Source organism: Oceanobacillus sp. FSL K6-0127, assembly GCF_037983385.1.
GTDB classification, from domain to species: Bacteria; Bacillota; Bacilli; order Bacillales; family Amphibacillaceae; genus Oceanobacillus; species Oceanobacillus profundus.
The window spans coordinates 3,633,301-3,690,971 of sequence record NZ_CP150287.1; the positions used below are offsets into that span (position 1 = coordinate 3,633,301).

The following is a 57,671-nucleotide window of genomic DNA, read 5'->3' on the forward strand; positions in this document are numbered from 1 at the left end:
ATATACTCTTGAAGTAACGTAACGCCATCAACCGGCTCTTCAAACGACTCCCCTTCCACATATTTTTGCAGTGCGTTTATGGAAGTAAATAATTGAACGCCCAAGCCTTTACCTGCACGATTATGCTTCGTTATAAACTTCTTCCCTTTAAAAGCTTCTGCTGCTTGTAAAATATTTTCTTTCCCTACAGCTGCAATTGTCTTTGGTGTCTTAACACCATACTTTTCAAGCTCAAGATATTGCAGAACCTTGCTTACTTCAAGCTGCAGTGCACGACTGCCGTTTATTACAGTTCTTCCATGATGCTCTAACCACGCGAGTACAGCATTCGTTAATTCTGGTGCAAACCGATTTCCACGGGTATGTGACGAAGCACTCATCCGATTGTAAAAAACCCCTTCTGGAGGTGCTGCACTAAGATCAACCGTACCATTATCAAGCAACCAATCTTCATAAGGTAAATTAAGCTCTTTTAATCGATTAATTAAATGCTCTGTCCACTCATTATTTTCATGGATAACGTATATTTTACTCATTTATAATTCTCCCCTAACTTAGATATTCGTTAATGTATTACGTAATTCTTCAACCTTAGGCATTACTTGCTTTGCAAAGCGTTCCAATTCTTCAAGCTGTGGAGAGCATTGTAATAATAGTTGATCTACTCCGGCTGCTTCATAAGCTAAAATTCGCTTTGCAATTTGTTCCGGTGTGCCAACAAGATTCGGACGCAATCCCCGGTTTGATACTGAGTAATCTTGCAATTTAAGCTGTTGCTCAAGCTCTGATTTCGTTGTAAAATCTTTCATACCTGCATAGCCTGCTGCATCTTTAACTGTCGTAATACGGTGTAATTCTTCCTGTGCCTCTTCCTCCGTATCTCTGCAAATAACATAGGCAGCCATACTAAATGATTGCAATGCTTCTTTTTCAGCCTTCTTTCTACGTCTCTTCATATCTTCAATTTTATTCCTAACTTCTTCCACCGTTCCGCCATGCATCACATATGCGTCACAATAAGCTGTAATAACTTGCTTTCCTTTTTCACTCTCACCACCAGCATATAAAATTGGATTTGGCCGTTGAACTGGCTTTGGTGATAAATTTGTATTTTTAATGTTATAAAACTTTCCATCATAAGAAAATGTCTCTTCCGTCCATAATCCTTTTAAAACTTCTAAAAATTCACTTGTACGATCATAGCGATCATTATGCTCTGTAAATTCTCCACCATACTGTTTGGCCTCTTCCTCCCACCAACCAGAGACAACATTTAAAGTGAATCGACCATTGCTAATTTGGTCAATATTTGCGGCCATTTTAGCAGTTACCGCCGGGTTATGGAATACCGGTCGGACAGCGGTCATAATTTCCATTTTCTCGGTAACAGCTGCCAGTGCTGCGGCAGTTGTCCATGCTTCAATAGAATCGGCTTCAATCCCTTTAATATCATTCAAATATAATTCAGCTATTAACGTTGTATCATAACCCCACGTTTCAGCGTGTTGAATGACTTTCTTTGCGTAATCAAATGTTGGTGGCATATTTTCATCCTCTACATTCCTTAGCCATCCACCAAAAATCGGTAACCAAAACCCATATTTCATTGTTCCATCTCCTCCTAACTTCTGTTCAACAAAAAACCTCTATTCTAGGATAAGAATAGAGGTTTTACATATTATGTATGTATGCTCTTCTTATCTTCCAAGCAGTCTGCTTGATGGAATTAGCACAGTATTCTTAAATGAACCTGTTGCCGAGGATTCTTTGGGCCATGTCCCTCCACCTCTCGTGATAAGATAAATCAAATAATGAAGTTGTTGGTTGAATAATAATATAAAACTTAAGAAATGTCAATCAATTAATTCTTATAATTCTTAGTTGACTTATATGATTTGATATATTAGAATATATCCAACAATTGAAAATTCTTATCAAGAGAAGCTGAGGGAACTGGCCCTATGACGCTTCAGCAACCACTAATTATTTTAGAAAGGTGCTACTTCCAGCAAGATTTTTTCTTGAGAGATAAGAGCTGATAAATGATGTAGTGTACCCTCTTTTCTCTTTTTAGAAGAAAAGGGGGTTTTTTACTCGTATTAAATATTTAGTACCTGTCAACTAAATTTAAACTGTGAACTAACTGCTTTGGTATGAGCAATTCCGCTAAATATACACAATGATCTAGCACTAGCGGTGGAAACAAACAGTGACTTCTGCCGGGGGACGGAGCCATAGTGAGACTTCAAAAACGACAGTTCAAAAAGGTTCACGGGTCACCCGAATAAAGCGTAGTGTGTTTCCGTAGCGAGTATACGTACCAATCCATCATTACAGATTAGTGCAGTTTCTCAAAAGTCTAATATTAACCAGTGTTTCGTAGAGTACAAATAAAAAGCTAAAGGAGAATGTTTACATGAGCGAGATTGTAATTCTATCCGGAAGTCCTTCTGAGTTTTCAAGATCTGAGCAGGTGCTTAAATATTTAGGTACTTTATTAGAAGGTGAGCAATTCTCAGTAACGCATATTTCTGTAAAAGATGTACCATATGAAGATTTATTTCAAGGAAATTTCAATAGTACTGCTGTTAAAGAAATTGCAGTCAAAATCCAACATGCCAAAGGACTAATCGTCGGATCACCAGTATATAAAGGAGCATATTCCGGTGTGCTAAAAGCTTTGATTGATATATTGCCACAGGATATTTTGAAACATAAGCCAGTACTACCGCTTATGACAGGTGGAAGTCCCTCCCATTTACTTGCTGTCGAATATACGTTAAAGCCAGTTCTTGCTACATTAAAAGCACATAATTTAAAAGGTCTTTACCTATTGGATAGACAGATTGATAAGCAAAATCCCCTTCCAATTATTGATGAAGATATTTTACAACGAACAAAAAAACAACTCTTTTACTTTGTTCAGCTTATAAATAATCCAGTTGCTAGAGAAGTTGTTACGTACTAAAGATGCTATTCAATAATAAAAAGGGAGAAATAATATGACAAAAAAGCGTATTTTTTTAAATGCTTTCGATATGAATACTCCGGGACATCAATCACCTGGACTATGGACACATCCAGATGATCAGTCGCATCGATACAAAGATAGTGCCTATTGGACTGAGCTTGCAAAAACATTAGAAAATGGAAGATTCGATGCAGTCTTTATTGCAGATGTATTAGGGACCTATGATGTATATGGTGAATCCCGTGATGCAGCAGTAAGAAATGGTGTGCAATCACCAGTTAATGATCCATTTCTAATTGTTCCATACATGGCAGCAGTGACAAAGCATCTGGGTTTTGGAATTACTGCTTCTGTGACACATGAGCATCCATACACATTTGCTCGTAAAATCAGTACGTTAGATCATTTAACAAATGGACGTATTGGCTGGAACATCGTTACCTCTTATTTAAAAAGCGCAGCTGTTAATATGGGATTAGAAGATCAGATTAATCATGATGAACGCTATAATATTGCGGAGGAATATTTGGAAGTTTGCTATAAGCTTTGGGAAGAAAGCTGGGAAGATGATGCGGTAAAGCTTGACAAAGAAAATCGCGTTTTTACAGATCCAAGTAAAGTTCATGATATTAACCATCAAGGAAAATATTACCGGGTCCCTGGTGCTCATCTATGTGAGCCTTCTCCCCAACGGACCCCTGTTCTTTATCAGGCGGGCGCATCCAAAAAGGGGCGTGCTTTTGCTGCTAATAATGCGGAGCTTGTTTTCATTGGCGCACCAACGATTGCAACAGCAAAAGCAACCGTGGATAAACTGCAAGAAGATATCGAACGGGCAGGAAGATCCAAAGAAGAAATAAAAATTCTTATGATGTTTGTACCGATTGTTGGCAAAACAGAAGCAGAGGCTAAAGAAAAATATAAAGACTATCAACAATATATAAGTGCAGAAGGTGCACTAGCACTATTCGGTGGGTGGACTGGAGTCGATTTATCCCAGTACGCAAAGGATCAAGAAATCAGTTATATCGAAAATGATTCGATTCGGTCCGCACTTGAAAATTTCACAAAAATCCATCCTGATCGACCATCAACAGTAGAGGATGTTATCCAAACAATTGGTATTGGTGGAATGGGAGCAACGGCAATTGGCGCTCCCGAACAGATTGCAGATGAGATGGAGCGATGGGTCAACGAAGCTGGTATAGACGGATTTAACATCGCATATGCCATTACTCCAGGGTCTTTTAAAGATTTCGTTGAGCTCGTTATACCTGTTTTACAAGAAAGAGGACTTGTTCAAACCGAATATGAAGGAAGTACTTTAAGAGATAACTTATTTGGAAAAGGCGATAAGCTCCTTGACACGCATCCTGGAAGGAAAAAACACTTGCTTGTAAAGTAGTAATAACTAAAAAGGAAAGCATGCCATTTCATTATAGGCATGCTTTTTTACTGGTGAGTTTACCATTCAATGTCTGTGCTCCTCACTATGTATTACTTCTTCCAAAAATGTTTCAGATTTCGTATGATCATGTTCATCACAGTAATAAACAACTGTTTTTATTTTATGAGAAATATCACATACATATGAATATCTAAGGAGGTTTTTCATATACGAACCCTCATGAGAACCTACTTCCAATACAGTTGTATCCGTACTATATTCTACCCAATTATGATGTGATGATTCCTTATCATTACTCTCATGCTCTATTACTTCTGCATTCACTGTATTATATGACACTGCTAGGACAATTACTTGGAGAAGAACCACTGCAAAAATCAATTTTTTCATCAATTCACCCACTAATTTAAAGTCATTAAATAATTTCTGCCGTTTTTTATGAAAATATACATTTAGATTCAATTCTCTTGTATGGAAATTAAAAACAGGAGCACTATCCCTATAAATGATAGTACTCCCATTATAACTTTAAAGGCTTCTCAGTCTAAAATAATATTGCTTTTATTTCTCATAAACCTCATCGCTCTCATCACTTTCCACAGATTGTTCCGGTCCGCCACCGACTACATAATCTTCCGGTGCATCCTCAAAGTAATCGGACGGATTCGGTGCTGCCGAAGCATTATTGCTTATACGGATTTCAACCGTATAAGTCATCCGAACAAATTCATTAAATACACCCATGTCCACGACGGTACCTTTCACTTCAGGGGAATCAACATATTTCACAATATAGTTAATATCGGCACCTTTCGAGTGATATTCTTCATAAAACAATCTTGGCAGATCGCCTTCTAACTGACCTCGAAAATCACGTAAATAAGGACTTCCTTCTGAATAAGTAACGGTAATATTCTTATTATCTTTATCTGTCAGCTTTGTTCCTGCCTCAACGGACTGTGAAATAAGTGTTCCGTATGAAACATCTGTGCTAAATTTATGTTTTACTGTCACGAGTAGATCAGGATAATTTGCCACAGCTTCTTCTGGAGTCAGCTCCCCAAAGTTCGGAACTTCAGTAGCTTCTCCCAATGAGACAACAACTTTCATTTTATCCCTTTTAGCAATTTTTTCATCTGGTGCTTCACTCTGACTAATAATATTCCCGGCTTCAATCGTGTCGGAATCCGATTCTTCATATGTCATTTCAATTTCATTGGTTTCTGCCCATTTTTCTACTTCTTCTTTGGCTACCCCAGCAAAATCAGGTATGTTGATATTCTTCTCGAAAACTTCTTTTCCTTTTGAATAATAGACAGCAGCACTATCTTTACGCTTGTATTCTGATTCATCAATGTTGCTATCCCTGATGGAAAACTGAATAAAGCCACCTTCTTCGATATCATCGCTATATTCTGTGACCATCTGCAAATTTTCTGCTTTATTTTCATCAATCCAGGTTTGCGCTTCCTCATGTGTCATCTCCGAAAAATCAACAAGCGGAATAACCTCTTCTGGGTCAGCTCCTAAGCTGCTAGTTAATTGAAGCGTTTTTCCTTTTCTAATCTTTTCTCCAGGAGATACACTTTGCGAAATAATCTGGTTTGCATCATACTCCATACTATATTCCTGCGCTAATTCAACCTCTACATCATTTTCACTTGCCCAAGAACGTGCTTCTGAAACAGGCTTGTCCACAAAATTTTCAACTTTCACATGAACAAGCATATAGTAAATGAAGAATATCAAAACACAAGCTAAGACAGTTCCAGAAATAATCAGCCACATCCGACGTCTTTTTTTCTTTCGATAATCCTGATCAATTTCTACTTCTTCTTCTGCGTCTTGACGGCGACTGCTTCTGGAAGAATTAGACTCTGACTTAAGCGGGGTATCACGCTCAGGTACTGTTTCTTCACTTTCCGCAGCAGAAGCTTGTTCTTCCTGCTTCCGCTGCGTTTCTATTTTTTCCTGCTTAACACTTTTCTCTTCTTTCTTATCTTTTATTTCTTTGTCTTCTTTTTCATTTACCAGATCATCATACTTGTCTTTATTAAACTTTGATAAAAAATCACTCATAGGAAGACAGTGCACCCTTCCTCAAATGGAAAGCCTGATCAGACTGTAAAGCAATTTCATTGGAGTGCGTTACCACAATGACACATTTCCCGTGTTCATGTGCCAATTTTTTAAAAATATCAATAATTTCCTGTTCCATCTCTTCATCAAGGTTTCCTGTAGGCTCATCAGCAAGAATTAATTCCACATTGGTCGCGAGAGCTCGGGCAATAGCCACACGTTGCTGCTCCCCCCCAGAAAGCTTATTAACGAAACGATCTGCTTTACTTTTTACAATACCAATATAATCTAGTAAATTATAAGCTACTGTCTTTGCATCTTCTGGAATTTCATTTTCCGTAATCGTCATAGGAACCAGTACATTTTCCACAGCTGTAAAGGTCGGTATTAAATTATAGCTTTGAAAAATAATCCCGACATTATTACGACGGTACTTTTCATAGCCAATTTTCTTAATGTCTTCTTCATTAAATAATACTTCTCCGCTATGGGGCGAATCCAAGGCACTGAGTAATGATAACAAGGTGGTTTTCCCTGAACCGGACTGCCCTAAAATCGTATAAAACTTCCCTTTTTCAAAAGAGACAGATGTATCCTTTAAGATATAACGACGCTGTTCGCCATCTTGATAATAATAATTTAAATCTTTCGCTTCTAATATCATATTCTCACCTCTCTATTAATGAGCGTAACCCCTCTATTACATCAGTATTTTCTTCGGATTTAGCCTTACAATATAAATTAGCGGGATAACCGTTGAAATTAAAATAGTTAACAGACCAATTCCATAGAAGCCCAGAACATAGCTTGAGTTAAGATTTACCTCATAAGAGTCTATGACATCCTCTGTTGTCAAATCTATTTGTGTATCACCAAAATAAATATACTCTTCATAATACTCATCTTGATTCTCATTAGCTTTCATCATCATATCAGATACCTGTCCAGCTAAGAGATTCCCGCTAAACAAGGATAATGTGATACCAATTACTGCAACCACCATCACTTCAATTAGAATTTGCCCTACCACACGGATCCGTCGTTCTCCTAAGGATAAGTAAATGCCCAGTTCGCGTTTCCGGTCCCGGAGGAATAGTAAAACTACTAATCCAGTTATCAGCACCGTTGCAATTACTGCAACAAGCAAAACATATTTTGCTAGTTTGGACATCGACTCCATTGGTCCTGCGATGCTATCGTATTGATCCGTAGCATTGATTACAGTATAAAATTCGGGCAGCAATGGAGCTACCTCTTCTTCAAATGCTTCACTATCTTCAGGGCTGTTTAAATAAAACATCGGTGTGTAATATTCGAAAGAGTCCCCTTCTTCTTCCATCATTTTTGCAAATTCTTCATCCTCTTTCATATATTCTTCCATATGATATCTATTTTCGCTGGCGACAATCTCATTTGGAACATATACTGTATTTTGATACTCTATGTCCATCCAATCTATCATACCGGTATCTGAGTCTACTTCTATATCTTCTTTAATTGACTGCGGTTCAAATAAGCCAATTACTTCCAATACGACATCTCGAGAAGTGACTACATCCTCTTCACCTGTTTCTTCATCATACGTATAGACTGCATTCTCTAATGTAAAAGTATCACCTATATTTAGATCATTTTTTTCTGCCAATTTAGTTGAGATGATAGCTACAGAAGTGCCATTGTCCACTTCATCTTGGGTAAAAACGCGACCATCAACTAATTTACCCTTCTGTTCTTCAAAATCAATCACGGGAGCATAGTTAATTCCATTCAGCTTAAAGTCCATGCTGGGGCCCATCATAACTACTTCATCTTCCGTCTCTTCACCCTGATAGCTCTCAATGCTCTCTGACCCTAGATAGGTAGACGTATTATAATCAAAGTATTTCACATAGGAAAGCGCACCAATTTGTTTTATCAAATCAATGTCTATGTTTTCAATCTCTAGCCACTCTTCCTCGCTTAGATCTTCCACTGCTTCATGATCGAGCTCGAGCGTTGCGGCAGTTCCCAGTCTATCTTTAATATTCGTTTCTACATTACCAGTTGCCTGTTGAATAGAAATTGCTCCTGATATTAAATTTCCTAAAATAAAAATAACTGCTAATAAAATTAATGATTTCCCTTTTTTTCTTGTAATACCTAAAAACCCACGTTTAATAAAATTCATTCCAAACCCCCTCACTAAAATAATTCCACTTTTGCCAATAAATCCACTTAATAAATATATGTATGATAGATGTTATTCAAGGCTCCCTTGGAAGCTAACTCTCACCTCACTCTATTTAATTGTATTATTTTTGTAATATAAATGTATTATATTCGTAATACACCAGAAAAACAACTAATATTTTTAAAAAAATCCATAATTTGTATTTACTTATAAATTGGATAAAATTACCATTTCCATCATAATCAATTTTACAGAAACCTCTCCTAGAAACTAGCAAACTCTGTATTTGATAATATATTGTCCTAAGACAAATGAATGCATAAAAAATCCTTCTAAGATTTCTACTATCTTAGAAGGATTTTCTTAAGTTACACCATACTTGTATTACTTCTTTGAATACTATTATTTTAATAACCCCTCTGGGAAGGTTGTTAAATCAATATTAAATATAAGCGGCAGCATAAAATAAGCAAATAAAACAATGAGTATCGTTGAGAACACATTTAAAGCAAATCCTGTTTTTACCATTTCGATAATTTTTAGTTTTCCAGTCCCGAATATAATCGCATTTGGCGGCGTTCCAACCGGCAGCATAAATGCACAGTTAGCCGCAATGGCACATGGAGCCATTAAAGCAAGCGGGTGGACATCAATCGCAACTGCTAAAGCACCTAAAATTGGCATAATCATAGTCGCTGTAGCTGTATTAGACGTGATTTCTGTTAACATCATAATTAATAAAGTTGCACCAGCAATAATGATAAAGATATGGAGACCATCGAGTATTGTAAGCTGTTCTCCTAGCCAACTAGATAAGCCACTTGATTGGAAACCTGCTGCAATTGCAAGTCCTCCACCAAATAATAACAACACACCCCAAGGAATGTCTTTCGAATCAGCCCACTCGAGTACACGCGGACTCGCTTTTGCGGGGATTAAAAATAATAGAACAGTTGCCATCATGGCAATCATCCCATCTGAAATTCCTGGTAATTGGTAAATCAGTGCACTTTCTCCACTCCAGAAAAAGTCTTTTGAAATCCACATAAAAGCGGCAAAAACAAAGACGGCTGAAACAACGCCTTCTTCATAAGAAATTTTCCCAAGCTTCTTTCTCTCGTCTTGGATCAATTCTTTTCCACCCGGTATGTGTTTAAGATTAATCTTAAAAGCAATTTTTGCTAAATAATACCAAGTACTAAGCAGGACTATGATCATGAGTGGTGTTGCAAACAACATCCATGATGCAAAGGAAATTTCGATGCCAAATAGTTCTCTCACCTGTCCGGCAAGTATTATAGTTGGAGGTGTTCCGATTAAGGTCGCAAAACCGCCAATCGTCCCAGCATAACCAACTCCAAAAAGCATTGACTTTTCAAATTTTGGCAAATCTGATCCATCTTTTTGACCTTTAAGTGTAGCAGCTACTTGTGCAGTTATTGCAAGAGCCATTGGAATCATCATCATTACCGCCGCTGTATTAGAAACCCACATCGATAAAAAGGCAGTAGCCGACATGAATCCGAGTAAAATCCGTTGTGTACTCGTTCCAATAACAGCTATAATGAACAGGGCGATTCTTCTATGTAAATCCCATTTTTCCATCGCCGTCGCAATAAAGAAACCACCTAAAAACAAGAAAATAATATCATTTCCGTAAGCTGAAGCAACCGCTGAACCTTCCATACTTCCTGTCAGTGGCAGTAAAATAAGGGGCATTAAGGACGTCACCGGAATCGGAATCGCTTCTGTAATCCACCACGTAGCAATCCATAGAGTAGAAGCTAATACAAACCTTCCTTCTGTTGATAGACCTTCTGGAAAGAAGAAAATTAGTGTTAGCACAAATAACATCGGTCCTAATATTAATCCAACCTGTTGACCTTTTGAGTAAGGTTTTTTCTCATTTGGTTTATTTGGCTTAGCATCTTTTTGATTCAGTTGTTCATAATCACCTGACTCCTTTTTTAAGGCTTGACTGTCTTTTTTAGCATAAGCAAACACGTTAAGTGCATCTTTTGTTTTCTTATGCTGCTGCCACATTTTGTTCCAAACAAGGGCAAAGTCTTGTTTCATCATATCCACCTCTTTTTCAAATATTTGAAAGCGTTTACTACATTATTCATGAAACCAGAAGCTACGTCTAGTTTATTTAATTAAATGAAACCAGCTTCTAAAAAAAGAGGTGCGTCAATTGTAGCTTTATATTTTTGTAAAGGCCGACCTAAAACTTGGTAAATTAATTGTGTTTCGATTAATTTTTCTTCCTCAAAAAAACGCAGGTATTTACGTAAAGATACGTGTGATATGGAACATTTTTCAGCAAGCTCCGTTGCAGTAAGCCAGTCATCGATTTCAATCAAACATTGCATGATACGAAAGGCAGTTTCTTTCGTAATTCCTTTAGGCAGCGTATAGACTTTATTTTGTCCGCCCTTATGAAATAATCGGTCAACTTCTTGCTGCGAAAAAACTTCACTTTTATCTAGCTTGTTCAAACGGTATCGATTTAAAGCTTTTTGAAAACGTTTAAAAGAAAATGGTTTGATTAAATAATCGACAACACCAAAGCGGTGTCCCGTTTGAACCGTTTTCGCATCATTAGCTGAAGTAATTAGGATCACATCCAAATCTATTCCTTCTGCTCGAATTTTTTTCAGTAGGTCGAGACCATTCGTCGTGCCGATATAAACATCAAGCAGAAGTAGATCAGGTTGATGTTGCTTAAGTTTTTTCAATCCATCTTCGAGCGTATGTGTATCAAATATAAGTTCAAAACCGTCTATTTTATTTAAAAATAGACGGTGAAATCTACTAACATCTACATCATCTTCAATCATTGCAACCTTAATCATTTGCTTAGCTCCTTTCTGTATAAGGAATGTGAACCGTAATAATAGTCCCTTTATCTTTTTCAGATAAAATGTCTAATGTTCCATTAAGCAGCTGAATTTTCTTTTTGATATTGGCTATTCCATATCCATGATCACCTTTTTTTGAACTTATTAAAACTTGTTGCTCGCTTGCCGAAAACCCAATGCCATTATCTTCAATCACATAACGCAGCACTCCACCGACTTGCTTTAATGTGAGTGTCAGGTTTTTATGCTCCTTATGCTTCATCGCTTCCCATGCATTATCACAAGTATTACCGATCACCGTAACCCAAGTATCAATGAACTCCGTATTCATGCTTGGCCAAGGTATTCCACTTTGGACATGAACGTTAACCCCCATTTGTTCCATCCAGCCAATTCTTTTAGCTAGATAATGAGCAATACTCACATCTTCAACTAGCTGGCCGACTTGGCTTGCAGCACTTGCTGTTTTCAGATGGTAACGCTCAGATATATCTGCAATATAATCTTTTAATTCTTCATAGGATTCTGTTTCAACCATCGCCTGAATGATATGAAGTTTATTCATAAATTCATGTGTTTCACTTCTTAAGCTATGTGCATACACTTCTGCTCCAATAAGTTGTCTCATTAAGTCATTGAGTTGGCTTCGTTCATTAAAGGTTGCCAGTGCACCGACACATTGATTATTGACATAGATAGGAACTCGAGTGACGATTGTTTCAACATCGCCTCTTTTGATTAGCTCATGGAGGGCAGTAGATTTTGTCTTTATCGCCTCTTGAAGTTTTAACTCTGGCCAAATAAGATCAATAGGAGTATGTTCGAATTGTCCTTGGTAGCCAGTCCGCCTTAAAAATTGCTGGGCTGTATCGTTGGCTAAAAGAACTTCTCCCGTATTATTTATCGCTAACATCCCATCATTAACAGCCTCAAGCATGGAATTTCTTTCTTGAACAGCTAAAGCGATTTCTTTTGGCTCCATGCCATTCAATGTTTTCTTCATTCGGTTAGCGAGATACCAAGCACCAATAAGACCAAGGATTAAACTTATCGCAGTAATCATAATTAAGATAATTTGATTTTCTAAGACAGCTTCTTGAATCGATTTCGTTGCAATCCCGACAGAAACAGCTCCAATTTGATTGCCTTGTTGATCCCAAACAGGATGAAAAGCCCTCATGGACGGGCCTAATGTGCCTATATCTTCTGATGTATATTTTTCGCCATCCAAGACTTCTTCAGCATCTGACCCAACAAAGGTTTGTCCAATTTTTTCACGGTCAGGATGGGTAAAACGAATTTTTTGGTTATCCATTACGACAATATATAGAAAGTCATTTTCTTCACGAACAAGCTCAACGTAATCAATTAATTCTTGATTGGTTTCTCCAACAAGTAGTGAATCTTGAATAAGTGTATTATAAGCAATGTGGCTTGCGCTAATTTGAACCTTTTCGGCTAGATTATCCTTTGTATTTTTGGATTGGTTATAAGCCACAAACAAACTCAATATTAGGAGTGATAGTATAACTATAAGACTAGTAAATAACATCACTTGGCCTTTTAATGAAACTTTCCCCCATAGTTGCTTCATCTGTCACGCACTCCTTTAAATACTGTATACAAGTTATATGAAATGGTGTTTAAGCTAGAGATAGTGACCCAATTTTGATGTATCTCATAACAAAAAAGCATTCTTCTATGATTTATCAATTTTATTTTAATTGGGAAGCTATGCGTATAGGTGCTCTATACGTTTTGTATCTCAAATCAATTGAATTTCTTTTCAGAATAAAGAGCATACGTTTATTAGTATTATACTTTTCAGTATTTGTGTCAACGTTAAGAAAGATTAATGAATCAGGGAATTTAATACCATTTGTCTTGCGTTATTTTTGTTCCATAATAGTACTTTCTCGTAAATAAAAAACTTCCTTCTAAGATATATCACCTTAGAAGGAGTTATGTTATTGTTTCATATATACATCTTTCAGGTTTAAAAGCTGTGTCGGCATTTGCGTTAGACCATTCACGTCTTCATTTACGCCCATTAAATATTCCTGATGATGGATGTAAACCATTGGTGCAATTTCAACTAATAGTTCCTGTACTTGACGATAGAGTTCCAACCGCTCATTGGGATCAACAGTTTGGCGGGCTTGATCTAATAGTTCATCAAGCTCTTCATCTTCGGTAAACGTACGATTCCCAGCATTACCCAGGTTATCTGAATGGAGTAACGGATATAGTCCATTATCTGCATCACCAGTAACCGTTGTCCAGCCGAAGACAAACATATCGTGTTCGCCATTAGCTGTTTGCTCAAGCATTGCTCCCCACTCCAGGATTTCCACTTCAGCAGTAATTCCAATTTCCCTAAGCTGAGCCTGAATATTTGTTGCAGTATCTATCCGCTGGCGATCATCGTTCGTCCAGATAGTTGTTGAGAAGCCGTCTTCGAACCCAGCTTCAGTTAGCAAATCCCTCGCAGCTTCCACATTATAATCAAGACCCGTAACCTCTTCACTATAACCAAATACATTCGGAGCGATTGGACCTTTTGCAGGTATTCCTATACCATCATAAATCCCCTCAATAATTTGCTCTTTATCAATTGCCATTGAGATTGCTTTTCTTACACGTGCATCATCAAATGGTTCCTTTGCCATATTAAATCCCAAATAAGATAATGCAGAGCTTTCTTGGCGTTGAACGGATAAGCCATCTGTTGCTTCGATTTGGCTAACATCTGATGGACTCAGTGGATTTGTAATATCCGCATCACCAGTTTCAAGTTCTGCGATACGAGTTAAATCTTCCGCAACAACTTTAAATGTTACCGAATCTAGTACTGCAGGCTCACCCCAATAATCTTCATTTTTTAACAAGCGTACAAATTGGCCTGGCTGCCACTCATCATAGACAAATGGCCCTGTTCCTTGTGGGTTTGCACTAATGACAGTTCCAGGATTTTCGCCATTTTCCATCGCAGCATAATCTTCTTCAATTTGTTCTTTTGAAATCATCACTCCACCAGGATGTGCAAGATGTGCTGGAAGTGGTGCGAATGGATACGCTGTTTTAAATTGAACGATATAATTATCGATTACTTCTACTTCCGTAATCATGTTGTACATAATCGCTCTTGGTGATCCAACTTCCGAGTCAAGTGTACGATCGATATTTGCTTTCACTGCCTCCGCGTTAAAATCAGAACCATCATGGAATGTGATTCCCTCGCGAAGCTTAAATACCCATGTTGTATCATCAATTTGCTCCCAGCTTTCGGCAAGCAATGGCTGGTTCTCCATATTTTCATCTTGTGTTACGAGTGTTTCAAAGATATTGCGCTGTACATCACTAGATGGCGTATCATTTGATGCAGCTGGATCAAGTGACACCACATCAGATTGCTTGGCAATAATTAAATCGCCACTTTGTGTTGTTTGTCCATCTGGGTTTCCTTCATCTGCATCATCTACATCATTAGGTTCGCTTGCACAAGCAACAAGCGCGATGCTTAGAAAGCCAATTAAAAAGATTAAAATATAAGATTTCTTCCGCATTCTCATGTGCTGTTTTCTCCTTATTCGTTTATGTAGTTTAACTCATTTAATATATCGAAATTAATCTTTAATTTCAAACTTTTGTCACTTATTGAACTGATTCTTTAACCATATGATGTTCTAAAAAGTTTTGATAACTAAAACCCTTAACCTCATCCTCTGAATAATAATGTAGAAGTTTTTCAATAAGAGTTGGATATGACGAAGCATCCTCTAATCCTGTAACAAAGTTTGATATCCCATCGAAGTCCGATCCAAACCCAATATTCTGTACACCACCAAGTGCGCAAATATGCTCAATATGTTTCAGTAAATCATCTATTTGAGCTTCCTCTTTATCTTTATGAATAAAGGGAGGATAAAAGACAACATGAATAAGTCCATTATTGGTAATCAATGCTTTGATTTGTTCATCATCCAAATTCCTAGGGTGATTGCAAATCGCTCTTGCATTGCAATGACTGGCAATTGGATAATCAGCATGCTCAATAATATCCCAAAATCCGTTCACTGTTGAATGTGCAACGTCTGTAAACACCTTTTGAGCATTGTTCAATTGAACGACCTCTTTACCGAACAATGTTAATCCACCGCCACGAGGCTCTTCTGCACCATCCGCGCAAAGATTGGCATTATTCCACGTTAACCCAATAGATAGAACACCAAAGCGATATAGCTGCCGAAGCTTCATTAAATCATTACCAAATGCATCGGCTCCTTCTAATGTCAAGACTGCACCAATTTCTCCTGGCTTCAGGGAAGCTAGTTCGTTCCATTTTTTAATATGCTTCATCTTCGGGTTTTTATTGATAATCTCCGTATGAAATAGATCAATTTGTTCTAAAGCATGCTGCCACTTTTCATCTGATGGTACATGCGGTGGAATAAAGACAGCAAAAAATTGAAGCATGACATTTCCCTTCGTTAAACGGAATAAATTCGTTTGTAATTCAGGGGCTGTACGAAAATCCAGAGATAACTGGTTTCCATATTGCCCTCTTTTCGAAAGCTGCAACTTTAAAAGCGCGTCACAATGTGTATCAACTATTTTCATTTTTTCACACTCCTTTTTCTATTTTATCATGACTAATTCAATGAAATGAACAAAACGAAGAGATTGATCATCTCTTCGTCTTATTGTTTTTATGCATTATTTTTTTCATATTGTCTCAATTCCACCCGGCGAATTTTTCCGGAAGAAGTTTTGGGAAGTTCCTCAATAAATTCAATTTTTCTTGGATATTTATATGGTGCAGTTGACTGCTTCACATGGTTTTGTAATTCTTTTATTAGATTTGGGTTATCCGCATCTTCACGATCTTGCAAAACAATAAATGCTTTTACTACATTCCCCCGAATTTCATCTGGGCTTGCAACTACTGCACATTCCTTTACCGCTGGATGCTTTGTCAATGCATCTTCTACCTCAAACGGTCCAATTGTATAACCAGAGCTCACGATAATATCGTCGTTTCTACCCTCAAACCAGAAATAGCCTTCCTCATCTATTTTGGCTTGGTCTCCTGTAATGTAAAAATTACCTCGTTGCGATTTTTTGGTACGCTCTGGATCCTTATAATATGATTTAAATAATGCTGGTGTATCTAGCGGAATTGCAATATCTCCAACTTTTCCAACAGGAACTGGATTACAGTCCTCATCAATTAGCTGCACACCATTTCCCGGTGTTGGTTTTCCCATCGATCCAGGCTTTACTTTCATTCCTTTTAAAAATCCAAGGAGCAGTGTATTCTCCGTTTGACCGTAGCCATCACGAACGGTAACGCCAAAATATTTTTCGAACTTGTCAATCACTTCACGATTCAATGGTTCTCCGGCAGAAACTGCACTATGTAATGCTGAAAGGCTGTATTCAGAAAGGTTATCCAACTTCGCCATTAGTCTATATTCTGTCGGTGTACAGCAGAATACGTTGACTTGATTATCCTCTAATAAGGTTAGGTATTTTTTTGGACTAAATTTCCCGTTATAGACAAAGCCTGTCGCACCAGAACCGAGTACAGATAAAAACGGACTCCATACCCATTTTTGCCAACCTGGAGCTGCAGTTGCCCAAACAGTATCACCGTTTTGTATACTCAACCAGTTTGCTGGAGCTGTTTGCATATGTGCATACCCCCAACCATGAGAATGCATAACTGCCTTAGGATTACCTGTTGTTCCAGAAGTGTAAGGTAAAAATGCGATATCATCTCTTGTAGTTGCTACCATTTCTAGCTCATCTGATGCATTTTCTTTTATTTCATCAAGCAGACTCCAATCTTCAGCTTTTTCACCAACAGAAAACTTCATAAGTGTTGGATACTCTTCTATAGCTTTGAATTGATCTACATAATCAGCATAACTTACAATAGCCCGTACTTCTCCGTGCGTAATCCGGTATTGCAAATCTTTTGTCCGCAGCATTTCTGAAGAAGGGATAATTATAATTCCTGCCTTTAATGCAGCAAGATACACTTCATAGGTCTCGATAATCCGGGGCATCATGACCAATAACTTATCACCTTTCTTAAGCCCATGTTCAAGAAAAGTATTTCCAATCCGGTTTGCATTTCGCATAAGTACTTGATATGTAATTTCTTTTCTGTTCCCCTGTTCATCTTCCCATATAATTGCCTTTCGATCTGATTCATTGGCGTATTTTTCTATTTCCATCACAATATTATACATTTCCGGTGCAATTAAATGTTCCTTTTTCATTTTATAACCTCCATTTAGAACCTGATACTAACTCCTAATCATTATATCAGAATAGGATTAGAAATATCAAAATTCGAGGATATCGATTAAGTATGGTAAGATAGAATTAACTAGGAGGAGGTTCTACGATGACGAAAATGCAATTTCAAGTCCAGTTGAACAAGAAAAAAATACACCTAACAGCAACCCAGCTTGTTTTCTACAAACAGAGCAAAGTGTTAGAAGCCACCGATAAAAATAGCAACTATTATTATTTGATTTTTTATAAAAATAATTTTATTAACGGGGCAAAACGTAATCAAATTAAAATTAACTCTCATGTTCATCAAGCATTTAAGAATGGTATTCGCTACCTGGGTGAGCATCCAATTACTAGGACTCTAATCAAAAAACAGAAATCCTTCCACCTCATTTCATTTAATCAGCTTTATAAAAGCATTCAAAAAAAATACACAACGCTTGAAACTGCGCTTATCTTTTCCTATTTCGATTCATTTATAAAATTGGAATCCACCCATAAATTATTTAGACAAACATTTTATGAATATCGCAGAAATGGCCAACATTTCGCTGCCTATAAACTGTTGAATTGCTACAGCCTTGCATATCCAAATAATAAATTTGCTCATGATATGCTGCACAACTTGCAATTTCAAACTTATAAACCAATCTATCAAAACATGACAACCCTTTACGAAAAGGACCCAATTTATTTCGAAGCTTCTTTCGAAAGTTTTAAAGGTAATCAAACCTTCCTAAAATTACTCTTTCAATTATATCGTGAGCAAAACCGCCTTCTTGATGAACTTGCAGTAAGAAGTGAATTGCTCCAATTACATGATTCAGAAGAAAACAACTCCACCGTCATATTTCTATTAGAAAACTTCTCTTTAGACGATCAGCTTTTAATTTTACAACAACTAAAGCAGCACGCTGCCATTCGAGAAAAGAGTATGCAACTGCTTTTATCCACTGGAAAGGCAAATGACTTCGTTCACTTCCTATTTAAGACTGATTTCCAACCAACCCCTGAACAAATGGACGCTATTATCACCCGATTTGAGCAAGCTGATTCCGATGTGCTCTCTTCTCAGTATCAATTGTCTAAAACAAGATTGCTTACATTATGCAGCTTCGATGCCCGTATATTAGATAAGTTAGTCACACCATTCGTTACTGCATTTTTTAACCATTATTCTCTTCATGATATTTTAGACTGGACCGAGGCTTTTCGTAAAGCCAATTTCCATTTACCTATCGAACAAAAGCTAAGAAAGATGCAAACAATGACAGAAGACCCCGATCAGCAATTTGCGCTGGGCGAACTCTATGTTCATTTTCAGCAATTAGAAAAATCGATCGACTGCTTCAAATGGGAAATGGAAATGCATCCAAATAATCCAAAGCCAGTGTCGTACTTATCAAAAATTTATAATCAGCTCGGGCAACAAGAAGAAGCTACCGCATACCAACAGTTATTTCTACAGATGAATCGATAATCAGAAACTGGAAATACTCGTATTTGATTAAAAAGAAGAGAACCGTCCGCACCTATTAGGTAACGAACGGCTCTCTTCTTTTTTAACCTACCTCAGTTTCTAATTGCTCTTTCGGCAATACTTCATTCATGCTTCCTGTTCGATAGCCTTTTAAATCAACAGATACATAATCAAAACCTAATGATACAAGTTTTAATTGGATTTGCTCGCGTTGGTTGAGTAAATCTACTATTGAATCTTCTGTAACTTCAATTCTTGCAACATTTTCATGATAACGTACACGTACCATATCAAATCCAAGCTTAATCAGGAAAAGCTCCGCCTCATTAACTTGGTTAATTTTTTGACGATTAATTTCTGTTCCATATGGGAATCGAGATGCTAGACTGCAAGACGCAGGCTTATTCCAAACAGGTACTTCCAATTGCTTTGATAGCTCTCGAATTTCGTTTTTATAAAGGCCAACTTCTTGTAAGACACTGCGTGCGCCTTCTTCCGTTCTCGCTTTCAGGCCTGGCCGAAAATCATCCATATCATCCATTATCATGCCATCCAATACATACGGGTAACCTAGCTCTTCAGCTAATTCATTCAGCCGCACGTAAAGCATTTTTTTACTATGGTACCAGCTGTCTGGCGTATTTGCAACAATTGCTGGATTATCTAATTCTTTCATTTCTGTTTTTAGGACACGTACACCCATTTTTTCAGCAAGCTCTACTGCTCCATCGAATTCCTCTTGTCGGAAAAGCTCAGATGCTACTACTACTGCTAGCACATCGTCACCTAATTCCTGCTGGGCACGCTTTAATAGAAATGAACTGTCCACTCCACCTGAAAACGCAACCATTACACGGCCCATATCAGTAAGGATTTGACCAAGCTGACTGTTTTTTTGATCCATTGAATTACTCATTTGCTTCGCCTCACTTTGTATATAGTTAAAACCATTATAACATAAACAATTCTTTCACTATTAGTTTATCGTCCAAACAAAACACTGTCAATGAAATCGCTTAATAATATTTAGTTGACAAATTTAAGCGTTGGCTACATATTATAATAAAACCTATAATATTACTATGAATTATATAAAGGCGGTGAATATAGTGTATCTCACTTTAAAGGGTGTTGAAAAAAGTTTTCAACATAATACAAACGATAAATTGAAGGTTTTGGATGATATAAGCTTTGATATTGAAAAAGGCCAGTTTGTTTCGATTGTCGGTCCTTCTGGTTGCGGAAAGTCTACATTACTTTATTTAATTTCCGGTCTGGATAAAGCGACAAAGGGCAAAATTGAAGTGGCTGGAGAACCTGTAAATAATCCAGGTCCAGATCGTGTTGTTGTGTTTCAAGAGGATGGGCTTTTTCCTTGGGCAACCGTGCTGGACAATGTAATGTATGGATTACTTTTGAAAAAAACACCGAAAAAAGAGGCGGAACAAAAGGCAAAAGAAATGCTGAAGCTTGTTCATTTAAGCAACTATGCTGGTGCCTATCCGCATCAATTATCTGGCGGAATGAAGCATCGTGTGTCAATTGCAAGAGCTCTTGTTATGGATCCTGATATTTTATTAATGGATGAACCATTCGCTGCATTGGATGAACAAACAAGAATGACGCTTCATCACGAATTACTTGAGATATGGAGAACAACGAAAGTGACTGTTTTATTTGTTACGCATAATATACGTGAAGCAGTGCTTTTATCTCAAAAAGTTATTGTAATGGGGACGCGACCGGGAAAAATTAAAACAACGTTTACTGTTCAAACCACGCAAGACGGAGTAACCCCAGATAGTATTACACTTGATTTGGAACAAAAGATTCTTGCTGCATTAGAAGAAGAAATGGAAAAAGTGCTAAGGGAGGAGCTTGGAGATGATTACAGCTTTAAGACGGGTTCTGTTCATCGGGATTCTAGCGGTGATATGGGAAGTGGCATCTAGACTTTCATCCGTTCCGGACTTTATGTTTCCCGGAGTACTCCAGGTGCTCGAAACACTTTTCACAGGAATTACTGGTGGACAAATAACAGAAGCCATGTTTCGCAGTATTGGGCGACTGCTCTTTGGATTTATTATCGCATCAACGCTTGGACTATTCCTTGGTTATTTAATATGGCGTTTTAAAATTGTTGATGAGACACTAGGATTTCTAGTCGTTGCATTACAGTCCATTCCTAGTATTGTGTGGCTGCCACTTGCAATTGTCTGGTTCGGTCTTGGAGAAACAGCGATCCTGTTTGTTGTCACAATTGGTGCAACGTGGACGATGACCATGAATACGACGAGCGGATTTAAAAATGTACCTACCCTCTATCAACGGGTTGCGAAAACGTTTGGTTCTAGTGGATTTCATTTATTGCGAACTGTGATTATCCCTGCATCCGTCCCACAAATTATTTCTGGCATGCGGTTAGCTTGGGCGTTTTCCTGGCGTGCGTTAATGGCCGGGGAATTACTTGGTGCTGGTGGTGGACTTGGTCATTTACTTGAAACAGGACGTTCGTTAGGTCAAATGGATTTAGTTATATCTGTGATGATTATCATCGCAATTATTGGAACAATTATTGACAATGTTGTTTTCACAAAGCTTGATCGAAGTGTTCAGAAAAAATGGGGATTGTCTTCCTAAAACTTCTGAATCTATGAAACTATGTATTTCATTTGGAGGGGTAAAAAATTGAGTAGATATTCGATTCTGGGCATAGCTTTTACAGCTATGTTGGTATTCTTATCAGCGTGTGGCGGATCTTCAGAAGAAAATGAGACGAATGAAGTAACCATTGGCTACTTCCCGAATTTGACACATATTGCAACAATTGTTGGTTTAGAGAACGGTTATTTTGAAGAAGAATTTGGTGAGGATATTACGTTAAAAACGAAGACAGTAACAAATGGCGGGTTATTTATGGAAGCAATGGCTACAGAAACAATTGATGTTGGTACCGTTGGTCCTGGCCCACTATTAAACATCTATGTAAAGGATCCAAGCTATCACATTATATCTGGTGCTGTAAATGGCGGCGCTGTCTTAGTTGCCGATAACGACAGCGGTGTTACCGAACTTGCTGATTTAGACGGAAAACGCGTTGCAATTCCTGTTATTGGAAGCACACAGGATGTGATGCTCCGTAAAGCACTGCAAGAGGTTGATTTATCACCGACTACAAGTGGTGGAACTGTTGAGTTATATGCAGCTGCCCCCGCAGACACAACCACCCTTTTTTCACAGGATTCCGTACACGCTGCAGCAACACAGGAACCATGGGGGTATGTGCTGGAAACACAAGCGAATGGACAAAAACTGCTTGACTGGGATGAATTCGCATGGGGGAAAGAATCTACGAATACAGTAGTTGCTGCTTCGGAGAATTTTATGGAAAATGACGCATTGACCGAGTCTTATTTAAAAGCTCACCTTCGCGCAGTAGAATTTATCCAGAAAAACCCAGAGGAAAGCCAAGCATTAGTTATTGAGCATTTGAAAGAACTCACAGGACAAGAGCTTAATGCCGATGAAGTAGAAGCAGCATTTAATAACTTGGAAGTTACAACCTCTGTTAATGAGCAAGTGATTCAAGAAATGGCAGACATCAGCTTAGAAGCTGAATATGTTTCAAGCAATAACATTGATGGGATGATTAACCTTTCGATATTAGAAGGACTAAAAGAATAGAGATTTAACATGAAGCTGTTGTGAAGACTTACTATTTACGACAGCTTTTTGTGTTTATTGGAAAGAGAAAGCGAAGTAGCGTGCAATTATGGTTGGAGCACTGCTAATTGAATTTCCGTAGCTGGGGTTGTCAACTTGACTTTCATCTCTGCCTAAAATGTTTTACTAAGTAGATTTTTCACCGTTTTGGTTTCTAATCAGCCGTGATAAGCCTTATCTCGGTCGATTCTTCTTATTTTTTTATTCTCAAATCGGCCGTGACAGCCTTTCTATCGTTGAATTTTCCCTATTTTTTACCCGTTTGCCAGATTGAAACTCCGAAGAACGAGTTCAAGGTGCCTCACTGGTCGCGGAAAGCGACTGCTCGGAACAATCCCGGACGGCGGAAACTGCTCAAACTAAAAAAAACAGAAGTTAGTTCGCATTTTATCTTATCTGCAGCAAACAAAAAATCGCATCGTCAATACAAGAAACTGTTTGAGCCTAATATATTAGCAAGTTTAATTTTTACGTGTCTACACTTCACTAATCTGGTAAAATAATGATTAAGGATGTGATATCTTGACACAATTTAACGATGAAGAATTTGAGAATGCATATAAACAAGAAACAGATCGAATCAATGCCCAGTTGGATAAAGAGATATTATTTGCCATGATTGGGGATGTAAACACTGGAAAATCATCAACGATTAATCGGTGAAGAGGTTGCCTTGGTTGGAGCGAAGCCAGGCGAGACCACAGGAATCGATCGCTATATATATCGTGACAAAATCATTTTCGCAGATACACCTGGTCTGGATGATATTAATCGTCATAACTCGGAAGAAACAATGAAATTTTATAAAAATGCAGATGTCATCCTATTCTTTCTAAATGCAGCCGGAACGGTTTTTTCTGAAGGTGAAAAGAGATCATTTGATATGATTTCAAAGGAAAATAAAAACATCCTTTTTGTTTTAAATAAAATCGATGCAGCAGATGACATACCAAGCCTTATCCAATATGTAAAACAGCACACGAAAAATAAATATAATGTCGTTCCTATTTCTTCTCGAACAGGAGAAAACATTGATAAGCTTCGAAATGAAATAATGGCTATTTTGAAAAAAAAACATAAAGAAATACAATTTGCGAGGCTTGTAAAAGAAAAATCTTCTACGGCTAACAGGTGGATTGTAGCTGCTTCAGGCTCCGCAACTGCTGTTGGGGCTGCTCCAATACCAGGTTCAGACTTTATTCCATTAACCGGAATTCAGGTTGCACTATTGGTTAAGCTAGCAACGCTTTATGAAAAACCACTATCTAAAGAGCGCGCTAAAGAGCTAACGATAGCAACCATCACGGGGAATATCGGAAAAACGCTATTCCGTCAAGTCATTAAATTCATTCCTGGAGCTGGATCTGTGGCAGGCGGAAGCATTGCCGGAGGAATGACGCTCGCTCTCGGATATGCTGTTAAATATGCATATGAGAATGATATTGAATTAGATGCTAACAGCTTAAAATCGTTATACGAGTATTTCCGGAAAAAGGACAAGATTAATTCATAACAAAAGGGCAGCCAGAAAGCTGCCTTTCGTTATGGATGTTTTCCTAATATCCTTTATAATAACTTTGTGCGGTTCGTGGTAGACTTGGTGTCTAAACAATTTTTAATAATTACTCATACCCTTGTATCCTCATTTACCTTTAAAATCAATTAGAAGGACCGGCCCCCTCTGTCAATTTTCTAACCATCTATAAAACCTCCAAATAACGATAAGGAAGAGAAAGTAACCCATAAGAGAGAATTCATGTTTCCAATATACAGAATGAATAAATAAACCATATTGCTCTGCTATTTGTTCTGCGATGTATACAAATAAACTGCAAAGGAAAAGAAAAATGTACCTGGGTAATTTATGTAACCTCTTCAATACAAAAATAATGGTAAGGGAAAATAACGGAAGAATACAAAGCGTGAATAAGATATTTATTGTAAATAGCTCGGAAAACGGACGCCTTGGAAAAGAATACAGACCTGCCCCCACCAGCAAAAGATCTAAATACGTTCCTATAAGTGATGCAAAAATAATGGCAGATAAATAGGTTTTAATTCTGTGATTTCTTCGGTAATAATGCTTCTTTCGCGAGGATTGAAAATTCGATTTTCTCAAGGGTTTTACAATATTCATGATAAATAGCTCCATTTCCTTTAAACATATCCATTTTTAAATAATGAACTACTTTCCAATTCAAATACCAGTCCCCTTTCTCAGCTTCTTTCTGTTCTATATTATTCCATGCGAACTTTAATATGGGACTATATAATTTTGGGGCGTTTGGTTTGATGCAGCAGCTTTTTATTCTTCGCTGGTAAGAGCCTCCTGGTACGGATTCATCAAGATCGTTAAATAAATGTGGCCAAAAGTCTTTTCTTGATCCAGTGTGGGGGTGTTGAATCGCCCACTTATAAATAGATAGATAGTTTTCTTTATCAAAAAGTAATTGATACAAACGTTTTCCCAACAAAATCCGGTTATGTAAAGAGGCAAATTGGTGAATGGTTTGACCAATAATTCTTATCTCCTTTTCATCGATTGATGGAAAAATGATTTGGTTTAAATCCAATAACTCATGCAGTTTATATTCCAGTGTTTCCAGTACAGTGGATTGATAATAAGGATTTTGGATGACTCTTTTCTCCAAATAGCTTTGTTCATTGACAATAAGTGCGGCGGTCAAAAGATGTCGATCTTTGATTTGGTAGAAATAATCCCAAACTACTCTCATGAAAAAGGAGACATGAAACAATGGTAAAAGGTAAAAAAGATTGGTGTTTCTTTTTACACTTTCTTCATAGAGCAGTAATTGCGGATAAATGTCCTGAAAGATTAACCAATTGCCTCGCTCTAAAAAAGTAAAAAAATCCTTCTTTTCCTCCTCAGATAATAGCCTGGATAATAGACTTCCTTTTAAATCGGTCATGTTCCATCCACCATTTCGAGAAACCATATGTCCTAGAAAGGCCCAGTGGATTTCAGGGAACCTTATATAAAATTCTAAGTAGGCATTCGTTCTGGTCACATTATTTACATTTCTTTTTTTCGTTTCACGATGAATGTATTCGAATAATTCATGTTCCACAGCATTTAATTTATTTTCATGAATCGTGGGTCTCGACTTCTTCGTTAATTCCTTTTTTATTGCTGCTAGTTCAGGAGTAATTGGTTGACTGGCCAATTTCTTTGTTAAAAATCCAATGATGGAGCATCACTCCTTTACTAACTATGTTATGGATGTTGATGAGAATAAATGTTGAAAAGTTAAAAAAGCAACAAGCTGTGCTCTAGGATTTTGGAATTTTTACAATAGGGATGGAATAAAATGATATAGCTGTTTGGAGGTGTCATTGTGAAAAGCAAAATAACAGATGAAATCAATCGAATCATCGAGGTATTAAAAGATGATCAATCCTCTGATGGGTCCTGGGATTATCCTTTTGAAACAGGCGTCTCTACAGATGCCTATATGATTATTTTGCTTCGTACCTTGGAAATAAATGATGAAAAGCTCATCCAGGCTTTAGTCGAAAGAATACTTAGCAGACAGGAGAAAAACGGATCCTGGAAACTTTTTTATGATGAAAAAAACGGAAATTTAACTGCTACCGTTGAAGCCTATTATGCACTTTTATATTCTGGTTACCGAAATAAGAATGATAAAGAATTGGAAGCTGCAAGAAGGTGTATTTTGGCATGGGGCGGTATTGAAAAAAGTCATATGCTTGCCAAAATCATGCTCGCTCTAACCGGCCAATATAAATGGCCTAGTTTCTTTCCAATGCCTGTTGAATTTATTCTTTTGCCATTGTCATTCCCTATTAATTTTTTCGATTTTTCCGTTTATGGAAGAACCAACATTGCTCCGATATTAATCTTAGCCGATCAAAAATTTGTGATGAAAACGAATAGAAGCCCCGATCTTTCTGATTTATTCCTTTCAAGGGGAAATGCAGAAAATGACGAATTCTTCCTAAATCGATCTGGGGATTGGCGCTCCTTTTATTCCTTTATTCAACAAGGTATTAAAAATATCCTTGGGTTCCCCGAATACATCCATAACATGGCCATACAACAGACGAAAAAATATATGCTAGACCGAATCGAATCAGATGGGACCTTTTACAATTATTTTAGTTCTACCTTTCTGATGATCTTTTCGTTATTAGCTCTCAGATTTCCCAAAAACGACCCAATCATAAAAAAAGCAGTAGAGGGATTGAAAGGCATGGCCTGTCAAATTGACGGCAAAACGCATATGCAATACACAACGGCAAAAGTCTGGAACACATCCTTAATCAGTTATGCATTACAAGGCGCTGGTATTGCCTGGGACGATCCAATGATCGGGCAAGCAAATAACTACTTACTTTCCCATCAACAGTATCGTTACGGTGACTGGGCGATTCATAATCCAACGAAAACCCCGGGCGGATGGGGATTTTCTGATAAGAACACCTTGAACCCAGATATAGACGATACAACGGTTTCATTACGATCTATCACTGATTTAGTACAACATGAGGTCGTTTACCGACAGGCTTGGGACAGAGGAATCAACTGGATTTTTTCCATGCAGAATTATGATGGCGGCTGGGCTGCTTTCGAAAAAAATGTGGATAAAAAGATTGTAAAGCTTATTCCAATTGAAGGGGCTGAATATTTATTAACAGATCCCTCTTCCGCAGATTTAACAGGTAGGACCCTGGAGTTTTTCGGCAACTTCACCAATTTGTCTAAAAATCATAACGCGATAAAAAATGGAGTGAATTGGCTAAGGAACAATCAAGAAAAAAATGGTTCTTGGTATGGAAGATGGGGAATTTGTTATATTTATGGAACATGGGCAGCCATAACCGGGTTGATTTCAACTGGAGTTGATACCGAGAATTCTTCCGTTCAAAGATCGTTAAAATGGCTGATAAGCATTCAAAATCAAGATGGAGGATGGGGAGAGTCTTGCTATAGTGATATCAACCAAACCTATACACCACTTGGGGTCAGCACATTAACACATACTGCCTGGGCATTAGATACGCTTATTGCGGCATCTGATAATGTCACACCAGAAATATTGGCGGGAGTAAAGTTTTTGCTGGACACTTCAAATAAAAAGGGTTGGACCTTATCCTATCCAGCAGGGCAAGGAATGGCAGGAGGATTTTACATTCATTATCATAGTTACCAATATATTTTCCCTTTGTTAGCATTGAGTCATTACAGAAATAAATTTTTAGAATGACGGGGACAGAGGGTTAGACCCTTTGATCTCTCCGTCCCGTTTTCTCAATTGCGCTAGCTGCTAGAGATTACTATATAGATTTAGATTTTAGAGGCCGATGTAAAACAAGTAGTAAGAGAAAAACCTCTTATCAGGAATTATGATTATATTTTTGTCATAGTTCTAAACTATCCCTCAATTACCCTCATGTTTTAAAAAAACTCCTAGCTCAATAAATTCATTACCGTTATTTTCCCTATTAAATTTCCTCTTATAATCAATTTATTTTCTTCTTGAACTGACCATTACCGATAATTAAAGAAGGTAATTTACAAAAGAAACAGATATTTATAGTATAATAATATTGGAGCACTAATCTAGAAAACTCTGTTCCGAAATTAAGCTCATTTGAGGAGTCGATGCACGTTGACAAAGGTACACGAACAAACTATTTTTCATCATATTGGAAATCGGTTTCAAACAGAAGATCGAGAGATTCATATCGTAGCTCGTCTAGAAGAACCACTCGTGGTAGTACTAGGGAATGTTTTGAGCGATGAAGAGTGCGACGAACTCATTCGATTATCAAAAGATAACATGCATCGTTCAAAAATCGGCTATTCACGGGAAGTAAATGACATTCGGACAAGCAGCGGTATGTTTTTTGAAGGCACTGAACACAGCATTCTGTCTACTATTGAAAAAAGAGTATCCAATATTATGAACGTCCCCGTAGAACATGCTGAAGGGCTTCAAATTCTAAATTATACGCCTGGACAAGAGTATAAAGCTCATTTTGATTACTTTTCAGCTACAAGCAAAGCATCCGAAAACAACCGAATCAGTACAATGGTCATGTATTTAAATGAGGTCGAACAAGGTGGAGAAACCTACTTTCCGGAGTTGAATTTTACTGTTTCTCCAAAAAAGGGAATGGCAGTGTACTTTGAATATTTCTATACCAATCACACCTTAAATGAACAGACCTTACATGGTGGAGCGCCCGTAATTGCAGGGGAAAAATGGATAGCCACACAATGGATGAGAAGACAAAGAGTGAGATAATCAATAATGAAATATACAGTAAAAGAGACTTAAACAGTCAAGTCTCTTTTACCTTGCATTAGCTCGCCCAACCTTTAATAATTTTTTAAGCCAATCTATCAATTCTATTTCCCTCGTTTTGATACTTCTCTTCCGTCATAGGTAAACACCGTTTCCCTTCCTTCAATTACCGTCTCCATATGAACTGGTCTTCCCCATAGCTGATAAACATATGGCATTACATGCTCTAAATAACGAATATCTAATTCTGTTCCTTCATACCCATGAACGAGATATAATTCACCGTTACGCAGATAATCTCCATCCTCCACGACGATATATGGAAAACCACCATTTACCCGAATCGATATGAGCTGATCCCTTACCTGTTCATAATCCTTCTGCGTAATCCGGTAATCTCTTCCCTTTTTCTCAAATAAATACATATCCTCCCGTTCGACAAGTTCCTTCGTTAAATAATTGCGGATAAATGAAATATCTGATTCAATCTCCCGAACCTCAAAAATTTTCTCCCTGCCGGCATTCGGCTTGTAACCTCGGTATTGCATTTCCTCAGTCGGATTATTATAACGTTCTTCAATATCTTCGAATATTTTTATTCCTAGATAATAGGGATTAATCGAAGTACGTGATGGCTGAACGACCCCAGCATTTAACTTGGAAAATTCAATCGTCTCATCAGTTGTTAAATCCATTTCTCTTAAAATTCTCTGATGCCAATAGGATGCCCAACCTTCGTTCATGATTTTCGTTTCGAGCTGTGGCCAGAAATAGAGCATTTCTTCACGCATCATTGTTAAAATATCACGTTGCCAATCCTCCAATTCACGACTGTGCTCTTCAATAAATAGTAATAGGTCCTTTTCAGGCTTAGGCGGCAGTTTTTTTAGTCGTTTTCTAACTTTCGGTTTTGGGTCGATTCGTTTCTCGTCTAAACTCCATAAATCGTCATATGGACTTTTTGTTCGTTGCTCTTCTTCCACTTCATCCTCGTCTACTATAGGTAGTTTCGAACGAATAATCGATGGATCGATGTGTTCTTGAATCGACAGAATTGCATCTAAGAAACTCTCCACCTCATCTTTCCCATACAGCATCTCGTAATCAGCAATTCGTTCTGCAGTAGCTGTCATGCTCTCAACCATATCTCTCCTCGTATTTGAGAAGCGCACATTGTTTTTGAAAAAATCACAATGAGCTAGTACGTGTGCGATAATTAATTTATTTTGTATCAAGCTGTTTGTATCGAGCAGAAAGGCATAACATGGGTCAGAATTGATTACTAGCTCATATATTTGACTTAGCCCAAGATCGTATTGAAGCTTCATTTTATGAAATTGCTTTCCAAAGCTCCAATGCGTAAACCGTGTTGGCATTCCATATGCACCAAATGTATAAATAATATCTGCTGGACAAATTTCATAACGCATCGGGTAAAAATCAAGCCCAAAACCAGTTGCAATTTCTGTAATTTCTTCAATTGCAAACTTTAGCTCTTTTGATTGTGTCAACTTCATCCCTCCACAAGTGCTTTATATAGTTTATGATATGTCAGAAGAAAAATGTCCAACAAATCGTAAGCCTCGGTAAACAGTTTATACGATTAAGCAAGAATCTAAAGAAGTTTTATATGTGACAGCATATACATTTATCACTTTCAATCGAAAAAATAGTAATAAATTTTAAAGGATCAATCATTTGATTTTTGTTCCTTTAATAATTCTTTTTTTATTCGGTCAATTATAGTAAAATAACTCTATATTAAAAGGCAATGAAGAGAAGAGTAAATGTGTTCAAGCATAACAGAGAACTCCAGTAGCTGGAAATGGAGGATGTAATAGCACATTGAACCAAAACTTAGAGCTGCACATAGGATTATTCTTATCGATTATGATGATGTGTCGGGTTCTCCCGTTATAGAGATAGAGTATATTTCGTACTCGAAAAGGTTTCTGTGGAGATACAGAAATAAACTGGGGTGGCACCACGAACTTCTAAATTCAAAGAGTCTCGTCCCCAAGGTTATTAACCTTGGGGGTGAGACTTTTTTGTTCGCAAAATAATTCTAGATTTAGGAGTTGATCTCGTGAAGTGGAAATACCCTCTTTTACTTTTGTTAGGAATCGGTGTTTCAAATTTAGGTGCATGGGTTTATTTAATCTCATTGAACTTAATTGTATTGGACATGACAAGATCTCCCTTAGCCATATCATTTCTTTATATCCTTATTCCAGTTGCAACTTTATGTACTAATTTTTGGGCTGGAAGTTTTATTGATCGAATAAACCAAAGAAGTTTAATGATATTCTTAGATTTAATTCGAGCAATATTTATATTTACATTAGCTTATATCGATTCACTAGTTCTCATTTATACTTTTGCTTTTGCCATTAATATAGCAAGCTCCATGTTTGCGCCAGCTTCTATGATTTATATGACAAGGGTGATCCCCAAAGACGATAGGCAAAGGTTTAATGCACTGAGAAACTTTATAAATTCTTGTGGTTTTATACTAGGCCCTTCCATTGCAGGGTTCCTCTTTATACTTGGGACTCCAAATTTAGCCATTCAATTAAATGCTATAGCATTATGTTTATCTGCAATCATTATTCTTTTACTTCCAAATCTAGAACGAAGAAAACAGGATGACCTTTCAGAAAAAGTTACCATTACTTTAATTGTAAATGACTGGAAAAAGATTCTTCGTTTTAGCAAATCAAATAGTTATGTGACTTTGATTTATGTTTTCTTTAGTGGAATTACAGTACTTATGACTGCTTTAGATTCTTTAGAAGCCGCATTCGCAACCGAAATACTTTCTTTATCTGAAAGCTCCTATGGATTCCTTGTAACTGTTGCAGGAATGGGAATTATTGTAGGATCATTCATAAACACTTTATTCACTAAACAATTAAAGCTAAATATTCTAATTGGTTTTGGTTCCCTTTTTACACCAGCTGGTTATTTAATCTTTGCTTTTTCACATAATTTCATCTGGGCCGCTATAGGATTTTTTACTTTAACATTTGCACTGTCATTTGCAAACACTGGCTTTTTAACTTTTTATCAAAATAATGTATCAGTAGATATTATGGGGAGATTTTCAAGTGTGTTAGGAATTTTAGAGGCTTTCTTAATCATTCTGTTTACAGCAACTATTGGGATAGCTGCTGAACTATTTGAAATCCGACTAATTTATATTATAGGTTGTTTTGTATTTTTAGTGCTAGGGTTTGTAATTTATTTGGTTGTATTCAATAAATCAAACAGCAACTACTATCATTAAGTGTTTCGTAATGATAATAGTTAGAAACAGAGGAATTCACACATTGGCTGTGTGAATTCCTCTGTTTGTATATTTTCCATCGATATAAACAACGAATTTCTTACTTTGTTAAACTGTGGCTGCACCTTTTAGGAAAAAGCTTTTCATCGCATGATAAACATCGCCTTTTTCCTTTAACACGTAATATCGAAATTTTGGATCATCAATATTTTTATATGCATTCATTAATGTGGAGTAACGGTTATACCCATTTACTTCTCCATAGCCAAACATATTGGAAACATCCATAATTTCTTTTACGAGCTTGATGCATGTTGCATTGTCTGAGCTAATATTTTCTCCATCTGAAAAATGAAATGGATAGATATTATAACGGGATGGACTAAATTTGTCTTCTATCAGCTCTAACGCTTTTTTATAAGCAGACGAGCAGATTGTTCCACCGCTCTCTCCCTTCGAAAAGAATGCTTCCTCTGAAACTACTTTTGCTTCCGTATGATGTGCAATAAATGCAAATTCCACTGTTTCATACTTTGTTCGCAAAAAGCGATTCATCCAAAAGAAAAAGCTTCGCGCCATATACTTTTCGAAATTTCCCATCGATGCACTCGTATCCATCATGGCAATGACAACTGCTTTTGATTCTCGATTAATCACTTCGTTCCATGTCTTAAAACGTAAATCTTCATTATAAATTGGTGTGATTTTCGCTTCTCCATCTCTTGCATTGCGTTTCAGTGCTGTTAAAATGGTTCGTTTTTTATCCACATTTCCCATTAACCCTTTTTTTCGAACATCATTAAATTCAATTTTCTCTGTTGTGATTTCTGCCGATTCCTTCTGCTTTAGGTTTGGAAGTTCTAAATCTGGAAATAGCGCATTTTCTATTTCTGCAATCGAAACCTCTGTTTCGTAATAATCGGTTCCTGGATTTTCTCCTGCCTTCTTTCCATTTCCTGCACCTTTTTGCCCGTTCGCATCCGCATTCGGATCACGAGCAATTACATCTCCTACTTCGGAATCGCCATTTCCTTGCCCTACATGTTTCGATTTTTCATAGTTATAACGTATCTTATATTCATCTAAAGATCGAATCGGAATTTTAATGACGTCTTTCCCATTGGACATAATAATATTCTCTTCACTAATAAGGTCTGGCAAGTTATTTTTGATCGCATCTTTCACTTTATCAATATGACGTTGCTGATCCTGATAACCTTTCCGATGGAGAGACCAGTTTTCCTGGGAGACAACAAAGTTATGCTCATTTTCTTCAGTCATTTGTATCCTCTCCTATTTGAATTTTCAATCTCTTATTATGAAAATATACTTTCTTTATACTATGCAGAGAGAAACAAGTTATTGCCACTAATTCAAGAAATCTAGTATAAAAACAAAAGAATAATCAATATTTCATTTATAGATATGCAGTTTTCATAAAGTTTATCTAAGTGCAGCCTCTCTCATATCAACCCTCCAAAAAGTGAAAACAGGACTAACATTAAGTCAGCCCTGTTCGCATTTTTTCTTCACACATTATCGATTTAGCAAACTACCAACATAGCGTAATAAATCGTTAGCAGACACAGAGTTATAGCCATGTTCATCGATGAGACGTGCAATGACTTCATTTATCTTTTTCAATTGTGACTCATCTGGTGTTTTCGATGATGTCGTAATTTTTACAACATCCTTCAAGTCTGCAAATAGTTTCTTCTGAATTGCTTCACGCAAACGTTCATGTGAATTATAATCAAATCGTTTTCCTTTTCTTGCATAAGCAGAAAGTCGAATAAGAATTTCCTCACGAAATGCCTTTTTCGCATTTTCTGAGATCCCAATTTGTTCCTCAATCGATCGCATCAGCTTTTCGTCTGGACTCATTTCCTCTCCAGTAAGTGGATCACGTAATTTATTTTTATTGCAGTACGCTTCCACGTTATCCAAATAGTTATCCATCAACGTTTTAGCTGATTCTTCATACGAGTAAACAAACGCTTTTTGTACTTCTTTCTTCGCAATCTCATCATATTCTCTTCTTGCTACCGCAATGTAATTCATATATTTTTCCAAGTCATCCTTTGAAATAGACGGATGTTGATCAAGTCCATCCTTTAACGATCGCAATACATCTAATGCATTAATCGATGGCACTTCCTTACGAATTATCGTTGAGGATATCCGGTTAATGACATAACGAGGGTCAATTCCAGACATTCCTTCATCCTGAAATTCCTTCTTTAACTCTTCTGTATCCACTTGATTAAACCCTTCAACACTTTCGCCATCATAAAGCCTCATCTTCTTCACAAGGTCAATTCCTTGTTTCTTCGATTCCTTCAATCTTGTCAGGATTGAAAATATCGCGGCAGCTCGAAGTGCATGTGGTGCCACATGAACATCCGCAATATCACTTTCTTTAATCATTTTCTCGTAGATTCGTTCTTCCTGACTAACTCTTAAATTATATGGAATCGGCATTACAATAATTCGAGAATGCAATGCTTCATTTTTCTTATTTGCTATAAAGGAACGATATTCCGATTCGTTGGTATGCGCCACAATAAGCTCATCAGCGGAAATTAACGCAAATCTCCCAGCCTTGAAATTTCCTTCTTGAGTCAAAGATAATAAATGCCAAAGGAACTTTTCATCACTTTTTAAAATCTCTTGGAACTCCATCATGCCTCGATTTGCCTTGTTTAATTCTCCATCAAAACGATATGCCCGTGGATCGGATTCAGATCCATATTCTGCAATCGTAGAGAAATCAATACTCCCGGTTAAATCAGCGATATCCTGCGACTTCGGATCAGATGGACTGAACGTTCCAATCCCAACACGTTTATCCTCTGAGAAGAATATTCGCTCCACCTTCACATCTTCAATACGGCCACCATACTCCTGATCAAGTCGCATTGTATTTAATGGTGATAAGCTCCCTTCAATTCGGATACCATACTCTTCATAAAAATCTTCTCGCAAATGCTGTGGAATTAAATGAAGCGGATCCTCATGCATTGGGCAGCCTTTTATCGCATATACTGCCCCTTCTTCAGTACGTGAATATTGCTCAAGTCCTCGCTTTAACATACTGACGATGGTCGATTTCCCACCACTTACTGGACCCATTAATAATAATATCCGCTTTCTTACATCTAACCTTTTAGCCGCTGGATGAAAATACTCTTCTACTAATCGTTCAATGGCCGTCTCTAATCCAAAAATTCCTTCCCCAAAGAAGTGGAACATTTTCTTATCGTCTTTTTCAGTAACCCCTGAGCTTTTAATCATATGATATACACGAGAATGTGCTGTCTGTGCGACTTCTGGTCTCTCTTTAACAATCTCTAAATATTCTTCAAATGTACCTTCCCATTTTAAACGATTTTCTTCTTCCCTATAGTCTCTCGCCTTATTTAATATATTCATCAGCTACTCCCTCCATCTATGCAGCGGTTTATATATCCTATGCACGGACACATCTTTTCATGCTTTGTATTCAAAAGCGGAAGCGCCCGGGTAGCGACGTACGGACTGCGCCCCGAACTTTGGGGTGGTTCGACGAGTCGAACATTCCTACGCAGGAGATAAAGGAAACATGCCCCTTTAGGGGTATGCCGATGTTAGGCGTAGCCTGATTTTAATCGGCCATCCTTTTACCTAGAGTCGATGTTGACTTTCACCGCCAGGGTATAAGTGCGACTAAGCCTCTGGCACAGCCAATCGCCAAGTCTTCTTTATCGTGTCATGAGGTGAGGGAAGTCTCGCTAGTCGTTGGGCGCTGGAGCTGGACTTGGCTATTCTACTTTGAAAAATAAATCAAGCTAATTATTATATTTGTTTTCCCTTAAAAAGGCGGGGAATTGTAATTTTCTCTTTAAAAGCAAGTTAATCTATATGAATCCAGGGTATGATATAATGCAAATAATCTAATAAAGGCTGGTGCACTAGCAGGATAAGAAGTTACTATGCAATCATTAATATCTGTTCCAATACAATGCGTCTCGTTATCTATTCACAAGATAAATCAGGCAGACTGCATGAGGTCGAAAATGTCAAATCAGTTGCCCGTCTTCTTTTTATAACTGACTAAATCCCATTTACATTGAACAAAAAACAACCCAGAGCTGATTATATCTGGATTGTTTTTCATTTACTATTTAATTATGTCTTGTATAGACTCGACCGCTTTTTCGATAACTCGATCTGTAATGATATAATGTTGTTCCAATTCTTCAAAAGCTTTACCTGCCTCCACTAAATCCTGAATCCCTTTTTTCATATACGATTTGTAATTACGATTCACCGTATCAATTTTCGTTGCAAACCTTTCATCAGTACCTGGAGTAACAGCTTCCACATACAAATCCACTACCTTTTCACCATCACGAGCTGGAAAAAATTCATGTGGATCCGTGCTATCAAATATACAAAATCCAAGCTCAAGGACGAGAACCATATCTAAGCTTTTGGGGTCAAAGCTACAATGATACAACTCCACATCATACCCACGCTCTTCACATGCTTTTGCAATTTTTTTCATAAAGGTTGATTTTCCAGTACCTGCTCTTCCTTTAATATAATAAACATTAGAAAGGTTTTCGATTAAATGCGGGACCTCATTAACAACTCCATTCGGTGTATTCGTACCAAATAAGCGGTGGTATACCTGCGCATCTCTATTCAAGGTTGTGGCTGAAGACAATAAACCTTGAATAAAAGTTTCGGCTAACTTATCCGCTCGTTCGAAATTCATTTCATTAATATAAATGGCTTCTAAATCATCATGAATTTTTAGACCTGTTGCAAAGTTTTCATAAGCTTTCTCTGTAAAATGATTCACCTTATCTTGTAGTTCCCCCTTTTCAGCTGTTGGTTGATGCTTCCCAGTTATTTGCTCTAAATCAAGTTCTATCCCCTTTGTCTCATTTAATGCAATGCGGTCGGTAACGATTGCTACAGATTTTTCTCGAATGATTATACCATCTAAATAGTTTCTGCCCAGAGGGCTTTTTAAAGCTTCTAGCTTATCCGTTGAATTATAGATGTCAATGAGCTTTTTTAAAATATTTGTTTTATACGTTTCAGAGGGATGCTTTAAATAAATAATTGTCTCTAATTGTTCTATGTTTGTCTGTAAGTAATTCACTAATCCCACTGCAGTATTACCACTCACATAATAGTTATGAATAGACAAGTTAACACATCCTTTTGGTCGTTTTTCCTAGTTTATGTATTGCCCAAATGAATGTGAATCATGTTCTACGACCATACATTTGCGAGCAGGTAATTTCTGGAGTTTATTGATACAAGAAGAAGCTGAGACAAAAGTATTTTTATGAAATAAAAACCGAACATGATTGGTGCAAATAACTCGCTCCGGAAATATACTTCGCGCATCCAGAGACGGCTGGAGTCTACGTATATTTCCAAAGCTAAGCTTATGCATCGTTCGTCTTTAACATTAATCACTTTTGTTATGTCCCAGCTTCTTCCCGTTCTTATTAACTGTTTGCTAACTGACGCATTTCATCTTCTGTAAATACACGAGATCTCGTAATAAATCGTTTCCCTTCCGGACCTTCTAATGAAAACATTCCACCTCTACCATCGATTGCATCAATAATGAGCTGGGTATGCTTCCAGTATTCGTATTGATCTTTTGACATGTAGAAAGGTGTATCGCCTATCTCTCCTAGTAAAACATCTGATTCTCCAGTTCGAAATTCTCCGAGTTGATAGCACATTGGTGAACTGCCATCACAGCACCCTCCTGATTGATGAAACATTAAAGATCCGTGAATGTTGATCAAGGTATTAATCAGACGTAATGCGTCCTCTGTAGCCGTTACACGTTCGACCATGTAAACGCCTCCCTTTATCAGACCCTATTTAGAATAATCCTGCTGGACCTTCACTATAGCTTATTAATAAGTTTTTCGTTTGCTGATAATGGCCAAGCATCATTAAATGATTTTCCCGTCCGATACCTGATTTCTTATAGCCGCCAAATGCTGCATGTGCTGGGTATTGGTGGTAGCAGTTTGTCCATACACGGCCAGCCTGAATTTCACGGCCAAATCGGTAAGCTATGTTAATATTACGTGTCCAAACACCTGCACCTAATCCATATAATGTGTCATTAGCGATTTCCATAGCTTCCTCTTTATCTTTAAACGTTGTCACGGAAAGAACAGGTCCAAAAATTTCCTCTTGAAAAATACGCATTTTATTATTCCCTTTAAAAATCGTTGGCTCGACATAATAACCATTTTCAAGCTCACCTTCAAGCCTGTTTACATTGCCACCAATCAGGACCTCTGCACCTTCCTGTTTTCCGATATCCAGATAAGATGCGATTTTTTCCAATTGCTCGTGTGAAGCTTGTGCCCCCATCATTGTTTCCGTATCTAGCGGATGACCAATTTTAATTTGTTTTACGCGATCGATCACACGTTCCATAAATTGATCATAGATCGATTCATGGACCAGAGCACGAGACGGACATGTACAAACCTCACCTTGGTTGAGTGCAAACATAACGAAGCCCTCCACCGCTTTATCCAAGAAACCATCATTTGCATCCAGTACATCCTCAAAGAAAATATTTGGTGATTTGCCACCAAGCTCCAGTGTAACAGGGATAATATTTTCAGATGCATATTGCATAATCAATCTTCCGGTAGTTGTTTCCCCTGTAAATGCTACTTTGGAAATACCAGGGTTCGTAGCAAGTGGTTTTCCTGCTTCAACACCAAATCCATTTACAATATTAACAACACCTGGTGGTAACAGATCTTGAATAAGCTCCATGAACACATGGATGGAAGCCGGTGTTTGTTCAGCTGGCTTCAGTACGACACAGTTCCCAGCAGCAAGTGCCGGCGCTAGCTTCCATGTTGCCATCAGCAATGGAAAGTTCCAAGGAATAATTTGTCCGACGACACCAAGTGGCTCATGAAAGTGGTATGCTACTGTATCATCGTCAATCTGACTGATCCCACCTTCTTGTGCTCGGATAACACCTGCAAAATATCGAAAATGATCAATAGCAAGCGGTATGTCTGCAGCTAACGGCTCTCGGACTGCTTTTCCATTATCCCAGGTTTCAGCGACTGCCAGCTTTTCTAAATTTTCTTCCATGCGATTGGCAATCTTATTTAATATATTTGAACGTTCTGTAACAGAAGTCTTTCCCCAAGCGTCTTTTGCTGCATTAGCCGCATCAACTGCAGCCTGAACGTCTTCTTTTGTAGAGCGAGCAATCTCACAAAATACCTTGCCCGTTACGGGACTGACGTTTTCAAAATACTTTCCATTCATCGGTGGCCGGTATTCCCCTCCAATAAAATTATCATAACGCTCCTTGAATGTGACGATTGAACCCTCTGTATTTGGGTTTGCATACCTCATACTCCATTCCTCCTCTTATATTGTAATGATTTACAAATACATGCTGAAGAATCATGTTGTATTCCCTATTTTCAATTATATCGGTATTATCAGAATCATTCAAATAAATCTGGTGGATTCGCCTAAAAAAACCTTAATAAACTCAACATTGCCAAGCCTTTAGGCGAATCTCTTAGTTGCACTTATGCAAGATAAGAAAGTTTATACTTTCTTATCTGCTAAAAAAAAGCTGTGACCAATCTTCCCGTCACAGCTTTTCCTAATTTTAATGATGATGGCTATGCCCTTTTGATGGGTTGGTAATCACAAATCCTTCGTTGTTCACAAAGAAGTATTGAATCCAAATTCCATCTAAAAATTCCTCACGTGTATCAAGCAATATATCAACATCTTTATCTGTTTTCACAATTTCATCATGCTCTGTTGGTGTATCTAAAGAAATACCATAATGTGCATGATCACCGTGCATATGAGAAATATTTACTCGGATCATTTTGCCTTCTGCTTCTTCTTTTGCCAGCATTTCCTTTAGCATTTTTGCTGCATTACGATTTATTTTACATTTCATGTTCTAGTCTCCAATCTATTATGCATCTGTTGTACAAGTATATATTATCCCATGAAATCGATGAAAATCCTAATATTTCAGACTGGCTTTAGGGAGAATTAAAAAAATCCCCATTCATTCGGAGATTTTTCTAATTATTTCTTCCATGACTTATAATCGCCTTGTAAAAGCTTTAATATCTGAATAAATAATCCTTCACTTTCATAATCCATACATGTTACTTATTCCATTACATATTGAACCCACTTGTTAGGACGTCACTACCAGCCAGAATAAGTAAATATTTAAGCTGTCTGGATTTGTGCTATTTGCGTTAATTTTTTTAGCAGGGAATGAAATATATGCTCCACATCGCAAGCTTCTGGAACTTTAGGATTAGTCACAATTCCATTACCGCTAAAGGAATCTTCTACAAGCAGCGGAATGCTATCTTTAAATTCCTCTAAGTCAATATATCGTAACGCATCCTCCCAAATGGCAAATTTATCATTATATGATTTAATTAGCTTATGAGCCTGTTTAGCTAATTGATCTCTTTCTCCAGTATCTTCTTCTCCTAAATTTACTGCAATAGCTGCATATTTCTCTGCTGCTGCTTCTAGGCCAAATTCGACTACAAACGGTAATAACAGCGCGACACTTAATCCATGTGGAATATTAAACCTTGCACCTAATGGTCTCCCTGCTGCATGTGCCAAATTTGTAGATGCATTGGAGAAAGCAATTCCGGCATAACAGCTTGCGAGCAGCATTTCTTCACGAGCCTCCACATTTGCTCCGTTTTCATAAACCTTAGGTAACGACCTGCCAATCATACGAATTGCGTTTAGCGCATAATTATCTGTTGTTGCGCTGGCAAGCGTTGATACATATGCTTCCATTGCATGGGCCAGTGCGTCAAGACCAGTGTAAGCTGTGAATTGACTTGGTAGACTTTTTGTCAGTAACGGATCTAGAATAGCAACATCTGGTACCAAGTCTTTATGTCCTGGATTCATTTTAATCTCTGTCTTCATATTTTTTACGACCATTACTTTTGTCGCCTCAGAACCTGTACCAGCTGTAGTAGGCACAGCCAGCAGCGGAAGCCTTTTCAACCGGTTTTGAGCAGCTATATCCTCCCACGCTAAAGTTGGATTAACCGCAAACACAGAAGCTGCTTTGGCAATGTCTATAGCGCTTCCTCCCCCGATTGCGACAACACAATCTGCATTAGATTTGAGCAGACTATCCAATGCGGCAAGAAGGTGATCAGTTGTAGGCTCTCCCCTGTAATCAGAAAAAATCGTAACTGCAAGATTTTGTTTTTGTACGATAGATTTGATTTTCACATCATAATTTAGACCTTCAGAAGCTAGAAACGCATCCATTACGACAAATAACTTCGTTGCTCCATTTTCAACTGCTATTTTCCCTAAGTGTTCTAAGCTATTTGATCCCAGTTCAATTTGACGTGGTAAATATGTTGAAGCCATTATTAAACCTCCTTCAGTAATTTTCCATCTGATAATTTTTTCAGTATTTGCAGTTACTCACTCCCTTCAAAGCACTATTATTAAATGAACGAAACCCATTACCTCATATATTCAACCAGCCATAAGCTGATATCTGGTATATAGGTGACAAGTAGCAGAACAACGACCATCGTAATTAACAATACTCCAATTCCTTTAACCACTTCCTCTATTTTCAATTTGGCTACTCCAGCTGCAACAAATAAATTCACTCCTACTGGTGGTGTAATGAATCCAATTGCTAAATTGAAAATCATAATCAAACCGAAATGAACTGGGTCTACCCCAATTGCTAGTGCCATTGGCAGCAAAATCGGTGTTAAAATAACGATTGCCGCTAATGACTCCATTATTAAACCAACGAGTAATAAGAAAGCATTTAGTAACAGCAGAATGACCCATTTATTTTCACTAATACCCAGTACAAAGTTAGCTACTACTTCTGCAACTCTTTCCAATGTGATTAATCTCCCGAATATACTTGCCATCACAATTAGTAAAATAATGACCGAGGATGTAATGCCTGCTTTTGCTAGATTTCTATATAAACCTTTAAAATCCATATCCTTATAGATAAACATTCCTATAATAATTCCATAGCCAGCTGCAACTGCTGCCGCTTCCGTAGGGGTCATGAATCCACCATAGATACCGCCTAAAATAAATATGGGAACGAGTAAAGCTAGTTTGGCATCCCACGCAGCAGACAATGTATTTTTTAAACTGAAAGCAGTTTTATCTCCTCGCCAATCATTCTTTTTTGCAATAAAGTAGGTCACCACTATTAAGGCAATGCCTGTCAGAATTCCAGGAATTATTCCTGCAATGAACAATTGTGAAATCGACTGTTGGGAAACAACTCCATAAATCACCAGAGGATTACTAGGGGGAATAATAACTCCAATTGTTCCTGCAGCAGCTACGACCGCAGTTGCAAACCCTGGTGAGTATCCTTGCTTGATCATAGCTGGTATTAATAATGTTCCAATAGCTGCAACCGTTGCAGGACCCGACCCACTAATCGCTGAGAAAAACATACTTGTCACAATTGCTACGAGTGCAAGACCACCTGGCAAGTAACCAAGTAACTCATCTGATAAATTCAATAGCTTTCTGATGATGTTTCCACCACCCATAATAATTCCAGCAGCAATAAAAAACGGAACAGCCATGATTGGGAAATTATCAATACTTGTAAATGCGGTCTGCGGAAAAAAATCTATTGGAATTGCATTGGTAGCTAATACCGTTGCTAATGTACTAACACCGAGTGCAAAAGCAATCGGCATACCAAGAACAATAAACAATATAAAATAGCCAAATAGCAACAAGGATATGCTTGATTCACCTAAGGTCAAGACAGGAAGGATCATTATAAATGCAAGGATTGTTCCAATTAGTCCATCCTTTACATCCATATGTTTTGTATCCTGCATTAGATTTTGAATTAAGCGGATTGCCATAAGCAAGAAGCCAAGTGGTACAGCGCTATAAGGGATTGCCATCGGCAGAGATAATGCTGGTGTAGTCTGACCTGTTTCAAACTGGAACATAATTAACGTGTATCCATATTTAACAATCATGTAGCTGAAGTAAAGCATAAAAATTGTGTTGGCAATATGAATCGATTTTTGTAATCCTGAAGGAAACCTGTCTACTAAAGCAGTAACCTGGATTGAATCTCTCTTTTTAATAGCTAGACTAGCACCTAGAAATGAAACAAAAATAAAAATGTAGCGGGAAACTTCTTCTGTCCATGTGGTAATATTAGCAAACTCAATAAATGGTAAAATATATCGATTGATCACTTGAAGATTAATTAAGATGATAAACGTCAGAAAGCCCAGTACAATTAGCACTTCCTCAAATCGCTGATCCATAAATTTCAATGTTTTTAGTAATCCGCTGTTTTTTTTCATTAGTGGTGAATTATGATGCCTATTTTCCATTGCGGATAAATCTCGCCCCATATTTTCTCAGCTCCTCCCACCCAGTTGAGGGATTTTTTAAAACTGAAATAGATTATTTAAAGATGTCTTCCCTTGTCTTCCCAAGTGTTTCAAGAATGATGTCGACATACTCAGGCTCTGCCACTCCCTCTTTCACAAACTGATCCCAAACTGGCTCTGCAGTTTGCTTCCATATCTTCATTTCTTCTTCTGTTGGTTCATAGATTTCAATTCCATAATCAATAAACTGCTGCTTTGCTTCGTCTTCTCTTTCATTCGCAAGATCACGTTGCCATTCCGTTGCCTCTAGGCCAGCCTCCATAATGATATCTTGATATTCCTTTGATAGTGCATCAAATTTATCTTTATTCATAACAACGATGTCCGAACTGTAATTATAATTCACCTCAGTAGCATAATTTAACACCTCTTGATGTTTGGAATCCCAAAGCAAAGAATAGCTATTTCCTTCTCCTTCTACTGTACCTTGCTGCAATGCAGTAAAGACCTCTGACCAAGCTACAGGTGTCGGACTTGCACCAAATTCACTAAAATCAGCTTGTTCAATTCTAGAATTTGTTGTTCTAATTTTAAGCCCGGCCATATCTTTTGGAAGTTTAACTGGTCTTACGTTATTAACAACCTGACGAAATCCATAGTCAGGAAAGAATATAACTTTGAATCCTGACTTTTCCATTTCCTTTCGAATGATTTCTCCTGGCTTCCCATCTACGGCTTTATACACTTCTTCTTTATTCTCAAAAATATAAGGAAGATCCCAAGCGGTAAAATAATTTGTGAAGCTAGTCATATTTGGAGTAGAGGAGCTGGCCAATTCCAGACTTCCTCTCTGAGCACTTTCGATTACTTCTCTATCACTTCCGAGCAGAGAATCGTGAAATGTATCCACGGTTATTTTTCCATTTGACTTCTCCTCAACTAGTTCCGCAAATTTGTTAATTCCGATTGAAACTGGGTGACTACCAGCTTTTGATTGACCAAGTCGCAGTGTTATTTCCTCAGATTGACCAGCAATAGCATTTTGATTGAGTACATTATTTCCAATCAACGTAAAACTTAAGAAGGCTAAAATAACTAGGAGGATAATAACAGTGGATTTCACTTTTTTCATCAAATAACTCCTCTCATTTGATAACGCTTACATTTATGTTAGTTTTCTTTTTATTTTGATACGGAAAACATACATATCCGGACGATATAAGCCTTGGTAAGACTCAACAGCTTTTCCAAACTGATCATAAATAACTCTTTCTGTACAAAGTACAGTTGAGGATTCAGGTATTTCTAAATGTGCAGCTTCTTGTTTATTAGCTTGATGGGTTGTAATTGATTGCTCTGCTTCACTTAAATTGATAGATAGTTCATTTTCTAACAGATCGTAAATTGTTGCTGTATTTAAGTCAAATGCTGAAAGCTTTATTCCTATTTCGGATGGATAAAAGTGCTTTTCAATTGCTACTGGAATGTTATCTGCAAAACGCAACCGCTCGATTAAATAAGCATCCTTGTTGAATTCAAATATCTTCACTCCATCTTGCTGTAATAGTTTTCCAGAATATAATAGCCTGCTGCTCGGATTCATTCCCGTTCTTATTACCGTATCGGTAAAGCTATTTAATGAGGTTAACCACTCTTGTATTGGGGGATGTTTAGAAATAAATGTACCTTTTCCATGAACCTTTTGAAGTTTTCCTTCATTTACTAATTTGGAAACAGCTTCTCTGACTGTCGTTCTGCTAACAGCATACATATCCATTAATTCTCGCTCACTGGGTATCTTTTCTTGATATGCTCCAACTCGAATTTGCTTTTCCAGCAAATTACTAATTTGTGCGTGTAATGGAATTGGTAAATCAGCATTAATCATCTACATCCTCCTTTGCATGTATACTAGTAGTGATGTCATGTCGTACGTACCAGAAATCTCATCTTGACGATTAAGCTATTATTTTCTTTTATTAAAACAGTTGCTTTTTTATAAGTCAATAGATTCTGTAAATTCGGATTATCAGAAATTATAATATACCTTATTATAATTTCTAATATTGAACATACATGCCAATCTCTATACTGTTGATAGAATCGCATAAAAACAAGAAAGGATGAACCTTTCTTATTTCTTAAACCTATATAATGGCTTCTAGCTATTTCAATACTTCACGATTATACGTCTTAACATCCATCACCTGACCATCTACAATGTAATATTGTGTTTCACCTCTTAAAACTACCCATGTTTTAATGGTGTTCTCACCTGTTTGAACCACGATAAAACGCCAGTCCTCATCATACACATTATTCAGATCCTGGGAGATATCTTTCTGGAGATTTCTTTCTTGAAGCTCTTTCATATTTAGTAAATTTATCCCACCACGATTGTGAACGTCTTCCGCTAACTCGTCCGATAACTCTTCTAGCGGGTGCCTCGCTAGATAATCCTCGGAAAAATATGTTTCTACTAATTCATCATCTTCCAATAAAGCTGCTTCATACATATCTGATACTACAGATACAGCTACTGCATTAAAACATCCGCTCAATAACAGCATTGGTATACATATCATTACGGCTATCAGTCGTTTCATAAAATAACCTCTCTTAGCAATTTCATCAATTAAATTCTAAGCTATTACTAGAAAAATTTAAACTCTAAACATTAGAAAACAGAGCATTCGGCTATAGGCGAATGCTCTAGTTGCACTTATGGAAGTAGAAAAGTTATTTTACTTTCCTACTTCCATAAATGATGCAGATTCATTTGAACCTTGCATCATTGATATGATAGATGTAAGATTTTTCTTTTTTAGTGAAAAAGGTTTTCATGCATAAGGGAGTGAATGTTCCACTGATCATCCACCGCATCTTCAGTGCTATTTAACGCTGAAACAATGATTAAAACAGAAATAATGAGAAGTGATAGTACGGTGACGATCCAAATCAGTTTGCGACCGGTCATACGTACACCTCCTGTTTGAATTGGTCAAATTGGCAATTGCTTTTTACTCTTTTTCTGACCTAATTCATTCTATGTACACTGTTTCATAGTTAGAATTCAAATGTAGCATGTTGCATTTCTAAAGATCATAGCTATCTGGATTTGTCCCTGCCCGATCATTGTTATTCATCGCATCCAACTTTTCCATATCCTCTTTAGTGAGTGAGAAATCAAATATGTCCGCATTCGCTTTAATCCTTTCATCTGTAATCGATTTAGGAATGGTAATAACTTCATGCTGAATATCCCAGCGCAAAATGATCTGCGCTGCTGTTTTCCCATGTTTTTTTGCAATTTCTATAAGTGTTGGATCATCAAACAATTGTCCACGTTTTAATGGTGACCATGCCTCAAAATTAATATTTTCATTTGCGCAAAATTCCCGCAGCTCCACTTGGCTTAAATGCGGGTGAAATTCCACTTGATTAATGACAGGTTGAACATGACTATCCTTTAATAAGTTCTGTAAATGATGTACATGAAAATTGCTAACACCAATTGCACGAACCCTGCCCTCATTATATAATTTTTCCATAGCTCGCCACGTTTCCTTATACTTTCCTTTTACTGGCCAATGAATGAGATAAAGATCTAAATACGCAAGCCCTAATTTCTGTAAACTTCTTTCATAGGCTTCCAACGTGCTCTCGTAGCCTTGCTCATCATTCCAAACCTTCGATGTAATAAAAAGCTCTTCTCTAGTGATACCAGACTCACTGATTGCCTGCCCAACCCCGACCTCATTATCGTAAAAAGATGCAGTATCAATACTGCGATACCCATACTTTAATGCCGCTTTAACAGCATTGACCACCGTTTCTCCATCTTCAACCTTATAAACTCCAAGTCCAAACCCTGGCATTTTCACATCATTATTTAATGTAACGGTATCCTGCAAATGTGTAATCATATCGAACCCCTCCTATTCCATTCTCCATCTATCTTATCTTAGCTTTTTTAATGGACATTGTTAATCTATATGTTTATTAGTAGGCATAAATAAATCCCAGGTAAACAATTAAATCGTTTATCTGGGACCCAATTTACAGTGTATACCAATACTTCCCATCTCTAATTTCCCGCTGACACTCCCCGTTATACCGTAGATATTCCAAGTGGGCGAGTGTTTCACCAACCGCAAACCTTGTTTCATGAATGGTCAGCTGCCTTTTGAAAAGCTTTTCAGTAGCCTCATAAATCGTACGTCCATTTTTTAATATACCTATAAGTACACCTAATCGTTCATCATGATGTGCTCTAATTTCATCAATCCGTTTGCTTGCACCGTTAAATGGGTTTCCATGTGATGGTACGACTAAATCAGCATCCAATTTTCTTATTTTAGCTAATGAGGTAAAATACGTTCCTAAAGGATTTGGGTCACCATGAAACCAGTAGGAAATGTTCGGTGTGATGCTTGGTAAAATATGATCGGTTGAAAGCAGCATATTTTTTTCTTTGTTATAAAAGCTTACTAGTCCATCTGAATGTCCAGGTGTAAAAATCACCTCATATTCATATTTTCCAATCGGAATCGATTCACCTTCCTCAAAATAATGGTAAACATTTGGATATGGTGTTACCAGCGGTACAAATTCCCTTGTATTCGAGCTCATTTTAGTTGCAACATCTGCAGGAATTCCCGACAGCTGATAGTTTTCATGCAGACCATTTAAAAAATGTTCCTGCCATGCTACCAGACCTGCCTCAGCATCAATACGTGACATCGAAACTTTTGCAGCCGTCTTTTTCTGCAACCCTCCAGCATAACCAAAATGATCTGGATGGTAATGTGTAATGATAATATTTGTTACTGTCTTACCATCCAATTCTTTCTCCCATCGCTCTGCAGTTGATTTATTATGCAGCCCTGTATCAATTACTTGAAAACCATTTTCCCCCTCTGCCAGAAAACAATTTACATGGTTTAGGCGAAAGGGAAGGTCAATTTTAACTAATTGGATTCCGTATTCTTCTAACACAACAATTCACTTCCTTCTCTAAAAACACACTTAAGCATAGCTTCGTTCTACTTCTTATTAGTTAACTTTCCTTTCTCCTTCCCAGAACATTTCACGTAACAGGTACTTTTGTAATTTACCCGTTGCAGTTTTGGGTAACGCTTCCACAAATTTCACAGCCTTTGGTGCTTTAAAATGTGCCATATTATCACGACAATAGCGAATTACCTCATCTTCTGTCAACGTCGCATCGGGTTGAAGCACGATGATGGCAAGCGGCACCTCTCCCCATTTTTCATCTGGAATCGCAATCACAGCCACCTCAAGGACATCTGAATGCTTGTACAACATACCTTCAACCTCCGTAGAAGATATATTTTCGCCACCGGAGATAATCAAATCCTTGGCGCGGTCACGAATTTCTATAAATCCATCCGGGTGGGTTACAGCAAGATCTCCCGTGTGGAACCAGCCATCTTTAATTGCTGCATTCGTTTTTTCCTCATCTTTATAATAGCCCTTCATAACTACATTTCCTTTTGTAATGATTTCACCTAATTCTTCCCCATTCCAGCGTACTTCCTCGCCATCCTGATGGACAACCTTTGTTTCGCCATTAAAGGCAAGCTCAATTCCTTGCCTCGCTTTTATCGTTGCTTGTTCATCCATTGATTTGCCATCAAACGCTTTTTTCCACTCACAGTAGAGGATAAATGGAGATGTCTCTGTTAAACCATAAACATGAATCATATTTAAACCGAGAATCTCCTGGGCTTTATGGATAAGTGCCGCTGCAGGTGGTGAACCAGCTGTTGCCATCCGTGGACTGGTCGTTATCATTACATCCTTTGCCTTTGGTTCGTTCACTAGCATATTAATCACTGTCGGCGCTCCACATAACAATGAAATCTTTCTTTTTTCAAACAGGTCTAAAATAAGTGGAGGGTCTACTTTTCGCAAACATACATGGGTAGCACCTGCTGCGGTAATTGCCCAAACGCCTCCCCAGCCATTTGCATGAAACATTGGCAATGTATGTAGATAGACATCATCATGCTCCACACGCAAATGATGTAAAAAATTAGCCGCGTTCATATAATTGCCCCTGTGCGTTAGCATCACACCTTTTGGATGTGAAGTCGTTCCGCTTGTGTAATTAAGCGTTAAAAGCTGATTCTCATCAAAATTCACCGAAGGAAGCATAAGGTCTGCTTGTACGCCACTTAGATAATTCTCGTAATCGATTCCAGTTAAAGAAGTCTTTTGATCATCAACAGCAACAACAATAATCGTTTCCAACGATAGCTTCTCTTGAATTTCCTCAATTGGTTTAGCAAATTCCTCATCAACGATCAGCATTTTAGCATCACTATGGTTAATAATATACGCTAAATCGTTTGCAGTGAGGCGGTAGTTTAATGGCACCATAACAGCACCTAACTGACAAATCCCATAGAAGCACTCAAGCATATAATGCGTATTCGGGAGCATCACTGCAACATGATCTCCTTCCCCGATCCCAGTTTCGATTAAAGCTTGGGAGAGCCTATCCACCCGATTGCCAAATTCTTTATACGTAAATTCCTTTTCTCCATCAATAACAGCAACTTTTTCTGGATAGTATTTGATTGCACGTCTTTTCCAATCTAGTGGTGTAAGTGGTGATAACATCGTAACAACTCCTTCATCTTTAATCGTTTATAAGAATAGATCTTTACCAATAATTAACTTCATTACTTCCGAGGATCCGCCATAAATTCGTTGTACCCTTGCATCTGCATATGCTCGGGCGATGGGATATTCTGTCATATACCCATATCCTCCAAAAAGCTGTAGACAATGATCCATCACTTCTCCCTGAACCTCGGTACAGCTTAACTTAGCCATGCTTGCTGTTACTGTATCTAATTCTCCCTTAATTAATAGATTTGTACATTCATTAGCAAAGGAGCGTTGAACCCTTGCCTTCGTTGCCACTTCTGCTAAAACAAATTGAGTATTTTGAAAGGAGGCGAGCGTTGTTCCAAAAAGTTCACGCTCTTTCACGTATTGAACCGTTTGCTCAATTATTCCTTCCATCGAAGCTACAGCATTGTTTGCAACAATTAATCGTTCCCTCGGTAACTCGCTCATTAAAATCTTAAAGCCTTGATCCTTTTCTCCCAAGATAGCAGCTTCCGTTACAAGAACATCTTCAAAGTATAATTCTGATGTATCACAGGAATGCAGACCAATTTTATCCAGATTCGTTCCTCGTTCAAAACCAGCTACAGGAACATCCACGATGAACAACGTTATTCCTCGAGATGGCTTTACATCCAAATTTGTTTTTGCAACAACGACAACAAAATCACAATGCTGTCCATTTGTAATAAATGTTTTAGAACCATTTAATTGATAAGCTGCTTGTTTTCTATCATACTTAGCGATCGTTTTAATCCCTTGCAAATCGCTTCCTGCTGCTGGTTCGGTCATAGCAATTGCACCAATCAATTCTCCGGTCGCCATTTTCGGAAGGTAGTGTTTCTTTTGTTTTTCTGTGCCGTAGTTTAATAGATATTGTGCAATGATTGTATCATGGACCGATAAATTAGCGGCAATCGAGTTATATCCTAATCTACTAAACGTTTCAATAATCGTTGTCGAATATAAAAATGTCGTTCCAAGCCCACCGTATTCTTCAGGTACCTCTGGTAAAAGAAACCCTTGATTTCCAAGCTTATTCCATAAATCTCTTGGAATATTTCCTTGCTTTTCCCAAGTAGCATAGTGATCAGCAATTTCCTTTCTGCAAAATTCTGCTGCGCTTTTACTAAGCAGATTAATTTCCTCTTTCTCTTCAGATGTCTGATGCATTTTCTCCTCCCCTTTGTGATGCATGATAACTACTTACCTTTGAAGCTAGGTTTCCTTTTTTCAAAAAAAGCACGAATTCCCTCTTCATTATCTTCTGTCTGAAGGAGTAGCGTTTGTACAGCTGTTTCTTGCATATCGTTCGTGTCATAAGTTAGTTCCTGTGAATGATTAACCAATTGTTTTACAAACTGATTGGCAAGTGGTGGACCATCAACAATAAACTGAGCAAACTCTGTTGCACCTTCTAATAAATTTCCTTCAATTACGCGATTAATAACGCCTTTTTCATGAGCAACAATTGCTGAAATCGGACGAGCCGAAGAAATCCACTCCTTTGCAAGATTAGCCGGTAGCTTTTCTGCTAATGCCTTGATGAGGCCAAGATCTGGAATAATCCCGACATTCGTAAAACTGCATACGAATTTTGCATCTTTTTGTGCAACAACAAAGTCTGCTGCAACTGCAATACTAAATCCAGCACCAGCAGCAAAACCATGAACCGCACTTACAACATATTTATCTAATTTCCTTATCGTTTGGATGATTGCTAAAGCACGCTTCATGTACTTCATAATTTCTACTGAGTTATTTAGGCTATTTATTGTTTCGAGGTCGCCACCAGCGGAAAACGCCTTCCCTTCTCCGTAAAGAATTATTGCCTTCACATCATCATCTTGATTTGCTTCCTCTAAAGCAGCTACTAGCTCATCTGCCATTTCAATCGATAACGCATTTCGTTTATCTGGTCGATTCATTGAAATATAAGCAATCTTGTTTTCTTTTTTTACTCGTACCACTTCCGACATGTTGAGCCCCCCTTATTGTTTAACAATAGAATTATATTCCCGACTTACTTTTTCCTGTGCGGCTTGATATTGCTTGTTCAGTTCTTCGGTAATTTCTGCAATGGACTGTACCTTCTCAATTCCACCAACACCTTGTCCAGCTCCCCAAATATCTTTCCATGCACGTATATTTGGATCCCCTAGCTCGGAAAAATCCATTTTTTTGTTTTCAGGTAGATTTTTCGGGTCCAGACCGGAATTTATAATACTAGGAATCAAGTAATTTGCTGGAATCCCACTAAATGCAGGGGTATAAACAATATCATCGATTGTTGATGCAATTGCCATACTCTGGTAACCCTCACTAGCCCCGCTCTCTTTTGCAGAAATAAAATGAGTTCCAAAATAAGCAAAATCTACTCCCAAAACCTGTGCTGCCAGTATATCCTCGCCCTTAGACATCGCCCCAGCAAGTATGAGCGGTCCGTCAAAAAAGCTACGTACTTCATGGACGAAGGCAATTGGATTTAATATCCCAGCATGACCTCCGGCACCACTGGAAACTAGAATGAGACCATCACTTCCCTTTTCCAGCGCCTTTTTTGCGAATTTGATGTTAATAACATCGGAGAGTACGATCCCACCATAATTGTGAACGATGTTTACTACCGGACTCGGATCTCCAAGTGATGTAATGACAATTGGTGGCTGGTGCTTTTCAATTAGTTGAAGGTCTTCCAAAAAACGTTTATTAGAATTATGGCTAATAAAATTAATAGCCCATGGCGCAATTTTACGGCCTGGATTTTGCTCTTTCAGTTGTGTGAGTTCCGACTTTATTTCTCCCATCCACGCATCCAGCTTTTCCGTAGTTCTGGCATTCAAGGCTGGAAAAGAACCAACGATTCCAGCGTTACAAGCTTCGATGACCATGGTTGGATTAGAAATTAAAAACATTGGAGCCATAATGACTGGTAGTGTCATTTGCTGCTTTAACTCGTTTAATTCCATTTTCTTCAATCTCCTTTACTTTTTTGTTTCCATAAAATAATCATGTATTACTCATTGGAAATTGCTAATTGTTTCTTGACTTGATCACGCAATGCCATTTTCAGGAATTTACCGACAGACGTCTTTGGAATTTCTTCTAAAAATAAAACCTCATCCGGTAACCACCATTTCGCAAACTGTGTCTTTAAAAACGCAAGTATTTCCTCTTTTGTGACATTCGCGTTTTCTTTAAGTACAACACAAGCTATCGGTCGTTCCTGCCATTTTGGATCTGGAATCGCAACAACAGCCGCTTCATAAATTGCTTCATGTGCCATTAATGCATTCTCTAAATCAACAGACGAAATCCATTCGCCACCACTCTTAATAAGATCCTTTGTACGATCGACGATTTTTACCGCACCTTCCTCATCTATCGTGACAACATCTCCAGTGTGTAACCAACCATCACGAAAAGCATCCGCCGTTCGTTCATCCTTGTAATATTGATCCGCTATCCACGGGCCACGAATCAACATTTCCCCCATTTCCTCTCCATCTGCTGCAACCTCACCATTTTCATTTACAACCTTAAGCTCAAGACCTGGAACAATCATTCCTTGTCTTGATCGGAATTCTAATCGATCTGCCTCCGATAAATCTGATTGATAACTTTTCAACCTGGAGACCGTTGCAAGTGGTGACGTTTCTGTCATACCATATGCATGGATAAAAGGAATACCATACGTTGATTCAAACGCCTTTATCATTCCTTTTGGCGCTGCCGATCCCCCACATAAAACAGCTCGTAAGCTTTTCATGTTGTAGCTTCCCTGCTCAAGTGCTTTTAATAAACCGAGCCAAATTGTAGGAACTCCGGCCGTTATTGACACTTGGTTTTCTTCGATTAGAGACGCTAATATTTGCGGTGTAGGCGAAGGTCCGGGCAGCACTTGATCTGCACCAAGCCAAGCTGCTGCAAAAGGTATCCCCCAAGCATTCACATGAAACATAGGTACAACTGGCATAGCTATGTCAGCTTCCGACAAGCCAACTGTATTCGCCATTCCAAGTGCCATACTATGCAAGTAGATTCCCCGGTGCGTATATAGCACACCCTTTGGCTTTCCAGTTGTGGCAGATGTATAACACAATCCTGCTGGATCATTCTCATCTAAATCTTCCCGAAATTCATATGTTGGATCAGCATCTTGTACGAGCGCTTCATATGAATATAAAGATGTTAACTTTGACTCTGGTAAAAATGCTTCATCTGTCATTACAACAAAAGCCTCTACTGTTTGGAGCCTGTCCTGTATTCTTTCAATTAGTGGCAGTAAATCGGGGTCAATTAAAAGAATCTTATCCGCTGCATGATTAATAATGTAAATGAGATGCTCTTCTGAAAGCCGGATATTAATTGTATGCAAAACTGCTCCCATACTTGGAACAGCAAAATATGCTTCCAGATGACGATGGTGGTTCCAAGCGAACGTTCCAACTCGATCTCCCTTTTCTATCCCAAGAGATTCAAGCGCACTAGCAAGCGATCGCATTCTTTTCACGATTTTCTTATACGTAAACGAATGGGTTCCAGATAGTGTTCGTGAAATAACCTTTTTCTTCGCATAATACTTTTCCGTATGATTGATCATAAAAGGCAGTGTCAATTGCGTGTTCATCATTGGGCATTTCCCCTTCTCTATTAATTAAAATATAGATAACTAATTTAATACGCCTATTTCTCGAAGAATTAATTCCGTGTGTTCACCACGTTTTGGTGCCGGCAAGAAAGTTTCTTTAGGGCTTTCCGACAATTTTATCGGGTTGCCAATTTGCTTCATATTACCTAATTCAGGGTGAGCTATTGTTTGTATCATTTCTCTTGCCTGCAGCTGCGAATCTTCCAGTGTTTCTTCCATTATCTTCACTGGTGTAACACATGCTTCCTTTTCAGAAAAGATATCCAACCATTCCTCCAAGGTTTTCCCGGCAATATTCGTTTGGATTTCGTGTATCATCTGCTCTTGTTTCTCCTTTGGAGCATCTAAACAGTCAATGAAATCCTGTCTTTCGATTCCTTCGCAAAAAACCTTCCAAAACTTTTGTTCAATGCCACCCATCGATAGAAACCGATTATCTTTCGTTTCATATACTTGGTAACAAGCAAACCCTCCGTTCAAAAGCTCTTCCCCCCGAGTTACTTCTCGTTCAGCAAAAACATTTGGCAATAGCATGTGCATCCAAGATACGACCCCGTCCAGCATCGATACATCGACAAGCTGTCCTTTTCCTGTTTTCTCCCGTTCAAATAATGCTAGCAAAATCCCTGCAATTGCCGGATATGCTCCACCACCAATATCAGCAATTTGTGTAGCTGGGATAACTGGTTTGCGATCCTTTTCCCCCATCACATGTAATAAGCCCGCATAGCTAAGATAGTTTATATCATGTCCAGGTTTGTTTTTATATGGACCGGTCTGTCCATAGCCAGTAATAGCACAATAAATCAGTCTCGGATTTATTTGTTTCAATGTTTCATAGTCAAGTCCAAGCCTCTTCATTACTCCTGGACGAAACGATTCCATAACAACATCCGCAGTTTCTACTAGCTTTAAAAAATGGCTTCGTTCTTTTTCAGTTTTTAAATCGAGACAGATACTTTTTTTATTGCGATTTAGAGAATGAAAGACTGCGCTATCCGCATCAAGCTTTGGTTCAAAGTCTCTTAAATAATCTCCAGCCACTGGATCCTCTACTTTAATTACCTCTGCACCAAAATCAGCAAGCATTAATGTACAATATGGGCCTGGCAGCAGTCTTGTGAGATCAAGTACACGTATCGCTTGTAAAACCATACCTCTCACCCTTTCAAAGCTTAATCGAGTCTTTCAATAATGGTTGCATTTGCCATGCCATGTCCTTCACACATCGTCTGTAACCCGAAACGTCCTCCGGTACGCTCAAGCTCGTGTATCATCGTCGTCATCAACCTTGCCCCGCTTGCACCTAACGGATGACCGAGTGCGATAGCACCACCATTTGGATTTAACTTCGAAGTGTCTGCTCCAGTTTCTTTCAGCCAGGCAATTGGAACAGAAGCAAATGCCTCATTCACTTCAAAAACATCGATATCTTCAATCGTCAGTCCTGCTTTTTTTAATACTTTCTCTGTTGCAGGTATTGGTCCAGTTAACATCAATGTCGGATCAGAACCAACTACCGTTCTTGCTAAAACTCGGAATCTTGGCTTTAGCCCAAGCTCTTCCGCTTTCTCTCGTGACATTAAAAGGATTGCTGCTGCACCATCACTAATTTGGCTCGCATTCCCTGCCGTTATCGTTCCGTCCTCTTTAAAAGCTGGAGCCAGACTTGCTAGCTTCTCGATAGATGAGTTAGCACGTGGACCTTCATCTTCCTTTAACATTGTTTTTGTTCCATCCGAATGTGTAACCTCAAGTGGCATGATCTCTTTTTCAAAATGACCTTTCTTTCTAGCTGCCACCGCTTTTTCATGACTGTTTAATGAAAATTCATCCATCTCTCGTCTTGTGATTCCCCATTTTTCCGCGATACGTCCTGCTGATAAACCTTGATTAATAATTTCATAGTTTCCTGTTAATGCATTACTCAGTTTAACCCCTTGCATATTGGAGCCCATCGGTACCCGTGACATATTTTCAATCCCTGCTGCAACAACTACATCCATATCTCCGCTAATAATTGCTTGCGCTGCAAAATGAACTGCCTGCTGACTTGAACCGCACTGTCTGTCAATGGTCGTACCTGGTACTTCGATTGGATAACCAGCAATTAAAGCTGCTTGTCTTGCAATATCAAAAGCCTGTTCCCCCACCTGGGTAACACAGCCCATGATGACATCCTCAACCAAGCCCGGTGAAATTCCTGCTCGCTTCACTACTTCTGCCAGTGGTTTTGCGGCTAACTCTTCGGCTCGAATACCACTCAATGATCCGTTCCGTTTTCCAACTGGAGTTCTGACTGCCGCGACGATTACTGCTTCTCTCATAGTTAACTTCTC

Annotated in this window: 45 protein-coding genes, 1 pseudogene, 2 riboswitches and 1 other annotated feature (1 of these 49 running past the window's edge); of the genes and pseudogenes, 10 read left to right on the forward strand and 36 right to left on the reverse strand. The window is 38.0% G+C overall.

Features of this window, described 5'->3' with window-relative positions; all coding sequences use genetic code 11:
• Together MHH64_RS17925 and MHH64_RS17930 are read right to left on the reverse strand one after the other, a co-directional pair.
• Positions 1 to 536: the 5' portion of an alpha-L-glutamate ligase gene (locus tag MHH64_RS17925; protein WP_340002126.1), read on the reverse strand. The gene continues 433 nt to the left of window position 1, outside the view; only the first 536 of its 969 coding nucleotides appear in the window; the start codon lies at positions 534 to 536; its stop codon lies beyond the left edge, outside the window.
• 18 nt (positions 537 to 554) lie between these two features.
• Positions 555 to 1,607: an LLM class flavin-dependent oxidoreductase gene (locus tag MHH64_RS17930; protein ID WP_118889882.1), complete on the reverse strand. Its 1,053-nt coding sequence runs from the start codon at positions 1,605 to 1,607 to the stop codon at positions 555 to 557.
• Positions 1,608 to 1,694: 87 nt separating this feature from the next.
• A riboswitch (SAM riboswitch) is annotated at positions 1,695 to 1,801 on the reverse strand.
• A 127-nt stretch (positions 1,802 to 1,928) separates the two neighbouring features.
• A riboswitch (SAM riboswitch) is annotated at positions 1,929 to 2,035 on the forward strand.
• A 381-nt stretch (positions 2,036 to 2,416) separates the two neighbouring features.
• Between MHH64_RS17930 and ssuE the strand changes: the two genes are divergently transcribed.
• Positions 2,417 to 2,968 carry an NADPH-dependent FMN reductase gene (gene ssuE, locus MHH64_RS17935; protein WP_251659251.1) on the forward strand — a complete coding sequence of 184 codons (552 nt, stop codon included), beginning with the start codon at positions 2,417 to 2,419 and terminating at the stop codon, positions 2,966 to 2,968.
• Between the two features lie 34 nt (positions 2,969 to 3,002).
• Complete coding sequence (locus MHH64_RS17940; RefSeq protein ID WP_340002127.1) at positions 3,003 to 4,376, forward strand: LLM class flavin-dependent oxidoreductase; 1,374 nt, start codon at positions 3,003 to 3,005, stop codon at positions 4,374 to 4,376.
• A gap of 66 nt (positions 4,377 to 4,442) precedes the next feature.
• Here the strand turns inward: MHH64_RS17940 and MHH64_RS17945 are convergent, their stop codons facing one another.
• From MHH64_RS17945 to MHH64_RS17990, 10 genes are all read right to left on the reverse strand, one after another.
• Entirely contained in the window at positions 4,443 to 4,769 is a 327-nt protein-coding gene (locus MHH64_RS17945) for a hypothetical protein (protein WP_095310780.1), read from the reverse strand.
• A 171-nt stretch (positions 4,770 to 4,940) separates the two neighbouring features.
• Positions 4,941 to 6,458, reverse strand: a complete 1,518-nt coding sequence (locus MHH64_RS17950) for a Stk1 family PASTA domain-containing Ser/Thr kinase (RefSeq protein WP_118889879.1) — start codon at positions 6,456 to 6,458, stop codon at positions 4,941 to 4,943.
• On the reverse strand, positions 6,451 to 7,122 hold the full coding sequence (locus MHH64_RS17955) for an ABC transporter ATP-binding protein (RefSeq protein ID WP_095310783.1): 672 nt from the start codon (positions 7,120 to 7,122) through the stop codon (positions 6,451 to 6,453). Before MHH64_RS17955 ends, MHH64_RS17950 begins: the two co-directional genes overlap by 8 nt.
• A 36-nt stretch (positions 7,123 to 7,158) precedes the next feature.
• Positions 7,159 to 8,625 carry an ABC transporter permease gene (locus MHH64_RS17960; RefSeq protein WP_095310787.1) on the reverse strand — a complete coding sequence of 489 codons (1,467 nt, stop codon included), beginning with the start codon at positions 8,623 to 8,625 and terminating at the stop codon, positions 7,159 to 7,161.
• A gap of 405 nt (positions 8,626 to 9,030) precedes the next feature.
• The gene (locus MHH64_RS17965; RefSeq protein WP_095310789.1) at positions 9,031 to 10,704 is read right to left on the reverse strand and encodes an SLC13 family permease; all 1,674 of its coding nucleotides are present in this window, start codon (positions 10,702 to 10,704) and stop codon (positions 9,031 to 9,033) included.
• A gap of 80 nt (positions 10,705 to 10,784) precedes the next feature.
• Positions 10,785 to 11,483, reverse strand: a complete 699-nt coding sequence (locus tag MHH64_RS17970; RefSeq protein WP_095310791.1) for a response regulator — start codon at positions 11,481 to 11,483, stop codon at positions 10,785 to 10,787.
• A 4-nt stretch (positions 11,484 to 11,487) separates the two neighbouring features.
• Positions 11,488 to 13,083, reverse strand: coding sequence for an ATP-binding protein (locus MHH64_RS17975; protein ID WP_339316425.1), 1,596 nt, complete (start codon positions 13,081 to 13,083; stop codon positions 11,488 to 11,490).
• Positions 13,084 to 13,456: 373 nt separating this feature from the next.
• Positions 13,457 to 15,061, reverse strand: coding sequence for a glutathione ABC transporter substrate-binding protein (locus tag MHH64_RS17980; protein ID WP_340002128.1), 1,605 nt, complete (start codon positions 15,059 to 15,061; stop codon positions 13,457 to 13,459).
• Between the two features lie 82 nt (positions 15,062 to 15,143).
• The gene (locus MHH64_RS17985) at positions 15,144 to 16,109 is read right to left on the reverse strand and encodes a dipeptidase (RefSeq protein WP_095310797.1); all 966 of its coding nucleotides are present in this window, start codon (positions 16,107 to 16,109) and stop codon (positions 15,144 to 15,146) included.
• Positions 16,110 to 16,198: 89 nt separating this feature from the next.
• Positions 16,199 to 17,776, reverse strand: a complete 1,578-nt coding sequence (locus MHH64_RS17990) for an acyl--CoA ligase (protein ID WP_095310799.1) — start codon at positions 17,774 to 17,776, stop codon at positions 16,199 to 16,201.
• Between the two features lie 128 nt (positions 17,777 to 17,904).
• Between MHH64_RS17990 and MHH64_RS17995 the strand changes: the two genes are divergently transcribed.
• A complete protein-coding gene (locus MHH64_RS17995) occupies positions 17,905 to 19,275 on the forward strand; it encodes a hypothetical protein (RefSeq protein ID WP_303447583.1) in 1,371 nt (456 codons plus the stop codon).
• Positions 19,276 to 19,357: 82 nt separating this feature from the next.
• Here the strand turns inward: MHH64_RS17995 and larE are convergent, their stop codons facing one another.
• Positions 19,358 to 20,191, reverse strand: coding sequence for an ATP-dependent sacrificial sulfur transferase LarE (gene larE / locus MHH64_RS18000; protein WP_095310803.1), 834 nt, complete (start codon positions 20,189 to 20,191; stop codon positions 19,358 to 19,360).
• Between the two features lie 193 nt (positions 20,192 to 20,384).
• On the opposite strand from larE, the gene MHH64_RS18005 reads away from it, so the two are divergent.
• The 4 genes and pseudogenes from MHH64_RS18005 (at position 20,385) to MHH64_RS18020 (ending at position 24,511) form a co-directional block, all read left to right on the forward strand.
• Positions 20,385 to 21,227 carry an ABC transporter ATP-binding protein gene (locus tag MHH64_RS18005; protein WP_095310805.1) on the forward strand — a complete coding sequence of 281 codons (843 nt, stop codon included), beginning with the start codon at positions 20,385 to 20,387 and terminating at the stop codon, positions 21,225 to 21,227.
• Positions 21,160 to 21,915 carry an ABC transporter permease gene (locus MHH64_RS18010; RefSeq protein ID WP_095310807.1) on the forward strand — a complete coding sequence of 252 codons (756 nt, stop codon included), beginning with the start codon at positions 21,160 to 21,162 and terminating at the stop codon, positions 21,913 to 21,915. Before MHH64_RS18005 ends, MHH64_RS18010 begins: the two co-directional genes overlap by 68 nt.
• 87 nt (positions 21,916 to 22,002) lie before the next feature.
• Positions 22,003 to 22,959 carry an ABC transporter substrate-binding protein gene (locus MHH64_RS18015; RefSeq protein ID WP_095310841.1) on the forward strand — a complete coding sequence of 319 codons (957 nt, stop codon included), beginning with the start codon at positions 22,003 to 22,005 and terminating at the stop codon, positions 22,957 to 22,959.
• 561 nt (positions 22,960 to 23,520) lie between these two features.
• Positions 23,521 to 24,511, forward strand: a pseudogene (locus MHH64_RS18020) (GTPase).
• A gap of 541 nt (positions 24,512 to 25,052) precedes the next feature.
• Here MHH64_RS18020 and MHH64_RS18025 read toward each other — a convergent pair.
• The gene (locus tag MHH64_RS18025) at positions 25,053 to 26,183 is read right to left on the reverse strand and encodes a DUF2515 family protein (RefSeq protein WP_340002129.1); all 1,131 of its coding nucleotides are present in this window, start codon (positions 26,181 to 26,183) and stop codon (positions 25,053 to 25,055) included.
• 171 nt (positions 26,184 to 26,354) lie between these two features.
• Between MHH64_RS18025 and shc the strand changes: the two genes are divergently transcribed.
• Positions 26,355 to 28,244, forward strand: a complete 1,890-nt coding sequence (gene shc / locus MHH64_RS18030; RefSeq protein ID WP_340002130.1) for a squalene--hopene cyclase — start codon at positions 26,355 to 26,357, stop codon at positions 28,242 to 28,244.
• A gap of 405 nt (positions 28,245 to 28,649) precedes the next feature.
• Positions 28,650 to 29,288 (forward strand): 2OG-Fe(II) oxygenase, encoded by a 639-nt coding sequence (locus MHH64_RS18035; protein WP_240033811.1) that lies wholly within the window; start codon positions 28,650 to 28,652, stop codon positions 29,286 to 29,288.
• A 104-nt stretch (positions 29,289 to 29,392) separates the two neighbouring features.
• On the opposite strand, the gene MHH64_RS18040 is transcribed toward MHH64_RS18035, so the two are convergent.
• Positions 29,393 to 30,805 carry a SpoVR family protein gene (locus tag MHH64_RS18040; protein WP_095310820.1) on the reverse strand — a complete coding sequence of 471 codons (1,413 nt, stop codon included), beginning with the start codon at positions 30,803 to 30,805 and terminating at the stop codon, positions 29,393 to 29,395.
• 245 nt (positions 30,806 to 31,050) lie between these two features.
• Positions 31,051 to 31,309, forward strand: a binding site (T-box leader).
• A gap of 65 nt (positions 31,310 to 31,374) precedes the next feature.
• On the opposite strand from MHH64_RS18040, the gene MHH64_RS18045 reads away from it, so the two are divergent.
• Complete coding sequence (locus MHH64_RS18045; RefSeq protein ID WP_340002131.1) at positions 31,375 to 32,574, forward strand: MFS transporter; 1,200 nt, start codon at positions 31,375 to 31,377, stop codon at positions 32,572 to 32,574.
• Positions 32,575 to 32,682: 108 nt separating this feature from the next.
• Here MHH64_RS18045 and yhbH read toward each other — a convergent pair whose 3' ends face one another.
• From yhbH to MHH64_RS18150, 21 genes are all read right to left on the reverse strand, one after another.
• Positions 32,683 to 33,855 (reverse strand): sporulation protein YhbH, encoded by a 1,173-nt coding sequence (yhbH, locus tag MHH64_RS18050; protein WP_095310825.1) that lies wholly within the window; start codon positions 33,853 to 33,855, stop codon positions 32,683 to 32,685.
• A 255-nt stretch (positions 33,856 to 34,110) separates the two neighbouring features.
• Positions 34,111 to 36,006: a PrkA family serine protein kinase gene (locus MHH64_RS18055; protein WP_095310827.1), complete on the reverse strand. Its 1,896-nt coding sequence runs from the start codon at positions 36,004 to 36,006 to the stop codon at positions 34,111 to 34,113.
• A gap of 727 nt (positions 36,007 to 36,733) precedes the next feature.
• Positions 36,734 to 37,774: a hypothetical protein gene (locus tag MHH64_RS18060; protein ID WP_340002133.1), complete on the reverse strand. Its 1,041-nt coding sequence runs from the start codon at positions 37,772 to 37,774 to the stop codon at positions 36,734 to 36,736.
• Positions 37,775 to 38,081: 307 nt separating this feature from the next.
• A complete protein-coding gene (locus tag MHH64_RS18065; protein ID WP_095310846.1) occupies positions 38,082 to 38,441 on the reverse strand; it encodes a DUF779 domain-containing protein in 360 nt (119 codons plus the stop codon).
• Positions 38,442 to 38,469: 28 nt separating this feature from the next.
• Complete coding sequence (adh, locus tag MHH64_RS18070) at positions 38,470 to 39,990, reverse strand: aldehyde dehydrogenase (RefSeq protein ID WP_251659264.1); 1,521 nt, start codon at positions 39,988 to 39,990, stop codon at positions 38,470 to 38,472.
• Between the two features lie 265 nt (positions 39,991 to 40,255).
• Positions 40,256 to 40,558, reverse strand: a complete 303-nt coding sequence (locus MHH64_RS18075) for a heme biosynthesis protein HemY (RefSeq protein ID WP_095310851.1) — start codon at positions 40,556 to 40,558, stop codon at positions 40,256 to 40,258.
• A 284-nt stretch (positions 40,559 to 40,842) separates the two neighbouring features.
• Positions 40,843 to 42,033 (reverse strand): iron-containing alcohol dehydrogenase, encoded by a 1,191-nt coding sequence (locus tag MHH64_RS18080; RefSeq protein WP_095310854.1) that lies wholly within the window; start codon positions 42,031 to 42,033, stop codon positions 40,843 to 40,845.
• 98 nt (positions 42,034 to 42,131) lie between these two features.
• Positions 42,132 to 44,042: a TRAP transporter large permease subunit gene (locus MHH64_RS18085; RefSeq protein WP_339316401.1), complete on the reverse strand. Its 1,911-nt coding sequence runs from the start codon at positions 44,040 to 44,042 to the stop codon at positions 42,132 to 42,134.
• A gap of 52 nt (positions 44,043 to 44,094) precedes the next feature.
• On the reverse strand, positions 44,095 to 45,153 hold the full coding sequence (locus MHH64_RS18090) for a TRAP transporter substrate-binding protein (protein ID WP_095310859.1): 1,059 nt from the start codon (positions 45,151 to 45,153) through the stop codon (positions 44,095 to 44,097).
• Between the two features lie 33 nt (positions 45,154 to 45,186).
• A complete protein-coding gene (locus tag MHH64_RS18095) occupies positions 45,187 to 45,909 on the reverse strand; it encodes a GntR family transcriptional regulator (protein ID WP_340002134.1) in 723 nt (240 codons plus the stop codon).
• Between the two features lie 277 nt (positions 45,910 to 46,186).
• The gene (locus tag MHH64_RS18100) at positions 46,187 to 46,627 is read right to left on the reverse strand and encodes a hypothetical protein (RefSeq protein WP_095310863.1); all 441 of its coding nucleotides are present in this window, start codon (positions 46,625 to 46,627) and stop codon (positions 46,187 to 46,189) included.
• A 218-nt stretch (positions 46,628 to 46,845) separates the two neighbouring features.
• Positions 46,846 to 46,998 carry a hypothetical protein gene (locus tag MHH64_RS18105; protein WP_303447574.1) on the reverse strand — a complete coding sequence of 51 codons (153 nt, stop codon included), beginning with the start codon at positions 46,996 to 46,998 and terminating at the stop codon, positions 46,846 to 46,848.
• A 118-nt stretch (positions 46,999 to 47,116) separates the two neighbouring features.
• Positions 47,117 to 47,947 (reverse strand): aldo/keto reductase, encoded by an 831-nt coding sequence (locus MHH64_RS18110; protein WP_340002135.1) that lies wholly within the window; start codon positions 47,945 to 47,947, stop codon positions 47,117 to 47,119.
• Between the two features lie 133 nt (positions 47,948 to 48,080).
• Positions 48,081 to 49,019: an MBL fold metallo-hydrolase gene (locus MHH64_RS18115; protein WP_251659274.1), complete on the reverse strand. Its 939-nt coding sequence runs from the start codon at positions 49,017 to 49,019 to the stop codon at positions 48,081 to 48,083.
• A 57-nt stretch (positions 49,020 to 49,076) separates the two neighbouring features.
• Positions 49,077 to 50,669 (reverse strand): long-chain-fatty-acid--CoA ligase, encoded by a 1,593-nt coding sequence (locus tag MHH64_RS18120; RefSeq protein WP_251659276.1) that lies wholly within the window; start codon positions 50,667 to 50,669, stop codon positions 49,077 to 49,079.
• Between the two features lie 27 nt (positions 50,670 to 50,696).
• Positions 50,697 to 51,854 carry an acyl-CoA dehydrogenase family protein gene (locus tag MHH64_RS18125; RefSeq protein WP_303447570.1) on the reverse strand — a complete coding sequence of 386 codons (1,158 nt, stop codon included), beginning with the start codon at positions 51,852 to 51,854 and terminating at the stop codon, positions 50,697 to 50,699.
• Between the two features lie 29 nt (positions 51,855 to 51,883).
• On the reverse strand, positions 51,884 to 52,660 hold the full coding sequence (locus MHH64_RS18130; protein ID WP_251659280.1) for an enoyl-CoA hydratase/isomerase family protein: 777 nt from the start codon (positions 52,658 to 52,660) through the stop codon (positions 51,884 to 51,886).
• A 12-nt stretch (positions 52,661 to 52,672) separates the two neighbouring features.
• A complete protein-coding gene (locus MHH64_RS18135) occupies positions 52,673 to 53,650 on the reverse strand; it encodes a nitronate monooxygenase (RefSeq protein WP_340002136.1) in 978 nt (325 codons plus the stop codon).
• Positions 53,651 to 53,697: 47 nt separating this feature from the next.
• Positions 53,698 to 55,314, reverse strand: coding sequence for a long-chain fatty acid--CoA ligase (locus MHH64_RS18140; protein ID WP_118889857.1), 1,617 nt, complete (start codon positions 55,312 to 55,314; stop codon positions 53,698 to 53,700).
• 39 nt (positions 55,315 to 55,353) lie between these two features.
• Complete coding sequence (locus MHH64_RS18145; protein ID WP_118889856.1) at positions 55,354 to 56,487, reverse strand: CoA transferase; 1,134 nt, start codon at positions 56,485 to 56,487, stop codon at positions 55,354 to 55,356.
• 20 nt (positions 56,488 to 56,507) lie between these two features.
• Positions 56,508 to 57,659: a thiolase family protein gene (locus MHH64_RS18150; RefSeq protein WP_095310883.1), complete on the reverse strand. Its 1,152-nt coding sequence runs from the start codon at positions 57,657 to 57,659 to the stop codon at positions 56,508 to 56,510.
• Between the last annotated feature and the right edge of the window lie 12 nt (positions 57,660 to 57,671).

Excerpts from the sequence above, each read along its gene's own strand:
- MHH64_RS17930 (WP_118889882.1), bottom strand. The coding sequence starts at position 1,607 with ATGAAATATGGGTTTTGGTTACCGATTTTTGGTGGATGGCTAAGGAAT.
- ssuE (WP_251659251.1), top strand. The coding sequence starts at position 2,417 with ATGAGCGAGATTGTAATTCTATCCGGAAGTCCTTCTGAGTTTTCAAGA.
- MHH64_RS17940 (WP_340002127.1), top strand. The coding sequence starts at position 3,003 with ATGACAAAAAAGCGTATTTTTTTAAATGCTTTCGATATGAATACTCCG.
- MHH64_RS17945 (WP_095310780.1), bottom strand. The coding sequence starts at position 4,769 with ATGAAAAAATTGATTTTTGCAGTGGTTCTTCTCCAAGTAATTGTCCTA.
- MHH64_RS17950 (WP_118889879.1), bottom strand. The coding sequence starts at position 6,458 with ATGAGTGATTTTTTATCAAAGTTTAATAAAGACAAGTATGATGATCTG.
- MHH64_RS17955 (WP_095310783.1), bottom strand. The coding sequence starts at position 7,122 with ATGATATTAGAAGCGAAAGATTTAAATTATTATTATCAAGATGGCGAA.
- MHH64_RS17960 (WP_095310787.1), bottom strand. The coding sequence starts at position 8,625 with ATGAATTTTATTAAACGTGGGTTTTTAGGTATTACAAGAAAAAAAGGG.
- MHH64_RS17965 (WP_095310789.1), bottom strand. The coding sequence starts at position 10,704 with ATGAAACAAGACTTTGCCCTTGTTTGGAACAAAATGTGGCAGCAGCAT.
- MHH64_RS17970 (WP_095310791.1), bottom strand. The coding sequence starts at position 11,483 with ATGATTAAGGTTGCAATGATTGAAGATGATGTAGATGTTAGTAGATTT.
- MHH64_RS17975 (WP_339316425.1), bottom strand. The coding sequence starts at position 13,083 with ATGAAGCAACTATGGGGGAAAGTTTCATTAAAAGGCCAAGTGATGTTA.
- MHH64_RS17980 (WP_340002128.1), bottom strand. The coding sequence starts at position 15,061 with ATGAGAATGCGGAAGAAATCTTATATTTTAATCTTTTTAATTGGCTTT.
- MHH64_RS17985 (WP_095310797.1), bottom strand. The coding sequence starts at position 16,109 with ATGAAAATAGTTGATACACATTGTGACGCGCTTTTAAAGTTGCAGCTT.
- MHH64_RS17990 (WP_095310799.1), bottom strand. The coding sequence starts at position 17,776 with ATGAAAAAGGAACATTTAATTGCACCGGAAATGTATAATATTGTGATG.
- MHH64_RS17995 (WP_303447583.1), top strand. The coding sequence starts at position 17,905 with ATGACGAAAATGCAATTTCAAGTCCAGTTGAACAAGAAAAAAATACAC.
- larE (WP_095310803.1), bottom strand. The coding sequence starts at position 20,191 with ATGAGTAATTCAATGGATCAAAAAAACAGTCAGCTTGGTCAAATCCTT.
- MHH64_RS18010 (WP_095310807.1), top strand. The coding sequence starts at position 21,160 with ATGATTACAGCTTTAAGACGGGTTCTGTTCATCGGGATTCTAGCGGTG.
- MHH64_RS18015 (WP_095310841.1), top strand. The coding sequence starts at position 22,003 with ATGTTGGTATTCTTATCAGCGTGTGGCGGATCTTCAGAAGAAAATGAG.
- MHH64_RS18040 (WP_095310820.1), bottom strand. The coding sequence starts at position 30,805 with ATGAAGTTGACACAATCAAAAGAGCTAAAGTTTGCAATTGAAGAAATT.
- yhbH (WP_095310825.1), bottom strand. The coding sequence starts at position 33,855 with ATGACTGAAGAAAATGAGCATAACTTTGTTGTCTCCCAGGAAAACTGG.
- MHH64_RS18055 (WP_095310827.1), bottom strand. The coding sequence starts at position 36,006 with ATGAATATATTAAATAAGGCGAGAGACTATAGGGAAGAAGAAAATCGT.
- MHH64_RS18065 (WP_095310846.1), bottom strand. The coding sequence starts at position 38,441 with ATGGTCGAACGTGTAACGGCTACAGAGGACGCATTACGTCTGATTAAT.
- adh (WP_251659264.1), bottom strand. The coding sequence starts at position 39,990 with ATGAGGTATGCAAACCCAAATACAGAGGGTTCAATCGTCACATTCAAG.
- MHH64_RS18075 (WP_095310851.1), bottom strand. The coding sequence starts at position 40,558 with ATGAAATGTAAAATAAATCGTAATGCAGCAAAAATGCTAAAGGAAATG.
- MHH64_RS18080 (WP_095310854.1), bottom strand. The coding sequence starts at position 42,033 with ATGGCTTCAACATATTTACCACGTCAAATTGAACTGGGATCAAATAGC.
- MHH64_RS18085 (WP_339316401.1), bottom strand. The coding sequence starts at position 44,042 with ATGGGGCGAGATTTATCCGCAATGGAAAATAGGCATCATAATTCACCA.
- MHH64_RS18090 (WP_095310859.1), bottom strand. The coding sequence starts at position 45,153 with ATGAAAAAAGTGAAATCCACTGTTATTATCCTCCTAGTTATTTTAGCC.
- MHH64_RS18095 (WP_340002134.1), bottom strand. The coding sequence starts at position 45,909 with ATGATTAATGCTGATTTACCAATTCCATTACACGCACAAATTAGTAAT.
- MHH64_RS18100 (WP_095310863.1), bottom strand. The coding sequence starts at position 46,627 with ATGAAACGACTGATAGCCGTAATGATATGTATACCAATGCTGTTATTG.
- MHH64_RS18105 (WP_303447574.1), bottom strand. The coding sequence starts at position 46,998 with ATGACCGGTCGCAAACTGATTTGGATCGTCACCGTACTATCACTTCTC.
- MHH64_RS18110 (WP_340002135.1), bottom strand. The coding sequence starts at position 47,947 with ATGATTACACATTTGCAGGATACCGTTACATTAAATAATGATGTGAAA.
- MHH64_RS18120 (WP_251659276.1), bottom strand. The coding sequence starts at position 50,669 with ATGTTATCACCACTTACACCACTAGATTGGAAAAGACGTGCAATCAAA.
- MHH64_RS18125 (WP_303447570.1), bottom strand. The coding sequence starts at position 51,854 with ATGCATCAGACATCTGAAGAGAAAGAGGAAATTAATCTGCTTAGTAAA.
- MHH64_RS18130 (WP_251659280.1), bottom strand. The coding sequence starts at position 52,660 with ATGTCGGAAGTGGTACGAGTAAAAAAAGAAAACAAGATTGCTTATATT.
- MHH64_RS18135 (WP_340002136.1), bottom strand. The coding sequence starts at position 53,650 with ATGGAATTAAACGAGTTAAAGCAGCAAATGACACTACCAGTCATTATG.
- MHH64_RS18140 (WP_118889857.1), bottom strand. The coding sequence starts at position 55,314 with ATGATGAACACGCAATTGACACTGCCTTTTATGATCAATCATACGGAA.
- MHH64_RS18145 (WP_118889856.1), bottom strand. The coding sequence starts at position 56,487 with ATGGTTTTACAAGCGATACGTGTACTTGATCTCACAAGACTGCTGCCA.
- MHH64_RS18150 (WP_095310883.1), bottom strand. The coding sequence starts at position 57,659 with ATGAGAGAAGCAGTAATCGTCGCGGCAGTCAGAACTCCAGTTGGAAAA.